44 protein-coding genes and 4 pseudogenes are annotated in these 51,770 nt (G+C 72.8%); 30 read left to right on the top strand and 18 right to left on the bottom strand.

The features are described from left to right. Positions 1-132 precede the first annotated feature (132 nt). Entirely contained in the window at positions 133-1,401 is a 1,269-nt protein-coding gene (locus RCO28_RS10660; RefSeq protein ID WP_308940793.1) for an ROK family protein, read from the top strand. A 101-nt stretch (positions 1,402-1,502) separates the two neighbouring features. Here the strand turns inward: RCO28_RS10660 and xylA are convergent, their stop codons facing one another. Further along, complete coding sequence (xylA, locus tag RCO28_RS10655) at positions 1,503-2,672, bottom strand: xylose isomerase (RefSeq protein WP_308940792.1); 1,170 nt, start codon at positions 2,670-2,672, stop codon at positions 1,503-1,505. An 82-nt stretch (positions 2,673-2,754) separates the two neighbouring features. Between xylA and xylB the strand changes: the two genes are divergently transcribed. After that, positions 2,755-4,257, top strand: coding sequence for a xylulokinase (gene xylB / locus RCO28_RS10650; protein WP_308940791.1), 1,503 nt, complete (start codon positions 2,755-2,757; stop codon positions 4,255-4,257). 21 nt (positions 4,258-4,278) lie between these two features. Here the strand turns inward: xylB and RCO28_RS10645 are convergent, their stop codons facing one another. The 3 genes from RCO28_RS10645 to RCO28_RS10635 all read right to left on the bottom strand — a co-directional run bounded on the left by RCO28_RS10645 (position 4,279) and on the right by RCO28_RS10635 (position 6,343). Beyond that, positions 4,279-4,710 (bottom strand): VOC family protein, encoded by a 432-nt coding sequence (locus RCO28_RS10645; RefSeq protein ID WP_308940790.1) that lies wholly within the window; start codon positions 4,708-4,710, stop codon positions 4,279-4,281. 41 nt (positions 4,711-4,751) lie between these two features. Continuing rightward, entirely contained in the window at positions 4,752-5,267 is a 516-nt protein-coding gene (locus RCO28_RS10640) for a MarR family transcriptional regulator (RefSeq protein WP_308940789.1), read from the bottom strand. Between the two features lie 71 nt (positions 5,268-5,338). Beyond that, positions 5,339-6,343: a PP2C family protein-serine/threonine phosphatase gene (locus RCO28_RS10635; protein ID WP_308940798.1), complete on the bottom strand. Its 1,005-nt coding sequence runs from the start codon at positions 6,341-6,343 to the stop codon at positions 5,339-5,341. A gap of 268 nt (positions 6,344-6,611) precedes the next feature. Between RCO28_RS10635 and RCO28_RS10630 the strand changes: the two genes are divergently transcribed. The 4 genes from RCO28_RS10630 to RCO28_RS10615 all read left to right on the top strand — a co-directional run bounded on the left by RCO28_RS10630 (position 6,612) and on the right by RCO28_RS10615 (position 8,481). Next, entirely contained in the window at positions 6,612-7,115 is a 504-nt protein-coding gene (locus RCO28_RS10630) for a nitroreductase family deazaflavin-dependent oxidoreductase (RefSeq protein ID WP_308940788.1), read from the top strand. Position 7,116: 1 nt separating this feature from the next. After that, positions 7,117-7,590, top strand: coding sequence for a hypothetical protein (locus RCO28_RS10625; protein WP_308940787.1), 474 nt, complete (start codon positions 7,117-7,119; stop codon positions 7,588-7,590). A gap of 72 nt (positions 7,591-7,662) precedes the next feature. After that, complete coding sequence (locus RCO28_RS10620) at positions 7,663-8,067, top strand: RidA family protein (protein WP_308940786.1); 405 nt, start codon at positions 7,663-7,665, stop codon at positions 8,065-8,067. Positions 8,068-8,169: 102 nt separating this feature from the next. Beyond that, positions 8,170-8,481 (top strand): DUF6401 family natural product biosynthesis protein, encoded by a 312-nt coding sequence (locus tag RCO28_RS10615; RefSeq protein ID WP_308940785.1) that lies wholly within the window; start codon positions 8,170-8,172, stop codon positions 8,479-8,481. A 133-nt stretch (positions 8,482-8,614) separates the two neighbouring features. Here RCO28_RS10615 and RCO28_RS10610 read toward each other — a convergent pair whose 3' ends face one another. From RCO28_RS10610 to RCO28_RS10600, 3 genes are all read right to left on the bottom strand, one after another. Next, on the bottom strand, positions 8,615-9,388 hold the full coding sequence (locus RCO28_RS10610; RefSeq protein WP_308940784.1) for a hypothetical protein: 774 nt from the start codon (positions 9,386-9,388) through the stop codon (positions 8,615-8,617). Between the two features lie 151 nt (positions 9,389-9,539). Next, a complete protein-coding gene (locus tag RCO28_RS10605) occupies positions 9,540-9,905 on the bottom strand; it encodes a DUF1801 domain-containing protein (RefSeq protein ID WP_308940783.1) in 366 nt (121 codons plus the stop codon). 10 nt (positions 9,906-9,915) lie between these two features. After that, positions 9,916-11,094: an acyltransferase gene (locus tag RCO28_RS10600; RefSeq protein ID WP_308940782.1), complete on the bottom strand. Its 1,179-nt coding sequence runs from the start codon at positions 11,092-11,094 to the stop codon at positions 9,916-9,918. Positions 11,095-11,414: 320 nt separating this feature from the next. Here RCO28_RS10600 and RCO28_RS10595 point away from each other — a divergent pair, with 320 nt between their 5' ends. Beyond that, positions 11,415-13,559, top strand: a complete 2,145-nt coding sequence (locus RCO28_RS10595; RefSeq protein WP_374991142.1) for an AAA family ATPase — start codon at positions 11,415-11,417, stop codon at positions 13,557-13,559. Between the two features lie 31 nt (positions 13,560-13,590). Here RCO28_RS10595 and RCO28_RS10590 read toward each other — a convergent pair whose 3' ends face one another. Together RCO28_RS10590 and RCO28_RS10585 are read right to left on the bottom strand one after the other, a co-directional pair. Further along, entirely contained in the window at positions 13,591-15,696 is a 2,106-nt protein-coding gene (locus RCO28_RS10590; RefSeq protein ID WP_308940780.1) for a SpoIIE family protein phosphatase, read from the bottom strand. Positions 15,697-15,875: 179 nt separating this feature from the next. Then, positions 15,876-17,327, bottom strand: coding sequence for a cytosine permease (locus RCO28_RS10585; protein ID WP_308940779.1), 1,452 nt, complete (start codon positions 17,325-17,327; stop codon positions 15,876-15,878). A 68-nt stretch (positions 17,328-17,395) separates the two neighbouring features. On the opposite strand from RCO28_RS10585, the gene RCO28_RS10580 reads away from it, so the two are divergent. From RCO28_RS10580 to RCO28_RS10570, 3 genes are all read left to right on the top strand, one after another. Next, complete coding sequence (locus RCO28_RS10580; RefSeq protein WP_308940778.1) at positions 17,396-18,136, top strand: TetR family transcriptional regulator C-terminal domain-containing protein; 741 nt, start codon at positions 17,396-17,398, stop codon at positions 18,134-18,136. Between the two features lie 40 nt (positions 18,137-18,176). Continuing rightward, entirely contained in the window at positions 18,177-19,799 is a 1,623-nt protein-coding gene (locus RCO28_RS10575; protein WP_308940777.1) for an amidohydrolase, read from the top strand. Between the two features lie 331 nt (positions 19,800-20,130). After that, positions 20,131-21,078 carry a choice-of-anchor P family protein gene (locus RCO28_RS10570; RefSeq protein ID WP_308940776.1) on the top strand — a complete coding sequence of 316 codons (948 nt, stop codon included), beginning with the start codon at positions 20,131-20,133 and terminating at the stop codon, positions 21,076-21,078. 101 nt (positions 21,079-21,179) lie between these two features. Here the strand turns inward: RCO28_RS10570 and RCO28_RS10565 are convergent, their stop codons facing one another. Further along, the gene (locus tag RCO28_RS10565) at positions 21,180-22,022 is read right to left on the bottom strand and encodes a L,D-transpeptidase (protein ID WP_308940775.1); all 843 of its coding nucleotides are present in this window, start codon (positions 22,020-22,022) and stop codon (positions 21,180-21,182) included. Between the two features lie 294 nt (positions 22,023-22,316). On the opposite strand from RCO28_RS10565, the gene RCO28_RS10560 reads away from it, so the two are divergent. Next, on the top strand, positions 22,317-23,162 hold the full coding sequence (locus RCO28_RS10560; RefSeq protein WP_308940797.1) for a dienelactone hydrolase family protein: 846 nt from the start codon (positions 22,317-22,319) through the stop codon (positions 23,160-23,162). Positions 23,163-23,195: 33 nt separating this feature from the next. Beyond that, on the top strand, positions 23,196-24,290 hold the full coding sequence (locus RCO28_RS10555) for an ABC transporter permease (protein WP_308940774.1): 1,095 nt from the start codon (positions 23,196-23,198) through the stop codon (positions 24,288-24,290). Positions 24,291-24,383: 93 nt separating this feature from the next. Here RCO28_RS10555 and RCO28_RS10550 read toward each other — a convergent pair whose 3' ends face one another. Beyond that, entirely contained in the window at positions 24,384-25,334 is a 951-nt protein-coding gene (locus RCO28_RS10550) for a winged helix-turn-helix domain-containing protein (RefSeq protein WP_308940796.1), read from the bottom strand. 376 nt (positions 25,335-25,710) lie between these two features. Between RCO28_RS10550 and RCO28_RS10545 the strand changes: the two genes are divergently transcribed. From RCO28_RS10545 to RCO28_RS10510, 8 genes and pseudogenes are all read left to right on the top strand, one after another. Next, positions 25,711-26,286, top strand: a complete 576-nt coding sequence (locus tag RCO28_RS10545) for a TetR/AcrR family transcriptional regulator (RefSeq protein ID WP_308940773.1) — start codon at positions 25,711-25,713, stop codon at positions 26,284-26,286. 497 nt (positions 26,287-26,783) lie between these two features. Further along, positions 26,784-27,674: a fructosamine kinase family protein gene (locus RCO28_RS10540; protein WP_308940772.1), complete on the top strand. Its 891-nt coding sequence runs from the start codon at positions 26,784-26,786 to the stop codon at positions 27,672-27,674. Between the two features lie 141 nt (positions 27,675-27,815). Further along, positions 27,816-28,568: a hypothetical protein gene (locus RCO28_RS10535; protein WP_308940771.1), complete on the top strand. Its 753-nt coding sequence runs from the start codon at positions 27,816-27,818 to the stop codon at positions 28,566-28,568. Between the two features lie 118 nt (positions 28,569-28,686). Beyond that, complete coding sequence (locus RCO28_RS10530; RefSeq protein WP_308940795.1) at positions 28,687-29,334, top strand: GntR family transcriptional regulator; 648 nt, start codon at positions 28,687-28,689, stop codon at positions 29,332-29,334. A gap of 193 nt (positions 29,335-29,527) precedes the next feature. After that, positions 29,528-30,823, top strand: coding sequence for an amidohydrolase family protein (locus tag RCO28_RS10525; protein WP_308940770.1), 1,296 nt, complete (start codon positions 29,528-29,530; stop codon positions 30,821-30,823). A 79-nt stretch (positions 30,824-30,902) separates the two neighbouring features. After that, complete coding sequence (locus tag RCO28_RS10520; RefSeq protein WP_308940769.1) at positions 30,903-32,204, top strand: amidohydrolase; 1,302 nt, start codon at positions 30,903-30,905, stop codon at positions 32,202-32,204. Positions 32,205-32,323: 119 nt separating this feature from the next. Next, positions 32,324-33,253: pseudogene (locus RCO28_RS10515) on the top strand (MFS transporter); the annotation flags it as partial. Between the two features lie 175 nt (positions 33,254-33,428). Further along, a pseudogene (locus RCO28_RS10510) lies at positions 33,429-33,719 on the top strand (MFS transporter); the annotation flags it as partial. On the opposite strand, the gene RCO28_RS10505 reads toward RCO28_RS10510, so the two are convergent. Beyond that, entirely contained in the window at positions 33,715-35,106 is a 1,392-nt protein-coding gene (locus RCO28_RS10505) for an NADP-dependent succinic semialdehyde dehydrogenase (protein ID WP_308940768.1), read from the bottom strand. The pseudogene RCO28_RS10510 and the gene RCO28_RS10505 overlap by 5 nt on opposite strands. Positions 35,107-35,485: 379 nt before the next feature. Between RCO28_RS10505 and RCO28_RS10500 the strand changes: the two genes are divergently transcribed. The 6 genes from RCO28_RS10500 (at position 35,486) to RCO28_RS10475 (ending at position 39,263) form a co-directional block, all read left to right on the top strand. Continuing rightward, positions 35,486-36,262, top strand: coding sequence for an SDR family oxidoreductase (locus RCO28_RS10500; protein ID WP_308940767.1), 777 nt, complete (start codon positions 35,486-35,488; stop codon positions 36,260-36,262). 177 nt (positions 36,263-36,439) lie between these two features. Continuing rightward, a complete protein-coding gene (locus RCO28_RS10495; protein WP_308940766.1) occupies positions 36,440-36,901 on the top strand; it encodes a MarR family transcriptional regulator in 462 nt (153 codons plus the stop codon). An 83-nt stretch (positions 36,902-36,984) separates the two neighbouring features. Continuing rightward, positions 36,985-37,749, top strand: coding sequence for an SDR family NAD(P)-dependent oxidoreductase (locus tag RCO28_RS10490; protein WP_308940765.1), 765 nt, complete (start codon positions 36,985-36,987; stop codon positions 37,747-37,749). A gap of 306 nt (positions 37,750-38,055) precedes the next feature. After that, positions 38,056-38,475 (top strand): hypothetical protein, encoded by a 420-nt coding sequence (locus RCO28_RS10485; protein ID WP_308940764.1) that lies wholly within the window; start codon positions 38,056-38,058, stop codon positions 38,473-38,475. Next, positions 38,472-38,951: a peroxiredoxin gene (locus RCO28_RS10480; protein ID WP_308940763.1), complete on the top strand. Its 480-nt coding sequence runs from the start codon at positions 38,472-38,474 to the stop codon at positions 38,949-38,951. Before RCO28_RS10485 ends, RCO28_RS10480 begins: the two co-directional genes overlap by 4 nt. 156 nt (positions 38,952-39,107) lie before the next feature. Beyond that, the gene (locus RCO28_RS10475; RefSeq protein ID WP_308940762.1) at positions 39,108-39,263 is read left to right on the top strand and encodes a hypothetical protein; all 156 of its coding nucleotides are present in this window, start codon (positions 39,108-39,110) and stop codon (positions 39,261-39,263) included. A 56-nt stretch (positions 39,264-39,319) separates the two neighbouring features. Here the strand turns inward: RCO28_RS10475 and RCO28_RS10470 are convergent, their stop codons facing one another. After that, positions 39,320-39,943, bottom strand: coding sequence for a TetR/AcrR family transcriptional regulator (locus RCO28_RS10470; protein WP_308940761.1), 624 nt, complete (start codon positions 39,941-39,943; stop codon positions 39,320-39,322). On the opposite strand from RCO28_RS10470, the pseudogene RCO28_RS10465 reads away from it, so the two are divergent. After that, a pseudogene (locus RCO28_RS10465) lies at positions 39,942-41,554 on the top strand (amidase family protein). The gene RCO28_RS10470 and the pseudogene RCO28_RS10465 sit on opposite strands and share 2 nt — an antisense overlap. A 240-nt stretch (positions 41,555-41,794) precedes the next feature. Here RCO28_RS10465 and RCO28_RS10460 read toward each other — a convergent pair. Continuing rightward, a complete protein-coding gene (locus RCO28_RS10460; RefSeq protein WP_308940760.1) occupies positions 41,795-42,142 on the bottom strand; it encodes a DoxX family protein in 348 nt (115 codons plus the stop codon). Between the two features lie 173 nt (positions 42,143-42,315). Further along, on the bottom strand, positions 42,316-44,718 hold the full coding sequence (locus RCO28_RS10455) for a glycoside hydrolase family 3 N-terminal domain-containing protein (RefSeq protein WP_374991141.1): 2,403 nt from the start codon (positions 44,716-44,718) through the stop codon (positions 42,316-42,318). Between the two features lie 235 nt (positions 44,719-44,953). Here RCO28_RS10455 and RCO28_RS10450 point away from each other — a divergent pair, with 235 nt between their 5' ends. Continuing rightward, the gene (locus tag RCO28_RS10450) at positions 44,954-45,385 is read left to right on the top strand and encodes an ATP-binding protein (protein WP_308940759.1); all 432 of its coding nucleotides are present in this window, start codon (positions 44,954-44,956) and stop codon (positions 45,383-45,385) included. Between the two features lie 31 nt (positions 45,386-45,416). Here the strand turns inward: RCO28_RS10450 and bla are convergent, their stop codons facing one another. Continuing rightward, positions 45,417-46,376 (bottom strand): class A beta-lactamase, encoded by a 960-nt coding sequence (gene bla / locus RCO28_RS10445; RefSeq protein WP_308940758.1) that lies wholly within the window; start codon positions 46,374-46,376, stop codon positions 45,417-45,419. A gap of 147 nt (positions 46,377-46,523) precedes the next feature. Here bla and RCO28_RS10440 point away from each other — a divergent pair, with 147 nt between their 5' ends. Then, entirely contained in the window at positions 46,524-47,465 is a 942-nt protein-coding gene (locus RCO28_RS10440) for a LysR family transcriptional regulator (RefSeq protein WP_308940757.1), read from the top strand. Continuing rightward, positions 47,402-48,214 (top strand): annotated as a pseudogene (locus RCO28_RS10435) (serine hydrolase); the annotation flags it as partial. The gene RCO28_RS10440 and the pseudogene RCO28_RS10435, both read left to right, overlap by 64 nt. Here RCO28_RS10435 and RCO28_RS10430 read toward each other — a convergent pair. Continuing rightward, a complete protein-coding gene (locus tag RCO28_RS10430; protein WP_308940756.1) occupies positions 48,107-49,978 on the bottom strand; it encodes a PQQ-binding-like beta-propeller repeat protein in 1,872 nt (623 codons plus the stop codon). The pseudogene RCO28_RS10435 and the gene RCO28_RS10430 overlap by 108 nt on opposite strands. Continuing rightward, positions 49,975-51,770 (bottom strand): NAD(P)/FAD-dependent oxidoreductase (locus tag RCO28_RS10425; protein ID WP_308940755.1); only part of this gene is annotated, 1,796 nt, incomplete at its 5' end. The genes RCO28_RS10430 and RCO28_RS10425, both read right to left, overlap by 4 nt.

Genomic DNA, 51,770 nt, shown 5'->3' with positions numbered 1-51,770 from the left:
TCGTCGATGAACACGTACAGTGCCGCCAGAAGGGCGTCCAGGTCGGAAGTCACACTCAGGCCAACGGGCGCCCTTCGCCATGGTCGCGACCAGCCCAGACATCGGACTCAATCATCTAGGCTCGGCCGCACGATGAGCAACCACCTCGCGCCCCTGGAGCCCAAGGCCGACAAGGCCGCCGTGCGGCGGCACAACCTGAGCCTGGTGCTGCGGGCCGTGCACGACGAGGGCGAGACGACACGGGCGGCCGTCGCCGGGCGTTCGGGGCTGACGCGCGCGGCCGTGTCCTCGCTGGTCGAGCAGTTGCTCGCGAGCGGCTTCCTCAGCGAGTCCGGGAAGTCGTTCAGCGGCCAGGCCGGCCGCCCCGGCACGGTCCTGAAGGTGGCTCGTACGGGGTTCGCGGGCGTCGGCGTGGAGATCAACGTCGACTATGTGACGGTCTGCGTCGTGGACCTCTCCGGTACCGATCGCGTGCGCCTGACCGAGCACCTCGACAACCGCGGCGCACCGCCCGGCGACGTCCTCGACCGGGCCGCCCGGATCACCGCGCGGGCGCTGGAGTCGGCGGCCGCGCGGGAGTTGCGTCCGGCCGGGGCGCATCTGGCGCTGCCCGGCCTCGTGTCCGGCGGAACCGTCCGGCAGGCCCCGAACCTGGGCTGGAACCGGGTGGCCGCCGAGGGGATCTTCGCGCAGGCCCTGTCCGGCCTGCGGCCGCGGTCCCCCGGGGGCGCACCGCGGCCGCTGCCGGTCGGCTCCGGCAACGAGGCGGACGCGGCGGCCCTGGCCGAGCTGTGGTTCGGCGGCCGCAGCGACGGCAGCGGGCGCGGGCCGCGCAGCTTTCTGTACCTCTCGGGCGAGATCGGCATCGGCGGCGCACTCGTCGTCGACGGTGAACTGCTGCGCGGCGCCCACGGGTTCGCGGGCGAGATCGGGCACATGGTGGTGGACGAGGACGGCCCGCTGTGCCGCTGCGGCTCGCACGGCTGCCTGGAGCAGTACGCAGGGCAGGCGGCGCTGCTGCGCGCGGCCGGTCTGGCCGAGGACGCGGGCCTGCCGGGCGTCACGGAGCTCGAACGCCGCGCGCGGGACGGGGACAGGGCCGCGGTCGCCGCGATCACCGGCGCGGGGCGCACCCTCGGCCTGGTGCTGTCCGGCGCGGTGAACCTCTTCGACCCGGAGGCGGTCGTGCTCGGCGGCACCTTCCGCCCGCTGATGCCGTGGCTGGCCCCGCCGATCGCCGAACGCCTCGAGCGGCGCGTGGTGTCGGGCCTGTGGGCCGAGGACAGCGGCCGGCTGCGCGCCTCGTCCTCGGCCGGTGACGCGGCGCGCGGCTCAGCGGCCCTGGTGGTGCGGGACGTCCTCGCGGACCCCCTGGCGTACGCGGACCGCGCCGAGTCCTGAACCCTCGTACAGACCCACCCGGACTCTACTGCCGAACCGCCGTACGCCAATGCGGAGTTGAGCCCGCGGGGGCGGGGGCTCACGCCACCCCGAGGGCGGGCTCACGCCACCCCGAGCAGATGCTCCATCGCCAGCTGGTCGAGGCGCTCGAAGGCCATGGACCGCTCGGCGGCCGCGGTCACGTCGAAGGACTCGTACGCACCCCGGTCCGCGAGCAGGCCGGACAGACCGTCCGCCGCGGTGGGTTCGGCGAGTTCGTGGAGGCGGGAGTCGCGCAGCGCCTGCCGCACGGCGGGGTCGGCGCGGAAGGCGGCCGCGCGCTCCTTGAGGATCAGGTAGTTCCGCATGCAGTTCTTCGCGGACTCCCACACCCCGTCGAAGCCGTCGGTGCGCACCGGCTTGAAGTCGAAGTGGCGCGGCCCCGCGTACCCGGCGTCCTCGAGCAGGTCGACGAGCCAGAACGCCTGGCGCAGGTCGCCCGCGCCGAAGCGGAGGTCCTGGTCGTACTTGACGCCGGACTGGCCGTTGAGGTCGAGGTGGAAGAGCTTGCCCGCCCACAGGGCCTGCGCGATGCCGTGCGGGAAGTTGAGGCCGGCCATCTGCTCGTGGCCCACTTCCGGGTTCACGCCGACGAGTTCGGGGCGCTCCAGGCGCTCGATGAAGGCGAGGGCGTGGCCGATGGTGGGGAGCAGGATGTCGCCGCGCGGCTCGTTCGGCTTGGGCTCGATGGCGAAGCGCAGGTCGTAGCCCTGGCCGGTGACGTACTCGCCGAGCAGGTCGAAGGCCTCCTTCATCCGGTCGAGGGCGAGCCGCACGTCCTTCGCGCCGCCCGACTCGGCACCCTCTCGGCCGCCCCAGGCGACGTAGGTGGTGGCGCCGAGTTCGACGGCGAGGTCGATGTTGCGGATCGTCTTGCGCAGCGCGTACCGGCGTACGTCGCGGTCGTTGGCGGTGAAGCCGCCGTCCTTGAAGACGGGGTGCGTGAACAGGTTCGTGGTCGCCATCGGCACCTTCATGCCGGTCGCTTCCAGAGCGGCGCGGAACCGCTTGACGATGGCCTCGCGCTCGGCGTCGGAGGACCCGAACGGCACGAGGTCGTCGTCGTGGAAGGTCACGCCGTACGCGCCGAGCTCCGCGAGCCGTTCGACGGACTCGACCGGGTCGAGGGCGGGCCGGGTGGCGGTGCCGAACGGGTCGACGCCCTGCCAGCCCACGGTCCACAGACCGAAGGTGAACTTGTCGTCGGGGGTCGGGGTGAAGCGGTCCGTCATGGTCGCCCCTTCTGCGCGAGCAATTTGTTTTCTATGCTTACTAATACGCAAGCAGCCTCTCCCGTCAACCCTGAGGTACGAGATGACGCACCCTCCCGGTCCACCGATCCGTGTCCGCAGGGGACCCGTGGTCATCGGCGTGGACAGCTCCACCCAGTCCACCAAGGCCGCCGTCACCGACGCCGGCACCGGCACGCTGCTCGCCGTCGGCCGCGCCCCGCACACCGTGACCGGGGCGGACGGTGCCCGCCAGACCGACCCGGAGGTGTGGTGGCGGGCGCTCGCCGCGGCGGTCGCCGAGGGGCTGCGCGCCGCGGGCACGGAGGCGCGGGAGGTCACGGGGATCGCGGTGGCGGGGCAGCAGCACGGCCTCGTCGTCCTCGACGCCGCGGGCCGCCCGCTGCGCGACGCCCTGCTGTGGAACGACACCCGCTCCGCGCCCCAGGCCCGGGCCCTCGCCGAGAAGCTCGGCACCCAGGGCTGGCTGGACCGGACCGGCGCGCTGCCCGTCGCGTCGATGACGGCGACGAAGTGGCAGTGGCTGCGCGAGCACGAGCCGCACCTCGCCGAAGCGGCGGCCGGGGTGCGACTGCCGCACGACTTCCTCACCGAGCGCCTGTGCGGCACCGCCGCCACGGACCCGGGCGACGCCTCCGGCACCCTCTGGTGGTCCACGGCGGACTCCGCGTACGACCCGGTTCTGCTCGAACTCACGGGCATGGACGAGGAGTTGCTCTCCCCCGTCGCCCCGGGCGGCGGCCGTCTCGCCGGGCATCTGACCAGGGCGGCCGCCGCACACCTCGGGCTGCCCGCCGGTCTGCCCGTCGCGGTGGGCACCGGCGACAACATGGCCGCCGCGGTCGGCCTCGGACTCGGCGGTGCGGGACTGCTCGACCACCCGGTGGTCAGCCTGGGCACCTCCGGCACGGTGTTCGCGGCGAGCCGCACCCGGCCGGCCGTGCCCGAGCTGGCCGGCTTCGCCTCGGCCGACGGCCACCATCTGCCCCTGGGCTGCACCCTGAACTGCACCCTCGCCGTCGACAAGGTCGCCCAACTCCTCGGCCTGGACCGGGAGTCGGCCGAACCCGGCGCCGGCCTGGTGCTCCTGCCGTACCTCGACGGCGAGCGCACGCCCGACCTCCCGCACGCCACGGGCCTGCTCACCGGGCTGCGGCACGCCAGCACCCCGGGGCAGCTCCTCGGCGCGGCCTACGAGGGCGCCGTCTTCACGGTCCTGCGCGCCCTCGACGCCCTGCTCGGCGCCTGCGGCCTCGACCCCACCGCCCCGGGCCCGGCCGCGCTCCCCCTCCGCCTGGTCGGCGGCGGCGCGAGAGGCCGCACCTGGGTCGAGACGGTACGCCGCCTCTCCGGCCGCCCGGTCATCCTCCCCGAGGCCACCGAGCTCGCCGCCCTGGGCGCCGCCGCCCTCGCGCACGCGGCGGTCACGGGCGCGGACCCGGTCGCCGTGGCCCGGAGCTGGAACCTCGGCGAGGGACGCGAACTACCGCCGCTGGAAGGGGACATGGCCACCTGGGAGCGGATCGGATCGGTCCTTGAACAGGGCACGGGAACCCTCCTCCGCTGACCGGCCCCGATCCCTGCCGCCTCACACCGCGAAAACCTGCCCGTCGTCCGCGAACGCCTTGAACTCCAGCGCGTTGCCCGCCGGGTCGAGCAGGAACATCGTCCACTGCTCGCCCACCTGGCCCTCGAAGCGGACGTACGGCTCGATCACGAACTCCGTGCCCGCGTCGCGCAGCCGCTGGGCGAGCTTCTGGAAGTCGGGGATCGCCAGGATCAGCCCGAAGTGCGGTACGGGGACGTCGTGGCCGTCGACCGGGTTGCGCACGCCCTCGGGGCGTGCGGGGGCGAGGTGGGTGACGAACTGGTGGCCGTGCAGGTTCCAGTCGACCCAGGTGTCCGCGCTGCGGCCCTCGTCGAGCCCGAGGACCTCGCCGTAGAAGTGGCGGGCCGCGGTCAGGTCGTCGACGGGCATGGCCAGGTGGAACCGCGGGATGGATGCGCCGAGTTCGGTCATGGCGGTGCCTTTCCGTGTGCTGGTCGGGGCGGGGAGGGCGTTCACTGGGCCCAGCCCAAGGGGTGCGGGCCCGAGGCCTCGTCGACTGCCGGGGCCGGTGGTTCGCCGCTCGCCTCGCTGAACGCGGTGAGCGCGGCGACGAGGGCGGCACGGCGTTGGGGCGTGAGGCGTTCGACGATGGCGGCGATCTCCTGGCGGCGGCGCGCGGTGACGTCCGTGACGATGCGGCGGCCGTCGTCGGTGAGCTGCAGGAGCGTCTCGCGGCGGTTGTCGGGGTTGACGCGGCGGTCGGCGAGGCCCGCGGCGATCAGCCGGTCGACCATGCGCATCGCGGTCGAGGGCGCGACGCCGAGCAGCTCGGCCAGGTGGACGAGTTTGGTGGCGCCGCGGCTGGAGAGCACCATCAGCATCCGGAACTGCGGCAGCGTCACCCGGTCCTCGACGGCGGCGAGCGAGCGCGCGGAGACGGCGACCAGGACGCGGGACGCCGTCAGCACGGCCCGCGTGACCTCGTCCACATCGACCGCACCCTCACCCGCGCCGTTTCGATCAGCCATACCTCTTTGTACCGCGCGGCCCCACGCCCCCGACACCACGCACCCAGCCGTCCAGCGCGGGGGGCCGCGCCTCACCCCCGCTGATAGCGCAGCAGCAGCATCGCCGCGTCGTCGTGCGGCGGGCCGCTCGCATGCCGGACCACGTCCTCCCGCAGCGCCTCCAGGGCCGTCTGCGCGTCGGGGTCCTTGAGCAGGCCGGCCCGGTCCTCCAGCGGGTAGAAGGTCCCGGCGGCGTCCCGTGCCTCCGTCACGCCGTCCGTGTAGAGCAGCAGCTGCTCGCCGGGCGCGAAGCGGACCTCGTACGGAAGCGGCGGTTCGCCCCCGTGCACGCCCAGGCCGAGCGGCAGCGCGTACGCGGGCGGCGGGGGGAACTCGACGGTTCCGTCGCCGCGTACGAGCATGGGCGGCGGGTGGCCGCAGTCGACCAGGACGAGCCGTTCCTCGTCGGCGCGGATCTCGGCGAGGACGGCCGTCACGAACTTCTCGCCGTTCAACTCGCGTGCCACGCTGCGCTCCAGGCGCGCGGCGAGCGCCGCCAGGTCGGGTTCCTCGTGCGCGCCCTCGCGGAACGAGCCGAGGACGAGCGCCGCGGTCTCCACGGCGCCGAGTCCCTTTCCCTGTACGTCGCCGACGATCACGCGCACGCCGTACGGCGAGGCCACGACCTCGTACAGATCGCCCCCGATCCGGGCCTCGGCGGCGGCGGACGTGTACGAGACGGCGACGCGGAGCGGTCCGGCGCTGCGTGGCACCGGGCGCAGCAGGACGCGCTGGGCGACCTCGGCGACCGAGCGGACGCTGGCGAGTTCGGCCTCGCGGCGCCCGCGCATCACGGCCGCGGCGATGCCCGCGCCGGTGACTCCGGCGACCGAGGCGAGCGCCGTGTAGCCGCGCCGGGTGTCGAACAGGCCGTTGTAGACGCCGAGTCCGAGGCAGAGCAGCAGCGCGACCGCACCGGTCACGGCGGTGCGCCGCCAGGTGCCGATCAGGCCGGAGAAGGCCGGGCCGAGCGAGACGAGCGGCAGCAGGCCCACGCCGGGCCCCCCGATCACGTCGGCGACGGTCACGACCGCCATCACCCCGGTCGGCAGCCAGGTCAGCACGGCACGGGCCTCCCGGCGACCCTCCGCATGGCCTTCCCGGTACTCCGTAGCGGTCACGGCACCCCCAGCCAGGTCGTCGCAGATGCGCACGTGCGGTTTCCGCACGAGCAGTACGGCCACCCATGGCGGGCAGCCTCCTCCGCGTTTAGACTATGCAAAGATTGCGTAGAACCATTGCGGACACCGGGTGCTCGTTACCCGATCGAGTCCGGCGAACGACCTGTCGGGGGAAGGGGCGTCGATGGCATCCGACCGGCGGGCGGGCCGTGGGCGGCCCCAACTCCCGCGCGGCTGGCGGCGACTGCTCGCCAGACTGCCCATCGCCCTGTACCGCGTGGGCCTCGGCCCGCTGTTCGGCGGGCGGTTGCTGCTGCTCCATCACGTCGGCCGCAGCACCGGACTCGACCGGCGCGTGGTCCTGGAGGTCGTCGCCCACGACCGCGAGCGCGGCAGCTGGACCCTCGCCTCCGGCTTCGGCCCCAAGTCCGCGTGGTACCAGAACCTCCGCAGGACGCCGACGACCACCATCCAGGTCGGCAACCGCCGCCACCGGGTCACCGCGCAATTCCTCAGCGAGGACGAGGGCGGCGAGGTCATGGCCCGGTACGCGCCACGGCACCCGCGCACCGCCCGCCGCCTGTGCGCCTTCATGGGCTTCGACGTGGACGGCAGCGTGGAGTCGTACCGCGACGCGGGCCGCCGGATCCCGTTCGTACGCCTCGACTCCTCCCCCGGGCGCGGCTGACGTGCGGCGGGACGAGCAGCCGGGCCTGCCGGACGACGTGTGGCAGAGGTTCCTGCACGACAGCGAGGCCGCGATACGCCGGACCGCGCCCAGGGAGCCCTCCGCGCGGGAGCGCGCGACCATGCCCGGAACGGCGGTCGCCCCCTCGGCCGCGGGCGGGGACGCCATCGGCGAACTGTGGCACCCGCGCCCGGAGCGCGAGCGGGCGGCGTGGCGCGACCTCGACGGCCGCGGCCGACTCGGCCGCACGGCGCGCGCGTTGGGCGCCGTGGCCGTGTTCGTCGCGGTTCTGGCGACGGTCTCGCACCTGCCCAACGCCCCGGCTCCGCAGGCCGACCGCCCCGGAGTCGTCCTCCAGGAGTCGGAGCCCGCCCCCACGGAACGACCGACGGCCGAGGCCTCCCCGTCCCCCGCGGCCTTCTCCCCACCCGGAATAGCCGAGGCGTCAACGGAGCAGTCAACTCCGCTTCCCTGAAGCCGAGTTGGCTCCCGACGGGTGCCTCCCCGCGGCGGAATACGCACGCGCGTACGGAGGTTGGGAGCAACCATGACCAAGGATCACCGCACCCTCACCAACCCGCCCACGCTCCACGACCCGACCCCGTTCGGCTACAGCCACGCGGTCTCCGCACCCGGCGAGCTCGTCCTCATCGGCGGCCAGTACGCGTCCGACGCCACCGGCGCCGTCGTCCCCGGCCCCTTCGACGAGCAGGTGGAGCTCGCCTTCGACCACCTCCTCTCGGCCCTGCGCGGGGTCGGCCTCGGGTACGAGAACGTGGTGCGGCTCGGCACGTTCATCGTCGACCACGACCTGGACAAGCTGCAGGTGCTCGGCAAGGCCCTGCAGTCCCGCTTCGGCGACCGCCTCCCCGCCCAGACCCTGAGCGGCGTCGCGTCCCTCGCCCTGCCGGGCATGCTGTTCGAGGTGGACGCGGTGGCGGTGCGGGGGTAGGCCAGGTCTGCGGGGGCGCGCGTCCGGCCGCTTCGTTCGACGTGACGCACCTCATGCCCGTTTCGGGTATTTCGTGGACCGGGCGCGGCCTACCGTTGACAGGTGTTTTCCTTGGCCGAGATCAGCAGTGCGTACCGGACGCGGTTCGCGGAGTTCGCATTCGAGCCCGCGTTCGTCGCCATGGTCGATCAGCATGTCGCTGACGTACGTACGCGCCTCGGCGCCGACGGCCCGGAGCTCGAACCCGCGACCCCCGACGCCGAGCGGCTCGGCGACTACGCGCTCGGGTTCCTGGACGCGCTGACCGAGATCGACTGGCGTGAGCCCGTCGGGCACGACTACGCGGTGTGCCGGCTGACCGCCATCAGCTGGCTCGTCCACGCCCACGACCTGCTCCCCGAAGTCAGGGACTGACGGGTCGGACCCGCCCCTAGCTAGGGGCGCCGCCCCCTAGACAGCCCTCGACCCCGTCCGCCCGAGGCCCGGAACAGTGCCGGGACTCGGGCGGACGGGGTCGATCTCGTTGCTGTACGAGCGGAGCGGAGCCTTACATCTCGGGGCCCCTGGGGTGCTGCTCCCGCTCCTGTACGGGCTGGTTGGTCATCGCGTCCTCACGGCCGGCCTGGTAGTCCGAGACGCCGGGGCGGACGCGGCTCGTCTCGCGTTCGGCGCTGTCCAGCCACCGCTCCCAGCGCTGCCGCATCGGCTGGATCATGCCTCCGCCGACGCCGACGATGAGGATGCCGGCCACGGCCGCGAGGCCCGCGATCAGGATCGGCTGGGTGACCGCGGTGGCGATACCCGCCTGCCCCAGCGCCGCGATCACGCCGATCACCACGATGGCCGCCCAGACGATCTTGCCGACCATCTCGCCGTACGAGGCGCTGGACAGGGCGCTGGTGACGATCGAGCGGACCGCGTTGGCGATGGCCATGGCGACCACGACCAGGACGACGGCGACGATCGCGCGCGGCAGCCAGGCGACGATGCCGTTGATCATCGTGCTGATCGGGTTCGGACCGAAGACACCGAGGGCCAGCTGGACCGTGATCAGGATCAGCGCGTAGTAGATGATCTTGCAGACGAGGCCCGTGAGGTCGAACTTCGACCCTTCGAGCATGCGCGCCGCACCCGACCGCTCCGCGAGCCGCTCCGAGCCCACCTTGCGCAGGACCCGGTCGAGCACCCGGACGATCAGCTTGGAAACGAACCAGCCGATGGCCAGGATGACCAGGAAGCCGAGGAGTTTCGGCACGAACGTAGCGATCTTGGACCACGCATCGTCGAGACCTTGCGTGAAATTGATGGCCAGAGTGTTCATGGGAGCCCTTCGTCCGGTGTGGTCCCCTTCCACATGATGAGCAAGCTCCCACGCCGAGCGCCGTGAAATGGTGACCCAAACGGATGACAGCCCGGCTCCCGGGACCGTCGGCGGCGGCGCGCTACCAGGTCAGCACGAGGTCACCGCGACGTCAGCAGACCGGGCCGGGCCGGGCGGCGACGGCACGCAGCAGGTCGCGTACGAGATCGAAGTCGATCTGCGCGGCCCGGCGGAAGCGGAGGCAGCCCTTGCCCATGTCCTGGGCGGCGAGCCGGTCGGCGAACGCCTGCCGGACGTCGTCGCGCATCAGATAGAACGAGATGTACTGCTTCTGGCCGGCGAAGGCGATCTCGCCGCGGCCGTCCCGCTCGTAGGCGGGCATGCCGTACGCCATCACCTCGGTGAAGCCCGGGAGTTCGGTGCGGCACAGCTGCCGCAGCCGGGTCAGCGCCTCGCGCCGCTCCTCGGGCACCTCGGTGAGGTACGTGTCCACATCCGCCGCCCTGCTCTGCGCCATGCCCTTGAGCCTACCGATCAGCGGTCTGAACGACCTGGGCCTTCCGGGGCCGGAGTGCGGGCTCGGCCGCGGCCGGGTCGGGGACCGGCCTGGTGCCGTCCGCCTGGGCGGCGATCTTCGGCTGGTCCGGGTCGAGATAGGGGCGGCGCCAGCGGAGGAAGGGCCGTTCGATGCCGTGGAAAGTCACGGCGGAGATGGCCAGGCTGACCGGCAGCACACCGAGAACCGTCGTGAAGAACGCGTCCCACACGGGATTTCCGGTCGGCTCGATCCAGCGGTTACGGGCGAGGAATACCGTGATGACGAGAAAGTGCAGGAGATAGAGCGAGAAACTCATCTCGCCGACTTTCGCGACCGCCCGGGAAGCCAGGCAGGTCGAGGTCACCGTGGCGACGTACGTGAGAACGAGCAGCGCCCAGACGAATCCCTCGACATCGATCCAGATGAGCCGCACGGTGCGACCCTCCTGATAGGCGTGGCTGCGGTTGAACGACCAGATCGTGACGATCGCGAGTGTCGAGGCGATCAGCACTTTCACCGGTCCCTGGAACCGTTCGCGGTGATGGACGAAGAGCCAGGCGGCCAGCATTCCGAGCAGGAACTGGTCGATACGGCCGGCGAGGCTGTAGTAGAGCAGGTTGTTCGCGGCGATCTTGCCGCCGCCGGAGAGCCAGACGAGGGCGCGGATCACCGCGATCGCGGCCATCAGCTGGGCGAGGGCGGTCGGGCCGCGGCGCGTGAGGATCCTGCTGAGCAGCGGAAACAGCAGGTAGAACTGCAGCTCGACGGCGATCGCCCACCACATGTGCGAGACATTGCCGAGGTGCAGCGAGCCCGGCAGATTGCCGAGTCCGATGAGCGACTGCAGGACGGACAGCAGATCCGCGTCGGCCCGGTACGCGCCGGTTCCCATGATGATCAGGACCACATAGAGCGGGAAGATCCGCAGGACGCGATTGCCGAGAAAGCGGCCGTAGTGGATGTCCTTGCCCAGGGTGCCGATCGTGAAGATGAATCCGGAGAGCACCATGAAAAGGGCGACACCGGTGTGCCCTTCCGCGACGAGCGCGCCGAAGGGATTGTCCGCGTAGAGCCAGCCCTCGCGGTCCCTGTCGATCTCGGTGAGCATCATGTACGTGCCGTGGTAGAGGAGCACGAGCACGGCGGCGAAGGCCCGCAGGTGATCCACCGACACGAGGTACTGACGGTTACTGCTCCGCACGAATGGGTCGACCTCTCACACATCGAGTCGCGGGCACACGCGACGGAGAACGGGCGCGAAGTCACAGCGTCACCGAAGTAAAGCCATATGAACGCCAATGCTCTTTACACGCGCAAGAAATCACCCACACGCATTCAATTTCCGGAAGCCGATTGCTCCGGAGCGGTCATTCTCGGCGTACGGAGGCCCGCGACGCGGTCGCCCCAAGGGGTGTCCGTACCCCCGCGCAACGGCCGGACGGGCGAAGGGCGTTGCCCGTACGGGCGTTCCCCTCGTCGCCGCCCTGAGTGAGGGGGAGTCCGGGGTCGCTACCCCTTGCGGCCCGAACCAGTTCCCTCTGTGGTCGGCTCACTGCAGGAGCGTTCCTGCGGCCGGATTCGGCCCGGGAGACGCAGTTCGTCTCGCGCCGGTGCACGGAAGTGATCAGGAGCAGGACAGTGTTTGACCGCCTTCGCGGCTCGTCCGTTCGGCACGGCCGAGGTCAGAGGCAGCGGCGGCCTGCAGCGGGCGCGCCGGGTGAACTGGTCGGCAGGGAGGCGGAGTTGGCGCGCCTCGACGGGCTCCTGGACCGGCACCGGCTGGTGACCGTGACCGGCGCGGCCGGGGTCGGCAAGAGCCGCCTCGCCCGTGCGGCGGCGGAGCGGCGGGAGGTGGAGGTGACCCGGGCGCGCTGGTGGACCGAGGGCCCGGCCGGCGGCCCGGACGCGCTCACCGGAGTGGCCACGGCACTCGGCCTGCCCGTCGCCGCCGGATTCGACGAGGTCGCCCGAGCCCTGGACGGCGGGCCGCGGCTGCTCTTCCTCGACGACATCGACCCGGTGCGCGGCGGCTGCCTCACCCTCGTCCAGCGGCTGCTGCAGACGCTGCCCGAGCTGCGCGTCCTCACGTCGGGCCGGCAGCCGCTCGGCCTGGGCGAGGAGGAGGTGCTGCGGCTCGGCCCGCTCTCCCTCGTACCGTCCGGCGACGGCAGACCTAGTCCCGCGGCCCGGATGTTCCTGTCCCGGCTGCCGCCGCGGGCGTCGCAGCGGATCGGTACGGGCGCCGCGGGCCGGACCGTGCTCGACATCTGCGCACGCGTGCAGGGCGTGCCGCTGGCGCTGCGCCTCGCGGCCGAGCAGGTGGGCCGACGGCCGCTGGCGGAGGTGGCCACCCTGGTCGAGTCCGCGCAGTGCCGGCTCGCCGGGGACCCCGCCGGGACCTGGCGGCACCGCTCGCTGCACACCGCGCTCGGCGCGAGCTACACCCTGTGCGAGCGGGCCGACCGCATCACCTGGGCGCGGCTGAGCGTGCTCGGCGGCGACTTCGACGAGGACACCGCGGTGCGCGTGGCCGCCGGCGGGCAGTTGCGCGCGCGGGACATCCCGGCCTGCCTGGCCCGGCTCACCCTCGCCTCGGTCCTGGAGCCGGTGCGCGACCCCGGTGGCGTACGGCCCGGCCGGTACCGGATGGCGACCGCGGCGCGCGAGTTCGGCTTCGAGCGGCTGCGGGACGCGGGCGAGGCGCCCGAGGCGGTCGAGCGGCATCTGCTGTGGTGCCGGGACGCCGCCGAGTCCGCGCAGCGGCTGTGGCAGGTGGGGCTGCAGCAGCAGGCGATCGCGCTCGTACGCGCCGAGGAGGCGAATCTGCGGGCCGCGCTCGTCCGGTCGCCGCGGACGGCGGCGCAGGCCGAGACCGCGCTGCACGCCGTGGTGGCGCTCTGGTTCTGGTGGGGCGTGTGCGGGCGCACCGGGCAGGGGCGCTCGTATCTGCAACGGCTGCTGCCCCTCTTTCCGGAGGTGTCGCTGCTGCGGGCGCGGGCGCTGTGGCTGGCCGGGTGGATCGCGGTGCGGTGCGGGGAGGACGACGCGGCCGAGGCGCTGCGCGAGGCCGGTGAGGTGGCGGTGCTCGTCGGCGACGACACGACGCTTGGGCATGTCGCGGACGCGTCCGGGGTGCTCGCGGCGTTCGCGGGCGACCGGGAGCTGGCGGTCGCCTGTCTGCAGCAGGCGGTGCAGCTCATTCCGGAGGAGGTGTTCTACGGGCCTTCGGTGGCGCACAGTTGGGCGGTCCTCGCCTGCAACCAGGCGCACACCTCGATCGCCGCGGCCCGCCGTTCCGTGCGCCGCGCGGTGGCACTGCGGCGCACCCGCCACGACCGGTGGGCGCGCTGCGTGACGGGGTACGCGCTGGCCTTCGTGGACCATCTGGCGGAGCGGCCCTCCCGTGCCTGGCGGCGGGCGCGGCGTGCGCTGGCGGACGCCGAGGCGCTCGGCAACCCGCTCGGGACGGTCGTGGTCGAGCGGCTGCTCGCCGAGATCCAGCGCGTTCCGGCCTCTGCCCCGCCGCTGCCGGACCGTCGGCTCGTACCGCGGAAGCGTCCCGGCTCACCGACCCGGTACGCGGAGCTCGGCGGCGACGGCCGACTCGCGCGCGGGGGTACGCGCCCGCACTGACCCGGCCGGTCGGCCGGACAGGCCCTGGCGGTCAGCTGCCGTCGGCCGGGGGCAGGGGGTGCGTGCGGGCGATGAGGACGGCCACGTCGTCCGGGTCGCCGTGGCGGCGGAGCTGGGTGAGGAGGAGGTCGCAGGTCTCCTCGAGGGAGCGGCGTGGCTGGTCGAGCAGGTCGATGAGGGTGGCGAGGCGGGTACCGATGTCCTCTTCGCGGATCTCCACCAGGCCGTCGGTGTAGAGCAGCAGCTCGTCGCCGTCGGTGAGGGTGAACTCGGCCGCCTCGAAGGGCACTCCGCCCACGCCGAGGGGCGCGCCGGTGGGCAGGGAGAGCAGCTGCGGGCGTTCGTCCGGGCGGCACAGTACGGGCGGGAGGTGGCCGGCGGTGGCGATGCGGCACCGGCCGGTGTGCGGGTCGTACTCGGCGTACACGCAGGTGGCGAGGGTCTCGTCGAGCTCGCCCGCGATCCGGTCCAGGTGGGTGAGGACGTCCGCGGGTGCGAGGCCGAGTCCGGCCAACGTGCGGGTGGCGGTGCGGAGTTGGCCCATGGAGGCGGCGGCGTTGATACCGCTGCCCATGACGTCGCCGACGACGAGGGCGGAGCTCTCCCCGGCGAGGCGGATGACGTCGAACCAGTCGCCGCCGACCTCGCCCGCGGTGGTGGCGGGCTGGTAGCGGTACGCGATGTCGAGGCCCGGGGGTTTGACCGGCCGGTGCGGCAGCAGGTGGCGTTGCAGGGAGAGCGCGGCGTGGCTCTGCTGCTGGTAGCCGCGGGCGTTGTCGATGGCGACGGCGGCGCGGGCGGCGAGTTCCCCGGCGAGCAGCAGGTCGTCGTGGTCGAAGGACAGCGGGTTGCGGGTCCTGGCGAGGGTGAGGGCGCCGAGCACGGTGCCGCGCGCCCGCAGCGGGATCGCCATGTACGAGTGCACCCCGGCCTCTTCGAGCAGCGCCGACACGTCACGGTCGCGGCCCATCCGGGCGAGGTCCTGCTGCCTGACGTTGGCGATGAGGGTGGGGCGCCCGGAGCGTACGCACTGGGAGACAAGGCGGTTCGACTCGTACCGGGAGGTCCGCCCGGTGGGTTCGGAGGCGCGCTCGGCGAAGGTGGGGTGGGCCGCGCTGGCGACGGCGACCGCGCGGACGAGGGCGCCTCCGGTGGCGGGCGGACGGGCGGGGCTGCCGAACTTCAGGACGCTGTCGAGGAGGTCGACGGCGGCGATGTCGGCGAACTCGGGCACCAGGCAGTCGGCGAGTTCCCGGGCGGTGCGGTCGAGGTCGAGGGTGGTGCCGATGCGTTCGGTGGCGTCGGCGATCATCGCGAGGCGGCGCTGGGCGCGGGCGGCGGCGGTGGCGGCGCGGTGCTGTTCGGTGATGTCGACGACGGACACGGCAAGGCCGATCACCCGCTTCTGGCCGGGGTCCTCCAGGCGGTGCAGGGACACCGACCAGGCGTGCTCGGACTCCGGGTCGGCGGGGGTGCGGCCGACGGTGAAGGTGTCGAGGGCCGGGGTGCCGGTGGCGAGCACCTCGTGCATCGCGGACTCGACGGCCTCGCCGTTGAGGAACGGCAGCGCCTCGGAGACGGTGTGCCCGAGGTGCTCGGCGGCGGGGATGCCGTTGATGCGTTCCAGGGCCGGGTTGACCATGACGTACCGCAGATCGGTGTTCATCACGGCGAGGCCGATCGGGGACTGGCTGAACAGGCGCAGGGAGAGTGCCAGGTCCCGCTCCATGCGCTGCAGGGTGGCGCGCTCGGAGGCGAGCCCGAGGGCGTAGACGTTGCCCCGCTTGTCCTCCAGGCGCATGTTGCGGAACTCGGCGAGGCGGGTGCCGTTCTCCTTGTGTCGTACGGGGAAGACCCCCGCCCAGGGTTGGCCGCTGGACATGACCTCGGTGAAGAGGGAGAGGACCAGGTCGAGGTGTTCCTCGTCGACGAGGATCCGGGCGGCGGGACGGCCCAGGGCCTCGGCGGCGGTGTACCCGAAGAGGGTCTCGGCCTGGGGGCTCCACAGGGCGATACGGCCGTCGGAGTCGAGGACGACGGCGGCGACGCCGAGCACATCGAGGAGGCCCCCAGGTTCCAGGAGTGGGTCGGAGTCCTCCGGGTCGGGTCCGGGAGGCAGAGCGTCCGCAGCACGCATCGGTCCGCTCCCTTCTCCTGTCGACCGCCGCCTGTCGGCCTCCCGAGTCTGCCCCGAGGTCGCGTCTCCTGTCTGCCCTCCGGCGCGGCCGAAGATCTCTCCATCATCCCCATCGGGTGGGGCGGTCGCCATTCGCGTACGGAGACCGGCAGGTAAGGGGCGCGGCGGGGTGCTCGGGGTCAGGTGCTCCCGATGCGGTGCGGCCCGCCGAGCGGGGTGCGCATGAGGAGGGCGTACAGGACCGGCGAGACGACGAGGCCCACGGGCAGGGCGACGTCGATGCCGTCGAGGGCCTGGGCGATCGGGCCGGTGTACAGGGTGTTGACGCTCAGGGCGGAGGCGGTGACGCCGCCGGTCAGGGCGCAGGCACCGGCCCAGTTGACGCCGCCGCGGTACCAGAAGGGGCTCCGGCGGGACTCGTCGGTGAGGGCGGAGCCGTCGTACCGGTTGCGGCGCAGCAGGATGTCGGCGGCGTAGATCGACATGCTCGGGCCGAGCAGGACGACGGTCAGCTGGAGGATGTTGCTGACGGTGTCGAGGAAGTTGGAGACGAGGAGCGCGTACAGCGTGAGGGCCACGGCGACCGTGCCGTCGACGAGGACGCTGTACGAGCGGCGGATGCGGACGCCGACGGCCTGGAGGGCGAGACCGGCGCTGTACGCGGTGAGGGCGTTGATGGCGATGGTGCCGAGGACGAGCGCGACGAGGAAGAGGGGCGAGAACCAGCTCGGCAGGATCGATTCGAGGGCGGTCTGCGGGTCGCTCATGTCGAGCGTGGTGGCGGCCATGGCGCCGAGCGCGGAGACGAGCACCCCGGGCAGGAAGGCGCCGAGCGCGGTCCAGCCGAGGACGGCCCTGGCGGAGCTGGTGCGCGGCAGGTAGCGGGAGAAGTCGGCGCTGGTGGTGTAGGAGAGCGGCCCGGAGGCGATGAGCGTGACGCCCGCGAGCAGCACGGCCCACAGCCGGGTGCCGGTGAGCGGTGCGGCGGGGGCGTACGCGAAGTCGGTGTGCTGGACGACGGCGATGCCGACGGCGACGAACACCGCGGTCAGGGCGAGGGTGATCGGCAGGTAGAGCCTCAGGATCAGGGCGTGGCCGTAGACGCTGATGGTGAGGGTGAGGACGGCGATGACGATCACGACGGCGATCTGCACGCCGGTCGTGGCTCTGATCCCGGCCCGTTCGACGAGGGCGAAGCCCGCGGTCGCGGCGGCGGCCAGGTTGAGGGCGAAGTAGCAGACGGAGATCATCCAGCCGGTGACGGCGTTGTTCACGCGGTTGCCGCGGACGCCGTAGAGGGCGCGGGTGATGACCTCGCTCGGGGTGCCGGAGGCGGGCCCGGAGATGGCGAGGAACCCGGTGAGCAGCCAGCCGAGGTTGCCCACGACGATCACGGCGAGGGCCTGCCAGAGGTTGAGGCCCATGAGGACGAGGGCGCCGCCGACCACGAGGCTCAGATACGTCACGCCTGCCGCGGCCCACACGGCGAACAACTGGCGCGGCCGGCCGTGGCGTTCGCCCTCGGGAATGTGGTCGATGCCGTGCGCCTCGACATGGGTGGCGCGCTCCGATCCGGCCGGGTCGGCCGACTCTCGCGCGGCGGGACGCGGTTCGGGAAGTGTGGACGCCATGGCCCCTCCGGGTGCTCGTACTATCCACCTGCTTGCTTATTGGTCGAGCACTCAATAGCATCCCTCGTATGCCGTCAAGCGTTCAGCGCAAGCGAGTCAGAAAATCTCCAGCCGCCCGACGTGCGGAAATCGTCGCCGCAGCCGCCCAGGTGGCGCTGACCGAGGGCCTGGAGTGCATCACGCTCCGCCGGATCGCCGAGGATCTCGACGTACGCCCCGGGCTCATCAGCCACTACTTCCCGTCGGCCGAGGAACTGGTGGCCGAGGCCTTCGGCAGGGCCGCGGGGCGCGAGCTCGACGCGCTCCTGCCGAACGAGCGGGCCGAGGGCTCCCCCGCCCGCTACCTGGCCCGTTTCTTCGCACTCGCGACCGGCGCCGCGTACGACGACGTCTCCCGACTCTGGATCAACGCACGGCATCTGAGCCGCTACCGGCCGGCGTTGCGCGAGCGGGTCGGGGTGCAGGAGGCGGCCTGGCGCGAGCGGTTCGCCTCGGTGATCGAGGACGGCGTGCGGGACGACGGATTCCGTACCGACAGCCCGCTCCTGACGGCCATTCACATCCTGGTCGTGCTCGACGGACTCGGCGCCCAGGCCAACAGCGGCACCGTCGACCGCCCCCAGGCCGTCGCCCAGCTCGCCGTGACCACGGCCGAGCGTGAACTCGGCCTGGAGAACGGGACGTTGAGCCGTCTCGCCGACAAGCTGACCGAGGCGGACCTAGACCGTGTCCGTAACCCTCCCCCACCCTCCGGGCGGACGGCGGGACTTCACGGACACGACCCAGCCCGGGACGAGCCGCACTCCTGACCCCCCGCAGCCCTCCCCCGCACCCCCTCCTGGAGCCTTCGTGCGCACTCCCCTCGTCCTCCTCTCCGCCCGCCTGCTCGACCCGCTGACCGGCGAGCCGCTGCCGCAGACCGCGCTCGCCGTGTCCGAGGGGCGGATCGCCGCGCTCGGCGACGACCGGGAGATCCGTGCCCTCGCCGACGCCTCGACCGAGGTGATCGACCTGGGCGGAGCCGTCGTCACACCCGGCCTGGTCGACGGGCATCTGCACCCCGTCTCCGGCGCGGAGATGACGCAGGGCCTCGACCTCTCGGGCTGCGCGGGCCTCGACGACGTACGGGAGGCCCTGGCGGCTGCCGCACGCGAGCTGCGGCGCGGGGAGTGGCTGCGCGGGTGGGGGCTCGACCCGAACGCGTTCGGCGACCTGCCCGTCGAGTCGGCCGCGCTCGGGCCCGTCCTCGACGGCGTGCCCGCGCTGCTCCAGCTCTTCGACGCGCACTCGATGCTGGCGAGCCCGCGCGCCCTGGAACTCGCCGGGGTGGACGGGCCGCGGCGGTTCGACCAGGCCGCCGAGGTCGTCTGCGACGCGGCGGGCCGGCCCACCGGACTGCTCCTGGAGGACGCGGCCTGCGAGCTGGTCGAACGCGCCGCGCCGCAGCCGACCCGCGAGGAGCGCCGGGCTCAACTCGCCACCGTACTGCGGGAGATGGCCGCTTCGGGGCTGACCGGCGGGCACGCCATGGACGCGGGCGGCGACAGCCTGGCCTTCTACCGCGAGCTCGAGGCCGCCGGTGAACTGCCGCTGCGGCTGCGCGTCGCCCCGTGGTGCCAGCCGGGCGTGGACGCCGACGGGGTCCGTGCGCTCGTCGAGCAGCAGGGCGTCGGCGGTGCGCTGTGGCGGGTGGACGGCGTGAAGCTGTTCATGGACGGCACGATCGACAATGGCACGGCGTGGCTGGAGCGCCCCGACTGCCATGGCGAGTCCACGCACGCCTTCTGGCCCGACCCCGCGGCCTTCAGCCGTGTCATCGCCGAGCTGCACCGGGCCGGTGTGCCCACGGCGACCCATGCCATCGGCGACGCGGCGGTGCGGCACGTCCTCGAAGCGGTGGCCCTCGCGGGCGGCGGCCAGGACTCGGGCGTACGGCATCGGGTGGAGCACATCGAGACCGTGCCGGACGACACGCTGCGGCGCTTCGCGGAGCTCGGCGTCGTCGCGTCCATGCAGCCCACCCACTGCTGCGACTTCACGCGGGCCGACCACAGCGACAACTGGTCGCGGCGGCTCGGCGAGGAGCGGGCCGCGCGCGCCTGGCGCTGCCGCGACCTGTGGGACTCGGGGGCCACGGTCGTGCTCGGCTCGGACTGGCCGATCGCCCCCTACCCTCCGCTCCAGGTGATGGCGGGGGCCCGCCACCGCCGCCCGAGCCGCGATCTGACGCAGCCTCCGCACGGACCGGAGCAGGCCCTCACCGCGGTCGAGTCACTGCGGGCCATGACGGTCAACGCCGCGTACGCGGCGGGCGAGGAGGACCGGGCCGGGCGCCTCGCCGTCGAGCACCGCGCCGACCTGACGGTGTTCGCGGAGAGCCCGCTGACCACCGGCGCCACAGAACTGCCCGATCTGCCGGTGCTCCTGACGGTCCTCGACGGCCGACCGACCCACCGGGCGACCGCACTCTGAAGCGTGGCCCGATGTCCCCCGCCCCGCAGGGGAGTTGAGCCGGGACTGCTTGCCTCGGGCGACCGGCCGTGCACGTAGCCACCGCGGCCGCGCGGGCGGTGGAGCAGTGGAGCGACAGAGAGGACGCACCGCGCCACGCCGAGGGCGATGTCACCACTCAGGTGAATAAACACACCATTTGACTGTGCATCGGATAGATCGCTCCCTTCGGGCGGGTATCAGTGGCCGACGTCGGACGCCGTGTCCGACGTCCAGGACGCGCGTCTCCACTCCGGCGCCTCACGGCCCCGGCGGACACCCGCGCGCTCCTGGTCCTCACGAAGGGAAAGACATGGCCTCAGTCAAGATGGGTGTGGCGGGTCGGGCCGCGCTCGGCACCGTTTTCGCCGCATCCCTGGTCGCGACCACCGCCGGTACGGCGCACGCCGCCCCGGGTATGAGCTCGGCCTACGGCGCCAAGGCCTCGCTCGGTCCGATCAAGATCGCCGAGGTGGCCAAGTCCCGGTACACCGCGGGTCCCCCGGCCGCCACCCTCGCCCAGCTGTCGATTCCCACGGTCGGCACGGTCAAGGCCATCAAGACCACCGCGAACGGCAACGCCGAGAACGGCACCACCTGGTCGACCGCGAAGACGGCCGAGGTGCGGCTCAACCTCCGCCTCGCCGCCGTCACCGCCGACGCGATCGGCGCGACCTGTTACGCCAAGCCCGGCTCGCGCCCGGTGGGCAAGACCCTCATCCTGAACGGCGCCGCCAAGACCCGGCTCGGCGTGGGCAACGTGAAGTTCCCCGTCAACCCGGCGCCCAACACCAAGCTGACGCTGCCCGCGGGTCTTGGCTCGGTGACCCTCAACGAGCAGATCAGGAAGCCCGACGGCTCCCTCACCGTCAACGCCGTGCACGTGAAGGTGGCGCCCAAGTCTCCGCTCAAGGGCGACATCGTCCTCGCGTCGGCCACCTGCAAGCCGGGCAAGGCGGAGAAGAAGGGCGCGATCACCCCCTACGCGGTCGACAAGTACGGTGACCGCGTCGGCGGCGTCGCCTTCGAGCTCAAGAAGTACAAGCAGCGCGCCCTCGCCCCCTCGTGCACGGGCAACTCCATGGGCTACTGCACGTTCCCGAACCTGCCGGCCGGCAGGTACGCGGTCTGCGTGACCGACGTCCCGGACGGCTACAAGATGCCCAAGCCCCGCTGCAAGGGCAACATCGTCATCGACGGCAACCACCGCTACGTGCGCTTCGTGATCCCGGAGGAGAAGGGCAAGGGCAAGCAGGACTGACGTCCTCTCCCTGAACGGGGCGGGCGGGGCGGCTGATGAGCCGCCCCGCCCGCCCTTTCCGTCGTCCGATCAGTCCTGGTGCTCTGCGGACGGCCGCGCGGTCACTCGTCGAGCGCCGCCTCCAGTTCCTGTGGCGTCGGCGGCTGTTCGGCCGTCGGGTCCTCGGCGATGCCGAACGAGCCGAAGCCCTGGGCGATCAGGACGTCGTCCGAGTAGACGCCGTGGCGCTTGCCCGTGCCCGGCTTGGTGCCCCAGACGTACACCCGGTCCCCGACCTTCAGCAGCTTGAACAGCCGCTTCGCGTGGGCCGCGTACATGTTGACGCAGCCGTGCGAGCCGGACTTGAACAGGTCGGAGTAGGTGCCGTGGAAGGCCTGGCCGCCGTTGAAGAACTGCGAGTGCGGCATGGGGGCGTTGTTGTAGATCGTCGAGAAGTGCCGGGCGCGCTTCAGGTAGATCTTGTGCCAGCCGCGCCGTGTCTCGTACCCGTCCTTGCCGCTGCGGATCGGGACGGGCGCGAAGACGATCTTCCGGCCCGTCTGCACCCACATGATCTGCCGGTTCAGGTCCACGCACGTCACGCGGTACTTGCGGACCGGGCACTTTCCCTGGGCGTTGGGGTTCTTCCTGACCTCGTAGACCAGGACCAGGCGGTACGTCCTGAGGTCGGCCTTGCCGTCGGCGGGCTTGATGCCGAGGAACCGCTGGGCCCTGCGGATGACGATGCAGTCCCGGGTGCTCTGGACGCCGTCCTGCGGCAGCCCGAACTTCTTCTCCAGCTGCCACTGGTAGGCGCCGGACCCGGAGGTGCAGGGCTTCTCCGGGGCACTTCCGGACGGGCCCTCCTGGGCCAGGGCCGGCGATGAGGCCAGTAGTTGACCGGCCAGGGCCGTGGAGCAGGCCAGCCCTGTGGCGAAAGACAGTCGCGACTGCACGACGCGCACCGCCCTTTCTCCCTCGGGGAGGGAATGGGAGTTGTGACTCTGCATCGGTTCTAAGCGGGCCGGTCGGCGCCCGCCGGGCAACTGCTCCGCATGGCCGAGCGGATCGGACCCGGGTTCACCTGTGTCGCTGCGCGGGTTCGGGCGCTTTCCGTGGTGGCGTGTGGCGTCCGTCGCAGAGTCCTGGTGGCCGGGGTGCGGTGATCGTCGAGGTGGCATGCTCGGTCCTGCCTGCCCGTACGCAACCGCTGGGGGGCTCAACCACCGCTGTCCGCAAAGGAGATGGGGGACGCCACGATGGCCGACCACGATCTGTCCGGGTTCGCGCGCGACTCGTTCACGTACCGCGGTGTCACCCATGAGGTGTTGCGGCGCGGCAGCGGGCCCGCCGTCGTCGTCATCGCGGAGATCCCCGGTATTACGCCGAAGGTGCTCGCGTTCGCGGAGCGCGTGGCCGCGATCGGCTGCACGGCGGTGCTGCCCGTACTGTTCGGCCGGCCGGGACGCGATCCGAACCCGAGCGCGCACGGCAGGCTGAAGTCCCAGGCGTACATGGCGTCGAGCATCCTGCGGGTCTGCGTGAGCCGGGAGTTCACCGCCTTCGCGATCGGCCGCAGCTCCCCGGTGGTGGACTGGCTGCGGGGTCTCGCCGCGTACGAGCACGAGCGGTGCGGCGGGCCCGGCGTGGGCGCCGTCGGGATGTGCTTCACGGGCGGGTTCGCGCTCGCGATGGCCGCCGACGAGCGGATGCTGGCACCGGTCCTCTCGCAGCCCTCGCTCCCGATGCCCGTGACCGGGCGGCGCGGCGCGGGCATCGACATCTCCCCCGCGGACCTCGCCAAGGTCAAGGACCGCTTTGCGCGCGACGGACTCACGGTGCACGGCCTGCGGTTCCGCAGCGACCGGCTCGTGCCGGACGAGCGCTTCGCGTTCCTCCGCCGCGAGCTGGGCGACGCGTTCGTGGCCGTCGAACTGGACGACGCCGACGCCAACCCGGACGGCCTGCGGGACCCGCACTCCGTGCTCACGGAGCACCTGATCGACGAGCCGGGGCAGGCGACGCGGGCGGCCCTCGACGGCGTGCTCGACCTGTTCCGTAAGCGGCTGTTGCCCGGGGAGCCCCGGACGGGCCCTCACCGGTAGGGGTGCCCGCGTACGGCTGCTTAACGTGAGGGCATGGACGAGCCGAGCGACGGACCCAGCGGCGCGCAGCGCACCCCTCCTCCGCACGGAGCGCACGGGCGGGTGCCCTCGGGCCGGGAGCGGTGGCGGGCGTTCAAGGAGTCACCGTTCCTGCCCGCGACCGTCCTCGTCCTCATCCTCGCGGCGGCCGCCGGACTGTTCGCGGGCAGCTACACGTACTCGATGGCCGACCCGACGCCCCGGCACGTACCCGCCGCCGTCGTGGGTGCGCACGAATCGGCGCGCGGGCGGGCGTTCGTGGACGGCATGGAGCGGGCCCTGGACGCGACGCTCGCCCTGACCTCGTACGACACGTATGCCGAGGCGAAGGAGTCGGTGGACGAGCAGCGGGCGTTCGCGATCCTGGACGTGCACGGGCGGGAGCGGGTGACGCTCTCGGTGTCCGGGGCGTCGGGCGCCTCGGTGGCCCAACTGCTCGCGGAGGCGGGCGAGTCGGTGGGCCAAGAGCTCCGGCTTCCGGTGACGGTGCGGGACGTCAACCCGATGCAGCCGGGAGATCCGCGGGGCCTGGCGATCTTCTACGTCTCCCTCGCGGCCGTGATCATCGGCTTCGTCGGCGCGATCCAGCTGTCGGTGCACGCGCGGAGCCTCAATCCGCTGGAGCGCATCGGCTTCACGGTGGCGTACGCGCTGCTCGGCGGGTTCGCGATCGCGGCGGTGGTGGACTGGTGGCTGGGGGCGGTCGACCTGCCGTTCGTGGCGTCGTGGCTGATCCTCGCGCTGACGATGTTCGCCTCGGGGATGGTGTTCACCATGTTCAACACCCTCTTCGGGCGCTGGGCGATGCTGCCCACCTGGGGGTTGATGGTGCTTCTCGGCAATCCGTCCTCGGGCGGCGCGGTGTCCTGGCCGCTGCTTCCCTCGCCGCTCGGGCACATCGGCCAATGGCTGCCGCCGGGCGCGTCGGTGAACGCGCAGCACACGGCGGTGTACTTCGGCGGGCATCAGCATGTGTTCCCGTTTCTGGTGCTCGCCGGGTGGGCGCTGGTGTCGAGCGGGGTGTTCTGGTTCTGGCGGCACCGGCATCCCGGCGGGCGTCCGGTGGGGACCGCGCGTGCGGGTGATTGACGTCCGGGGCGGGGAGCGGTCGGCTGGTCCGTGTCCATGAAGTCCCGCCTTGCTGAGGCTTGTTGAGACTCGCTCAGGATCGCTCAGGTCCGCTCAGGCCCGCCCGGCGAGCAGGTCCATGCCGAGGGGCGTGAGCGTGTGGCGTACGCGATGGCGTTCTCTGGTGCTGCTGATCAGGCCCGCGTGGCGCAGCACGGCGGCGTGTTCGCTGGCCGACGAGAGCGAGACTCCGGCGAACTGCGCCAACTCACTGGTGGTGCACGGCTCCTGGAGCGTCTGCAGGACGGCCGCCCGGGTGTGGCCGAGCAGCGGGGCCAACCTGCGGCAGGGCGTGAGCTGTTGCTGCTGCCGCGGCGCCCTGGCCGGGTAGACGAGCACGGGCAGCAGCGTCTCGTTGAGCAGCGCGACCGGGGTACGGCGGCAGAAGTACGAGGGTACGAGGAGGAGTCCGCGGCCCTCCAGGTGCACGTCACGGTCCACCGGGTAGTCGGCGCAGAGCACAGGCGGCTGCCAGCTCAGCATCGGGGCGAACGTGCGCAGCATCGCGTGCGTGTCGCCGCGGCTGTGCGTCCCCGACCGGTGCAGCCGGTCGCGCTCGACGCGGGCCGCGATGTCCGGCCAGGCGGGGCCGAGCACGGAGGCGTGGTACTGGCGCAGCGCACCGCCGAACCGCCGCAGCGTGCCGGTCTCGCCGTCGGCCAGTGAACGGGCCCAGGACGGAAGGGCGTTGGCGTCCGCCAGCATCCCGACCTCGGCGCGCAACTGACGGCGCGGAGTGCTCAGTACGGCGTCGATGCCCTCCTCCAGGCCTCCGGCCGCCGCCGCGGGCGTGAGGAAGTCCGGGAAGTAGCCCCGCTTCGGCATCAGCGGGGCCAGGATCCGCTGGGCGGACCGGCCGCGGCGGCAGGCTCTGCGCCGCCAGGCGTCGAGCAGCGGTTCCGGCCGCGGCTCGTGGAGCTGTTGCATGCTCAGGACGGTCTCCCACAATGGGTCGGGCCCGTCCGCGATCCTGGTGCGCGCCAGGTCACCGGCGCTGAAGTGCATTCGCAGCACGACTTCCCCCGAAGTCCCCCGAAGGTACTCAAGCGGCCCTCCCCCGCCCCGGTCCTGCCGACCGGGAGAATGACCGTTCTCTTTCGCGACTGTAGTGCTTGAGAACCGCGGTTCTCAAGGTGTTGAACGGGGCGCGAGGGGCGGTACCGGCGCATTCGGGCCACGCCGGGAAGCGCCCGCACGCCCTGCGCCGACCGCTCCGTACGCCCTGCGCCGACCGCTCCGTACGCCCTGAGCCGTTCGCCCCGTACGCCCTGCGCCGTCCCGCCCGTACCCCATGGACAGGGCAGTTCCGGACAGGTGAGAATGATGGTTCTCACGCCGCTTCGGGGCGTGCAACCCGCGTTCCGGAAGGACTCGGCAGCTCATGGATGGCCTCGTGGATGGTGGACCGCGCGACCAGGTCGTGGCGGTGGCCGACGACCTCTTCTTCACGCACGGCGTGCACGCGGTGACGATGCAGCGGATACGGTCCGAGGCCGGGGTGCCGCTGAAGAAGCTCTACGGCATGTTCCCGTCCAAGGACGTGCTGCTCGCCGCGAGCCTGGAGCGGCGCGACCGGATCGCGCGCTCCGCCATCGCCGAGCGCGCCGAGAAGTGCGACGACCCGGTCGAGCGGGCGCTGGCCGTCTTCGACTTCCTGGACGAATGGTTCCGCCAACCCGGCTTCCACGGCTGTGTGTTCGCGGGCGCGTTCGGCGAAGGGAGCGCCGCCGCCCCCGTCGTGGTGAGCGCGGTGCGGGCGCACAAGCAGGGCCTGCGCGAGCTCGTGACCGCTCTCGTGGCCGGCACCGGCGTGCGGGACGCGGACGCGGTGGGCGCGCAGTTGGCCGTGCTGGTCGACGGCGCGATGGCGGTGGCCACTTTCACCGGTGACACGGACGCCGCACGGCACGCCCGGCAGGCGGCACGGGCCGTCCTGGACACGGCGCTGCGCGGCTGACCGGGCGTACGAGGTGCTCAGCCCGCTGCCGCCCGAGCCCCGGACGCGGCGGCTCGCACTCCCCCGTCCGGCCTGCCGCCTCCCGGCACGGCCCCCCAGCCGTACCGGGGGCGGCCACCGGCCCCCGACCGGTCGTGCGCACCTCTCGACGCCCGTCCGGCGGGCTTGTCCCTCGCGCCCGGAGCGGAGCGGTCGGATGCCCTTCGGGCGTGTGCCGCGTTCGCCATGAGTCCCCCGAATCATGTTGCTGCACGCTGCTTGAGGTCGCACGGTTCTTGCGGGCCCGAGTGTCCCGGCGGGGGCGGCCGGAGCGCCAGGTGTTTCGGACGAGCCCGAAAGGGCTGGCGGGCAGGGGTGGTTGGGGTTCGTTGGGGGCGTTGGGGGTCGTTGAGGTCGCTGGGATTCATCGGGGTTCGTCGGGGGTTCGTCGGGGGTTCGTCACGACAGGCGAGCCGTGGTTCGCGTACGACCGAGCGGCGTTGGCGTACAACTGCCGCATGTCCACGTACTGCAGCAGTCACCGTCCCGGAGGGGAGTCGCCGGGCTCCGTCGCCGCGCGGCTCACCGGGTGTTCCGTGGCGGGTGAGCGGCCGTTGTCGTCGGCACTGACCGAAGTCGCCCTGGACGGCGGGGAGTCGGTGATCGTGAAGCGGGCCGCGGGCCCGGGGGCGGTGGCGGCCGAGGCGGCGGGGCTGCGGTGGCTGGCCGAGTCCGGGAGCGTGCGGGTGCCGGCGGTGCACGGGGACGACGCGATCTGGCTGGTGCTCGACCGGGTGCCGTCGGGGCGGGCGAGCGTGGCGGGCGCAGTCCGGTTCGGGTGCGCTTTGGCCGCACTGCACGCCGCGGGCGCGGACGCGTTCGGTGCGCCGCCGCCGGGCGGGCCCGTGGACGCGGCCATCGGTCTGGCGCCGATGCGGAACGTCCCGGGCGCCAACTGGCCCGGCTGGTACGCGGAGCAGCGCGTGCTGCCGTACCTGCGGAGTGCCGTCGACTCCGGCACGGTGCAGGCCGACGAGGCGCGTGTGGTGGAGCAGGTGTGCGCGCGACTGCCCGAACTCGCGGGCCCGGCCGAGCCGGTGGCCCGCCTGCACGGCGACCTGTGGAGCGGCAACGTCCTGTGGGACACGGACGGTGAGGCCTGGCTGATCGACCCGGCCGCGCACGGCGGCCACCGCGAGACCGACCTGGCGATGCTGCACCTCTTCGGCTGCCCGCACCTCGACCGCATCCTCGACGGCTACGAGGAGGAGGCGCCGCTCGCCGACGGGTGGCGGGACCGGATCGGGCTGCATCAGCTGTTCCCGCTCCTGGTGCATACGGTGCTGTTCGGGCGGTCGTACGCGGAACAGGCGCTGCGGGCGGCCGAGTCGACGCTCGGCCGCCGCTGAGACGCATCGCCGCACGGGCCGGTGCCGCACGGGCCGGTGCCGCACGGACCGGTACCGTCGGCCGGGCCCGCGCGCCGTGCTGGGACCGCAACTCCCTTGCCCGGTACGGACTGTCAGTGGTGGCCCGTACGATCGCGAAGCATGAACGACGACGTGCGCAACATCGTGCTCGGGGTGATCGCCACCGGGGTCGCCACGGCCCTCGGGTGGTTCGCCCGTACGTACCTGTGGCGCCGCAGGCTGCGGCGCAAACAGCGCTTCTTCGGGCTGCCCGAGAACTCCGAGTGCCTCCTCGTCGTCAACGAGTCGGCGGGCAGCGGGGGTTGGACGGTCGCGCGGCGGGACGTGTTCGCGCTGCTCGAGCTGTACGCGCTGATCAAGGACTGCGGGGCGAAGGCGCAGATCGTCGCGCACGACGCGATGCGGCAGGGCTTCGGGGAGCACACGGAGTTCTGCATCGGCGGCCCCGTCTCCAACCAGCGGATGGCCGCGCATCTGCGCACGCTGCTCCCCGGCGTCGAGGTCGACACGGAGGCGGACCGCGGCCCCGACCGCGGTGCGATACGGGTGGGCGGCCGTCCCTACCGCTGGGAGCGCGGCGCCAGCGAGTACGTCCTGCTTGCCCGGCTCACCGGCGGCCGGTCCGCCCCGGACGCCCGCCCCGTCTTCCTCGCCTCCGGGCAGCACTCCAACACCAACCACGCGGCGGTGCGCTATCTCGCCCGCAACCACGGGAGCCTGATCCGCAAGTACGGCACCGGTCCGTTCTGCCTGATGCTGAAGGTCGTCAACCCCGAGGCGTACGGGCCGGACGTCGTCGAGCTGGCCGCCGACGTCACCGAGGCCGCACTGCGCCCCGCGCCTGCCCCGGCCCCGGCCGCCGATGCCGGGTGACGCAGGGCCGGGTGACGCAGGGCCGGGTGCGGTCGGCCGCGCCGTATCCTCCACTGCGGGGCCGACAGGTGAACGTAGGGACGATGCGGTGACGAGCAGTGCGGGTGGTACGGAGCGGATGTCGTTGAGCGCCCAGGCGCGCGAGGCGGTCCGTGACCGCATCGTCGACCGGCGGTACGCGCTGGGTTCACGGCTCGTCGAGCGGGAGATCGCCGAAGAGCTGCAGATGTCCCGCGTGCCCGTCCGGGAGGCGCTGCGCGCGCTCGTCGCCGAGGGCCTGCTCGAACTGCTGCCGCACAGCGGAGTGCGGGTGCGGCGCCTGGAGCGCGGCGACGTCCAGCACCTGTACGAGGTGTGGGAGCCCCTCGCCGTACAGGCCTCGCGGCTCGCGGCGCGGCGGGTGGCCGAGCACGCGCCCGGCGAGGCGGCCGGTCTCGCGCGGCTGCGCAGCACCCTCGAACACGCGGACACCGCCTCGCGGTCCGACGACGGGGCGCGTGAGGTGGCCGCGCACACCGCGTTCCACGAGGGCATCGTCGCCCTGGCCGGCAATCCGCTGCTCGAGCGGATGATGGAACAGCTGAGCTGGCAGCTGCAGTTGCTCTTCGGGATGCGCGCCGAACCGGACCACATGCGGGCCCAGCACCACCTGATCTTCCGGCACATCGCGGCGGGCGACGAGGAGACGGCGGCGGCGAGCACGCTCCTGCACGTACGGGACAGCCGGGCCGTGGCGCTGCGGTCGCTGTTCGAGGACGAGTCCTGAGCCCAGCGGTATACCAGGACCCCTGAACCTCTCGGATCTTTCCGACAATCCACGCACAGCAACGCCTAATCGCTGGACGACTCCTTGCGGAGCGGCCGGGCTCGGTATACAAAATGGCGGACGCGGTCCCTCCGCTCCCGTCGTACGCCGATACGTCCGTACGACCGCCCGCTCACCCGTCCTGGAGCCACCCATGTGCGTCGAGAACACCCCGCCCCCCTCGTCCCGGCTGACCCGGCGCGGCATCCTCGCGGGTGCCGCGGCGCTCGCCGGCACCACGGCCGCGCTGGCCGCCGCCGGGCCCGCCACCGCGGCTGCCGCCGACCGTCCGGGGCGCGCACCCGGCACCGGCCGCGGCACGACGGGTGACCTGGTCGTCGAGGGCGGCACGCTGCTCGACCCGGCGACCGGAGAGGTCACCGAGGACGCGGTGGTCGTCATCGTCGACGGTGTGGTGCGGGCCGCCGGTGCGCGCAGCCGTACGCACGTCCCCGACGGGATCGAGACGCTCGACGCGCACGGCCGCTGGATCCTGCCCGGGCTCGTCGACGCGCACATCCACCTGAACACCGCGAAGGAGGCGCGCGAGGCCGTCCTCAAGGGCGCCACCAGCGCGCGCAGCGGTTCGACCAACTTCTACCAGGACGTCGCCGTACGGGAGTTGGCGCGGCAGGCGCCGCAGCTGGCGCCGCGGCTGCGGGCCGCCGGTGTCTTCGTCTCGCCCGACCTGGGCGACACGATCCTCGCCGACCCCGACCTCACCCCGCTGGCCAGGCTGAAGGACGGCGTCCGCTCCCCCGAGGCGCTGCGCCGCGTCGTGGAGGTCAACCTGGCCCGCGGCGCCGACGTGATCAAGACCCGTGTCAACGAGCGCGCCGGACTGCCGGAACAGGACCCGATGGCCCAGGTGTACGACCGCGAGCAGCTGTCGGCCGTGGTCGCGGCGGCGCGGCGCGGCGGCAAGGGCGTGCTGTGCCACAGCTACAGCGAGAAGGGCTGCCACGACGCGGTGATGGCGGGTGTGCGGTCCATCGAGCACGGCGCGTACATCGGCGAGCGCACCCTGCACGAGATGAAGCGCCGGGGCACCTGCTTCACGCCGACCCTGACCGCGATGGCGGGCATGGTCGACTCCCCCGACCCGATCCTCGCCGAGCGTGGCCGCACGTTCCTGGCGGACGCCAAGAAGAGGGCGCTCGCCGCGCACGAGCTGGGTGTGCCGCTCGCCGCGGGCACCGACTCCTCCGGTGGCGAGGTCGACCCGATCGGCCGCGAGGTGGAGCTGATGCGTGCGGCCGGGCTGCCCGCGCTCGACGCGATCCGCACCGCCACCACCGGTGCCGCGAAGCTCCTCGGCCTGGAGGGCAAGGCCGGCCGCCTCGCGCGTGGCTACGCCGGTGACGTGGTGCTCGTGGACGGCGACCCGCTGGCCGACGTGACGGTCCTCAAGTCGCCGAAGCGCGTGGTCCGTTCGGGCGTCGCGCTCTGACCTCTCCTCCCGTACGGCTGCACGCCCGTGCAGCCCTGCGTCGCGTACATGTCCTCGCCCGATCCCGAAGGAGAACCCCATGACGCCTCTGTCCCGTCGCGGCATGATCGTCGGCGCCGCCGCCATGGCCGGTACCGCCACCGCGCTGTCGTCCGGCGCTTCCACGTCCGCCGCTCCCCGGGAGCGGCACGACGACCGCCCGAGCCGGGCCGTGGTGTTCCGCGACGTGCGCCCGTTCGGTGCGGCCGAAGCGGTGGACCTGACCGTCGTCGACGGCCGGATCGTCGAAGGACCGGCCCCGCGCGGCGCGCGTGTCGTCGACGGGGGCGGGCGGGTCGCCCTGCCGTCCCTGGTGGACGCGCATATCCACCCGGACAAGACGTCGTGGGGCGGCGACTGGGTCTCGCGCAAGCCGGCGAGCAGCATCGCCGAGTACTGCGAGCAGGACGTCGAGCTGTTCAAGAGCCAGAAGCGCCCGGTGGGCGAGCGTGCGTACGGCCTGATGGCGCACGCCGTGACCCGTGGCACCCGCGCCATGCGCGCCCATGTGGACGTGGCGCCCGCGTACGACCTGGCCGGTGTGGAGGGTGTGGCCGACGCCCGCGGGAAGCTGAAGCACGCGCTCGACGTGCAGATCGTGGCGTTCCCGCAGCACGGTGTGGTGCGTACGCCCGGTACGGCGGAGCTGCTTGAGGAGGCGGCGCGCGGCGGACAGATCGACTTCGTCGGCGGCATCGACCCGATCAGCTTCGACCACGCGATGGACGAGCAGCTCGACCTGGTCTTCGGTCTCGCGGACCGGCACGGCGTGGGCGTCGACATCCACTTGCACGACCGGGACGAGAAGGGGCTTGAGGTGATGCGGGCGATCATCGAGCGGACCCGGGCGCTGTCCCTGCGCGGCAAGGTGACGGTCAGTCATGTCTTCTGCCTGCCGGGCCTGTCCGACGCCGAACTCGGCACGATGGCAGCGGACTTGAGCGATCTGGACATCTCCCTGACGACGGTCGCCCCGAACGAGTCGCTCGTCCTGCCCGTCGGCAAGCTGCAGGAGCACGGCGTGCGCGTCGGCCTCGGCTCGGACGGGGTGCGGGACTCGTGGAGCCCGTTCGGCAACGCCGACATGCTGCACCGCGCGCACATCCTCGGCTGGGTCACCGACGTCCGCCTGGACGACGAGCTGAACCATGTGTACGACGTGGCCGCGCACGGCGGCTCGGACGTCATGAGGCTTGACCGCGCCGACCTGAAGCCCGGTGCGCCCGCGGACTTCGTCCTCGTCAAGGGCGAGGGCGCGCCGCAGGTCGTGGTGGACATGCCGCAGCGCGACCTGGTCGTGCACGGCGGCCGGGTCGTGGCGCGCGACGGCGAGCTGGTCTGAGCCGAAGGAGCCGAAGGCCCTGAGGCGCCGGGCGGGCTGAGCTTCTCGGCCCGCCCGGCGCCGCTTTGCGATGCCGTACGATCGCTGGCTTCGAGGGCGGCGGTGAGAGGTTCGGGGACGTGCAAGGCAGGCTGGGCCGGGGCTTCGGGTGGCTGTGGGCGGCGTACGGGGCCAGCACGTTCGGGACGTGGCTGGCCTTCGACGCGTTCCCGCTGATCGCCGTGACGGTGCTCGACGCGGGGCCGACGCAGGTGTCGCTGCTCGCCTCCGCCGGTCTGCTCGTCGGGGCCGTGGTGGCGTTGCCGCTCGGGCCGTGGGTGGATCTGCGGCGCAAGCGTCCCGTGATGATCGCCATGGATCTCGTACGGTGTGCGGCGCTGTTGAGCATCCCCGCCGCGTATGTCCTCGGCGGGCTCGGTTTCGGGCAGTTGCTGCTGGTGTCGGTGGTGGTCGCGGCGGCGGACATCACGTTCACGGCGGCGGCCGGTGCCTGCCTCAAGTCGCTGGTGGAGCGGGACCAGCTCCTGGTGGCCAACAGCCGGTTCGAGTCGACCACCTGGACGGCGACGGTGCTCGCGCCGCCGCTCGGCGGCGCCCTCGTCGGGATGGCCGGGCCCGTGGTGACCGTGGCCGCCAACGCTGTCAGCCATCTCCTCTCGGCGGTCGGGGTCCGGGCCATCGGCGGCGACGAACCGCACCCGGCGGGGACCGGCGCTCCGGCACGGCTGCGGCGCGGCGACCTGCTCGACGGCTGGCGCACGATCCTCGGCAGTCCGGCACTGCGCCCGCTGTTCTTCAACACCGCCCTGGTCAACGGTCTGATCATGGCCATGCACCCGCCGCTCGCCGTACTCCTGCTCGGCCCGCTCGGCTTCGCCCCCTGGCAGTACGCGCTCGCCTTCGCGCTGCCCTGCGTAGGCGGTCTCGTCGGCTCGCGCCTGGCCCGGCCGCTCGTCGCGCGCTTCGGCCGGCACCGCGTCCTGCGTACGGCGGGGACGCTGCGCGCCTGCTGGTCGATCGGCCTGGCGTTCGTGGGCCCCGGCACCGGCGGGCTAGGCCCTGTCTTCAATCTCCCGTCGTCGCCCGAAGGGCGGCCCCGCGGCGTCAGGTGCGTGCTCTCGGCGTGCCGGGCGCAGGCCCTCGTAGCGGAGCTACTTGGGTCTTCGCCCGGTGCGGCGAGAGTGCGTGCATGGCGTCGCGGGGCAGACGGGAGATTGAAGACAGGGCCTAGTCCTCGTCCTGGCCGTCGAGCTGGGCCTGATCACCTGCGCGGCCGTGTTCACCCCGGTCCAGGCCACCCACCGACTGGAGCACACGCCCGACGACCGCGTGGCGCGCACCCTGTCGGCCTGGTCGATCTCCGTGAAGGTCACGACGGCCGCGCTCACCGCACTCTGGGGCCTGATCGCCGCGCTGACCGGCACCCGCACAGCCCTCGCCCTGGCCGGACTCCTCCTCCTGGCCACACCGCTGCTGCTGCCCCGCTCCGGGGGAACAACCCGGCCGCGCCCTACCCCCCGTACCAGACCGTCGTCGCGTTGCAGAACTCGCGGATGCCCTCCCCCGCCAACTCCCTGCCGTATCCGGAGCGTTTGGCGCCGCCGAAGGGGAGGCCGGGATGGGAGGCCGTCATGCCGTTGAGGAAGACGCCGCCCGCCTGGATGTCCCGTACGCAGCGGGCGATGTCGTCCTCGTCGCGGGTCCAGACGTTGGAGCTCAGGCCGAACGGGGTGTCGTTGGCGAGGGCGACGGCCTCGTCGAGGCTCTCCACGCGGTAGAGGGTGGCGACCGGGCCGAAGGCCTCCTCGCGGTGGATGCGCATCTCCTCGGTGATGTCGGTGAGGACGGTGGGGGTGTAGAACCAGCCGCGGTCCTGCTGGTCGGGGCGGCTGCCGCCGCACAGCACGGTGGCGCCCTTGGCGACCGCGTCGTCGACGAGCTCCTCCAGGTCCTTGCGGCCCTGCTCGGAGGAGAGCGGGCCGACGTCGGTGTCCTCGGACATCGGGTCGCCGACGGTCAACTCCCGCATTCCGGCGACGAATCGGTCCCGGAAGGCGTCGTGGACGTCGGCGTGCACGATGAACCGCTTCGCGGCGATGCAGGACTGGCCGTTGTTCTGCACGCGCGCGGTGACCGCCGTCTTCGCCGCCTTGTCGACGTCCGCGCTGGGGAGCACCACGTACGGGTCGCTGCCGCCCAGTTCGAGGACGGTCTTCTTCACCTCGTCACCGGCGACCGAGGCGACGGCACGGCCCGCGGGTTCGCTGCCGGTCAGGGTCGCGGCGGCCACGCGTGCGTCGCGCAGGATGCCCTCGACGGCGCCCGAGCCGACCAGGAGCGTCTGGAAGCAGCCCTCGGGATATCCGGCTCGCCGGAAGAGTTCCTCCAGGTAGAGGGCGGTCTGCGGGACGTTCGACGCGTGCTTGAGCAGTCCGACGTTGCCCGCCATCAGGGCCGGGGCGGCGAACCGTACGACCTGCCACAGCGGGAAGTTCCACGGCATCACGGCGAGGACGGGGCCGATGGGGCGGTAGCGGACGACGGCGCGGACGGCGCCCGAGTCCTCGACGTCCCGTGTCTCCGGCTTCTCGTCCGCGAGCAGCGACTCGGCGTTGGCCGCGTACCAGCGCATCGCCTTCACGCACTTCGCGGCCTCCGCGCGGGCCGCCTTGAGGGGTTTGCCCATCTCCAGGGTCATGGTGCGGGCCACGTCCTCCGCGTCCGCCTCCAGGAGGTCCGCCGCGCGCTCCAGGAGCGCCTTCCGGTCGGCGAAGGAGGTGAGGCGGTGCTCGCGGTACGCGGCTTCGGCCGTGGCGAGCCGTCGCTCCACCTCCTCGGGGGTGAGCGCCTCGAACGTCCGGTGCGTCTCGCCCGTGGCGGGGTTGACGGTGGCGATGGGCATGAAGTTCCTCCTGCTCGCGTTCCGGCTCGGCTCGTCCCTCCCCTCGACCCTCGCCCGCCCGGGCCGCAGACGCAACGCCGTACGGTACGGGCCTGGTCAGGGGGCGTGGGAGCGGTGGCCGGTCTTGTACGGTGCCGGGATAATGCGGTGGCCCGTACGGCGGGGGACGGTCACTGCCTTGCCCGGCGTGACGGATGAGGCCTCAGCCCCCTCCACGGACGTACGACGACCCCAACTCGGCGTTCGAACCACGGGCCTCCTCCCACACAACATCCCTGCTGGGGACGGTTTCTGACGGGAACTCACTCTTGTTGTCCAGACCACCTTCCCGCATTCTGGTGGACCCCGAAGGGAAGGCGGCACCGCCGATGAAGGTCCGATGAGCGTCGAGGATTTCTCCGGCCGCAAGGGCGCCGCCCTGGTCGCGGGCGGCACCGGCGGGATCGGCGCGGCGATCGTGCGTACGTTGGCGCGGCGCGGCAGCGAGGTGGTGTTCACGTACCGCAGCAGCGAGGTCGCCGCGCACCGGCTGGTCTCCGAACTGGCCGCCGAAGGGCTCCATGTGCGCGCACTGCGGGCGGACTTGGCGGACGAGGCGGCGGCCGCGGGGGCGGTCGACGAGGCGGCGGGCGGGCACGACGGACTGCACACCGTGGTGTACGCGGCCGGACCGCACGTGCCGATGGTGCACCTCAGCCAGGTCCCGCCCGCCCGCTACCGGGAGCAACTGCACGCGGACGCCGCGGCGTTCTACCAGCTGGTCCACCCCGCGCTGCCCGCCCTGCGCGCGAGCAGCGGCACTCTGGTCGCGGTCACGACGGCCGCCACCAGCCGATTCCCCGTCCGCGACGGGCTCTCCACGGGGACCAAGGGTGCGGTGGAGGCGGTCGCGCGGGCGCTCGCGGCGGAGGAGGGGCGTTACGGGGTGCGGGTCAACTGCGTCGGCCCGGGGATGCTCACCGACGGGATCGCGGCCCGGCTCATCGACAGCGGCGAACTGGACGAGGAGGCCCTTGCGGTGACGCGGCGCAACATCCCGTTGCGCCGCTTCGGCCGCGCGCAGGACATCGCCGAGGCGGTGGCGTTCCTCGCCTCGGACCGGGCCGGGTTCATCACGGGGCAGACCTTGGCCGTGGACGGCGGGTACAGCGTGTGAGACCACACGGGCCGGCCTTGGGCCGGTCTCCACTCCCCTACGCCCGCCCGACGGGGATGTGCATCATGCATACTCCATGTACGATCCATGCCGTATGGATGATGCACGGCCCGTGGTAGACATGGCGCCGGGGAGCGACCGTCACGCTTCCCGGACGGCAACAAGGAGACCGACCCCATGGACAACGCCGACGCCACACGCCAGGTGGAGTACGAGCAGATGCTGCTCGGCCGCTATCTGCACCTGCACAAGTCGAAGGGCCGCAGCAAGGGCAGCACCCTCGACCGCAGCGCGTACATCCTGTTGAGCCGGATCCGGATGCAGGGGCCGATGTCCATCGGGCAGCTCTGCGACGCCTTCGGGCTCGACGCGTCCACCCTCAACCGGCAGACGGCGGCGGCCATGCGGTCAGGACTTGTCGAGCGCATCCCTGACCCCGAGGGCGGGATGGCCCGCAAGTTCCGCATCACGGCCGAGGGAGAGCAGCGGCTCGACGCGGAGCGCGAGGGCATCGTCGAGAGCCTGGAGGCGATCATGGCCGACTGGGCGGAGGAGGACGTGGCCGAGTTCGCCGCCTACCTGAAGCGCTTCAACACCGACATCGAGCGGATCGGCGGCCGCCCCTGGCCGCGCCCCTGAAGCCCTCGGGCCGAAGCACTCGGGCCCGGGGACTCCCCCCGCCTCCTCCCCCTCGTACCGCACCGAACCTTCCCAGGAGCAGCGTGAGCACCCAGAATTTCGCAGGCCGCGGCGTCGTCGTCACCGGAGGCGCGTCCGGCATCGGCCGGGCCGCCGCGCTCGACTTCGCCCGCCGGGGTGCCAAGGTGCTCATCGCGGATCTGCGGGAGGAACAGGCCGGTGCGGTCGTCGAGGAGATACGGACGGCCGGCGGCAGCGCCTGCGCGGTCGTCGGTGACCTCAGCGAGCAGGACGTCGTGGACCGCGTCGCGGCCACCGCCGTCGAGGAGTTGGGCGCGATAGACGTCCTCGCCAACAACGCGGGCGTCATGGACCGGATGTCCCGGCTCGGCGAGACCGACGACACCGAGTGGGAGCGGGTCGTACGGATCAACCTGACCGCGCCGTTCCTGCTGACGCGGGCCGTGCTGCCGCACATGGTGGCGGCGGGGCGGGGCTCGATCGTGTTCACCGCGTCGGAGGCGGCGCTGCGCGGAGGCGCCGCGGGCGCCGCGTACACCGCGAGCAAGCACGGGGTGGTCGGCCTGGTGAAGAGCGTCGCGGCGATGTACCGCGACCAGGGCATCCGCGCGAACGCCGTCGGCCCGGGGCCGACCATGACGGGCATTCAGGTCGACGTGGCCCCGGACTCCCCCGGCGCGGCCGCCATCGCCCCGGTGCTCGGACTCATCAACGGGGTCTCCACACCCGAGCAGCAGGCGGCCGCGATCGTCTTCCTCGCCTCCGAGGAGGCCTCGTTCATCAACGGTGCGGTGCTTCCGGTGGACGGGGGCTGGGCCGCGCTGTGACGTCGCTGCGGGACTGCCCGGGCACCCGTTCCGTACCGCCGTCCAGGGCGACCGGAAAGGCGAGGCGGCGGGAGAGCCAGGCGTAGACCGGGCCGAGGGCGTTCATGGCGACGACGCAGACCCAGGCGGCCCAGGGGTTGCCCACAGCTCGGGCGGGGACCTGCTGCGGGGGTTGTGCGCGGGGGCGCGGGTGTGGAGCGGCGGCCCCGGGGGCCGCGCCGTCGACCGCACCGATACTCTCCGGTAACGTCGCGGCACGGCGCCGCACTTCCGTCGGTGCCGTTTCCCCCTGCCTCGGAGGCCTCTGTGCGTACGCCCCGAACTCCCGCCCCCGGGACGCCCCGAGCGTCCCGGACGTCCCGCTCCCCCGTTTTCCTGGCCGGTCTGCTCGCCGGTGCGGGGGCCGCGCACTTCGTCGCGCCGAAGGTGTTCGACGCGCTCGTGCCGAGGGCCCTTCCCGGTTCGCCGCGGGCCTGGACGTACGCGAGCGGTGCGGTGGAACTGGCCCTGGCCGCGGGCGTCGCGGTGCCGCGTACGCGCGCGGTCGCCGCGAAGGCCGCGGCGGGGTTCTTCGTCGGGGTGCTGCCCGCCAACGTGCAGATGGCGGTGGACTGGCGGAACCGCCCGGCGCCGCTGCGGAACGTCGCGTACGCGCGCGTACCGCTGCAGGCGCCGCTGATCCTGTGGGCCCGCAGCGTGGCCCGGTCCTCGGAGGGTGCCGTATGAGTGCACAGCAGCGTGGCCGTCGGGTCGAAGTCGGCTCCGTGGTGGAGGACTTCTCGCTGCCCGACGAGCAGGGGCAGCCCACATCGCTCTCGGGCCTCCTCTCCGAGGGCCCGGTGGTGCTGTTCTTCTACCCGGCCGCCCTCACCCCGGGCTGTACCGCCGAGGCCTGCCACTTCCGTGACCTGGCCGCCGAGTTCGCGGCGGCGGGCGCACGGCCGGTCGGCATCAGCTCGGACGAGGTGGCGCGGCAGCAGGAGTTCGCCGAGAAGCACTCCCTCGGCTTTCCGCTGCTCTCGGACCCGGAGGGTGTCGTACGGGGCCGCTTCGGGGTGGCGCGCGGCCTGGCGCTGCTGCCGACGAAGCGGGCGACGTTCGTCATCGGCGCCGGGCGCCGCGTCGTCGAGGTGGTCCGCAGCGAGTTCCGCATGAGCGCCCACGCGGACCGGGCACTCGCGGCGGTACGGGCGCTGGCCTGACGTCGGAACTCCCGGCACAACAGGGCCTAGTGAAACCGGCAGCACCAGCGGGCCGGACGTCGCGGTCGCGCGGGGTGACGGACAAACTCCGGCCCCAGGTCAGGTGCGACAGGCGGCCTCGCAGTCGCCGCGGTCGTACTCCACGTCGCCCCGGGCGTGCACCGCGCGGGCCAGGAGGCAGGCGTACGCGAGGGCGTCGGCCTGGTCGAGCAGGCCGCCGGGGCGTTCTACGAGTTGAGGTTGTCGAGCTCGACGGCGTGGGCTACGGCTCGTACGTCCTCGGGTGGGGTGTGGGCGCCGCCGAGCTGGTAGCAGCCGGCGAGGAGGGTGACGCCGCGGCCCGTGGGGCGCGTGGGGCGCGTGGGGCGCTACGCACGGTCCGCCTCGCCCGGCTGGTTCCAGAGCGCGTCGAGGTGGGCGTGCAGGACGCCATGGGCCTCGCTCGGCGTGAGGTGGCCGATGAGGACGTGCGCGGTGAGGCCGTCCGTCAGAGCGAGCAGGGTACGGGCGGCGCGCTGGGCGTCCGGGGGCTGAACGCCGTCGGCCGGCCGGCGGCCGGACGCCTCCGTGATGAGGTCGGTGAACAGGCCTTGCAGGGCGGCGTAGTTGGCGCGCAGCGTCGCCGCGAGCGTCTCGCTGACGGCGGCCTGCGCGACGAACGCGAGCCACACGCGCGCCTCGGTGCGGTGCTCCGCACGCAGCAGGGCGACCTCGGTGGCCGCGTACCCGAGCGCGCTCCCCGCCGACTGGGCGGGGCTGCTGAGCAGCCGGGCCCGCACGCGTTCGGTGACGCGCTCACCGACGTGCCCGAGCGTGAAGGTGAGCATCTCGTCCTTCGTGCGGAAGCAGCGCTGCACGGCCCCCATGGAGACCTGCGCGCGCTCGGCGACGTCGCGCAACGTGACGCCTTCCAGGCCGCGTTCGTCGGCGAGCAGGCAGACGGCCTCGGCGATCTGACGGCGGCGGCCTTCGTGGTCCACCTGCTTGGGCATGGGCGCTTCTCTCTCTGTGGTGCCTGTTTCGGCTTCTCTCTGGTGCCGGGTTCTGTACCGCTGCGGGCGAGTTTATTCGATGCAAGCGCATCAGTTCATCGGATACGGTTCCGATGCAAGCGCATCGGAAAAGACCTGCCCTGCCGGAAGGCCCGCCATGAACACCTCCGTGAACCCGACCTCTGCACCAGCGTCTCCGTGGCGCATGACCGCCACCGAACAAGCCGCGGCCGTAAGGGACGGGCGCATCTCCGCGGTCGAACTCGTCGACAGCCACCTGGAGCGCATCGCCGCGACGAACCCGCAGGTGAACGCCGTGACCCAGCTCCTCGGGGAGCAGGCGCGCGAGGCGGCCGCGGAGGTCGACCGGAGCCGCGCGGCGGGCAAGGAGCTCGGGCCGCTCGCCGGTGTGCCGTTCACGGTCAAGGAGACGACGGCGATCGAGGGCGTGCCCACGACGTACGGGTCGCCGCGCTTCCGCGACCTGGTCGCACCGGCGGACGCTCCCCCGGTGGCCCGCCTGCGCGCGGCCGGGGCCATTCCGATCGGGCACAGCAACATGCCGACGCTGATCCTCGCGGGCATGCACCCGCGCAGCGAACTCTTCGGCGAGACCCTCAGCCCCTGGGACCCGGAGGTCACGCCGGGCGGCACCAGCGGCGGGGACGGCGTGGCCGTCGCGACCGGCATGGCGGCGCTCGGCCTCGGCAACGACTCCGGCGGTTCGATCCGCATCCCGGCCCAGTTCTGCGGGGTCGCAGGCCTGAAGCCGACCACGGGCCGCTTTCCCGCCGACCACCGCATGGCCGGCCCCGACGACCCGGGCCCTGCCTCGCAGAACCTCGTCGTCGACGGCCCGCTGGCCGCAGCGTGCGGGATCTGCGCAGCGCGTATGAGGTGCTCGCCGGGACCGACCCGCGCGACCCCCGCGCGGTGCCGGTCCCCGCGTACGGCCCGCCGCTCCCCGGACCCGTGAAGGTCGCCGTCGTCGCCGACCCCGGCGGGCAGGGGGTGCACCCGGCGATCCGTGGAGCCGTGGAGCGCGCGGCGGGCGCGCTGCGCGACGCCGGGTACGACGTCCGGGAGGTCGAGGACGTGCCGCGGCTCGACGAGGCCCTCGAGGCGTACGGGCGGATCACGCTCACCGAGTTCTCCGCCGCCTGGCCAGTGGTGCGCACGCTGCTCGGCGACGGCGGCGACCGGTACATCCAGCTGGCGATGGACCAGGCAGGACCCGCGAGCGTGCCGGAGTTCATGAAGCTGATGGGTACGTGGATGAACATCCGGCGCAGTTGGGCCGAGTTCCTGGACACGTACCCGCTGCTGCTCGGTCCCGTCTTCACCGAAGCGCCGGTCGAGCCGGGCCTGGAGTCGCGGGATACGGCGGGGCGGGACCGAGTCGCCCGGGGCATGCGCCTGTGCACGGCGACCAGCTTCGTCGGCGTGCCGGGCGTGGCAGTCCCGACCGGGCTCGTCGACGGCGTGCCCGCGGGCGTCCAGGTGGTGGGCCGCGCCTTCCGCGAGGACCTGTGCCTGGACGCGGCCCAGGCGATCGAGGACCGGCTCGGGGTGTTCACACCGGTCGACCCGCGTCGCGTCCGGTCGCGGTGAGGCGCGACAGGGCAGGCGCTTCCGTGCCCGCCCGACGCCTCCTCGCGTGAGGTGACCACCCGTCCGACAGGATCAGGAACTCCCGGTCCCGCGCGGTGAGCACTTTGAGGAATCCGGACAGTAGTAGTGCGACACCGCGAAGAGCCGCAGCAGGAGGAACAGAAGCGCGGCGGGGCCATTGTCAGGCCGGTACCCGTGCGGGTCCGCCGCTCGCCGCCCTGTCGCCGCCCCCGGCGGGCCTCACCCGGCGGCACCGAGCACCAGGGCCGCGACCACCGGCGCCGCGTAGACCAGGGGGAACGGCACATGGGAGTACGAGCGAGCCCTGAGCACGGTCACGACGGCGCCGGTGAAGTACAGGACCAGGCAGACCCCGGCGACCACCCCCACGACCGGCACGAACAGTCCGGCGAGCAGCCCGGCGGCACCCGCGGCCTTGGCGGTGCCGAGGAGGTTCCACCAGGTGCGGGGCACGCCGTACGCGACCAGGGCCTGGACGACCCAGTCGGCGCGGGTGAGCAGGGCGAAGCCGGAGAAGCCCGCCATCAGGGCGGCGATCACGGTGACGACCACAAGTGCGACAGACATGTTTCGATCTCCTCATCAGCCGGGCACCGGCGCCGCCTCGGTCCCACGAGTTACGGCGCGGGACCGGGCCACCCGGTGCGTTGTCACTTCCCTGACCCGGCGGCGTGAGGAGATGTGACAGCTCAGCCGGAACTTCTTGGGGAGCAGGCCGGAGGCCAGGCGGCGGCCCCGCCCTAACCGATCGTCAGCGTCGCCTTCGCCTTCGTCGTCGAGCTGTTGCCCGCGTACACATTGATCGGGCCGGGCTCGATACGGAGTTCGCCCGTCGGGTCGTTGGTCCAGAAGCCCAGGTCCTCCGCGCCGAGGCGGAAGCGGACGGTCCGGCTCTTGCCGGGTCGCAGGGTGACCCGGCGGAATCCCCGCAGGCGGCGCACGGGTTGGGCGATGCTCGCCGCGAGGTCGTGGACGTACAGCTGCACGACCTCGTCGCCGGCGCGCTTCCCGGTGTTGCGTACGTCCACGGCGACCTCGACGGTGTCGCCGCCGCGCAGGGCGTCGGCGTCGATCTGCGGCGTGCTCAGGCGAGGCTCGCCCACCGCGAACGTGGTGTAGCTGAGCCCGTACCCGAAGGGGAACTGCGGGCCGTGCGGAAGGTCGAGGTACTGGGAGGTGTACTTGTTGTCCGCCGCGTACGGGCGTCCCGAGCTCTCGTGGTTGTAGTGCACGGGGATCTGGCCGACGCTGCGCGGGAACGACGCGGGCAGCTTGCCGCCGGGGGCGACGGTGCCGAAGAGGACGTCGGCGATGGCGTGGCCCGCCTCGATGCCGGGGTGCCAGGCCTCCAGGACGGCGGGCGCGCGGTCCAGCCAGTCGCCGATGGTCAGGGGGCGGCCGTTGACGAGGACGACGACGAACGGCTTGCCGGTCTCCGCGATCGCCGTGATCAGCTGCTCCTGGGCGCCGGGAAGGCCGAGTTCGCTGCGCACGGCGGCCTCACCGCTGATCGCGGGCGCCTCACCGACGACGACGATCGTGACCTCGGCCGCCTCCGCCGCCGCGACGGCCTCGTCGATGCCCGAGGTGTCCTTGCCCGCCGGGTCAACCCCCCGCGCGTACGTCACCTCGGCGTCGCGCGCCACCGCACGGACCGCGTCAAGGACCTTCCCGGAGCGGAACTTCTTCTGGGCTCCGGGGAAGCTCCAGGTGCCGAGCAGGTCGGCGGAGTCGGCGAAGGGGCCGACGACGGCGATGCCCGCCGCGGCCGGGTCGAGCGGCAGCGTGCTCTTGTCGTTCTTGAGGAGCACCATCGAGCGCGCGGCCGCCTCGCGCGCGGCCGCGCGCGCCTGCGGGGAGGGCGCCTCGACGGCCTGCGACTCCTTCACATACGGCTGGTCGAAGAGGCCGAGGTCCGCCTTGAGGCGGAGGATGCGGGTCACCGCGTCGTCGAGGCGTTCCTGCGGGATCCGGCCCTCCTTGAGGAGCTGCCTGCCGTGGTCGGCGAGGGTGGTGCTGACCATCTCCAGGTCGAGGCCCGCGTTCAGGCTGAGCCGGGCGGCGTCGGCGGCGTCCGCGGCGAAGCCGTGGGCGATCAGCTCCTGCACGCCGTTCCAGTCGCTCACCACCACCCCGTCGAACTCCCACTCCTCCTTCAGGATCTCGGTGAGGAGGTGGCTGTTGCCGTGCGCGGGGACGCCGCTGACGGTGTTGAACGCGGCCATCACGGTGGCCGCTCCGGCGTCCAACGCGGCCTGGAACGGAGGCAGATAGAGGTTGCGCAGCCGGGACTCGGACACATCGACGGTGTTGTAGTCGCGCCCGCCCTCCGCTCCCCCGTACGCGGCGAAGTGCTTGGCGCAGGCGGCGACGCGGTCCGCTGCGGACAGGTCCTCGCCCTGGTAGCCGCGGACCTTGGCGGCGGCGAACTCGGCGGTGAGATAAGGGTCTTCGCCGCAGCTCTCGGCGATCCGGCCCCAGCGCGGCTCGTGCGTCACGTCCATCATCGGCGAGAACGTCCAGTGCACGCCGTTGGACCGGGCCTCCTTCGCCGACACCGCGCCGTCCCGCTCGGTCACCGCCGGGTCGAAGCTCGCGGCCTGGGCGAGCGGGATGGGGAAGGTGGTCAGACAGCCGTGGATCACGTCGAGGCCGAAGAGCAGCGGGATGCCGAGCCGGGACCGCTCGACGGCGATGCGCTGCAGCCGGTTGCTGTCCTTGGCGCCGAACATGTTGAGGACCGAGCCGAGGCGTCCCGCGCGGGCGGCCTCCTCGACCTTCTTGTTGTCCGGGTTGCCGGGTCCGGTGGCGAACGCCCAGGAGAGTTGCTGGAGTTGGCCGAGCTTCTCCTCGACCGTCATCCGGTCGAGGAGGGCGGCGATCTCGTCGTCGTCCGGTCGCGCCGTTGCCGCCCGCCGGGACCGTCCGGCCGCGCGGGGCCCCTCGCGCGTCGGCGCGGCGTCCTTCGTACCGGTGGCCTCCGCGGCCCGAGCGGTACCGGTGGCCTCCGCGGCCCGAGCGGTACCGGTGGCCTCCGCGGCCCGAGCGGTACCGCCGCCGAGCGCCCCACTGGTGGCCGCGCCACCCAGGGCGGCTGTGCCGCCGATCGCCGCGAGGACGGTACGCCGTTGTACTCCAGCCATGCGGGCATCCCTTCCACGCCACCTTCACGTCCGAAACAGCCGGGGGGCCGGGGCGGCCGCGCGGTGGACCGGGTGCGGCGGTACCGGTTGTGCGGGTTCGGCGCGGTGCCGGTTCGGGGTCCGTCGATACGGGAAGGAGAGACGGAGACCGTCCGGCTGTCGCCGCCGTCACGGCGCGGATGACCTCGGTGGTTCGCCCCGTGCGCCGGCCGACCCACGGAGAGGGAGTGACATCATGCGTGCCACCGGGCGCACCGGTCGCCGCACCGCACGCGTCGAGTACCACCTGCCGCAGCAGTCCTGTTCCCCCCGCAGGGCACGGCAGTTGACCCGTCTGTTCCTGAGCGGGTGCGGGCCCGCCAGTCCCGGCTGCCGGGGGAAGGCCGACCCCGGCAGCGCGCTCCTGGTGGTCTCGGAGCTCGTCACGAACGCCACGCGGTACGGCCAGGGCTCCTGCCGCCTGCGGCTCTCGCTCGACAGCCGGGACCGCCTTGTCGTCGAGGTCCACGACCGCGGTCCCGGCCGCCCACAGCTCGCGCCGTACTCCACCACGGCCGAGAGCGGCCGGGGTATCGCCCTCGTACAGGCCCTGTCGCGCCGCCTCTCCGTCGTACGGGACAGCGACGGCGCCGGGAAGACCGTGCGTGCGGTCCTGACCTCGGACTGACGGCTGCGGCCTACGCACTGACGGCTGCGACCTACTGGAACGCGTCCGCCACCACCGCGGCCGCCTCGGCGACCAGGACGTTGTCGTGCTCGGCGGTCTCCTCGGTGCGGTTGGTCAGGACGGCGACGACGAGCGGGGCCTCGTCCGGGCGCCACACCACCGCGATGTTGTTGCGGATGCCGTAGTTGCTGCCCTGGCCGCTCTTGTCGCCGACCACCCAGTCCTTCGGCATTCCGGCGCGGATGAGTTCCGCCCCGGTCACGTTGGTGCGCAGCCACTTCGTCAGCTGGGCGCGGTCGCGCTTGCCGAGGGTGTCGCCGAGTACGTAGGCGCGCAGGTCCTCTGCGAAGGCGCGCGGGGTGGTGGTGTCGCGGTCGCTGTCCGGGTCCCAGACGCTGAGGCCGGGCTCGTCGCGCTCCATGCGGGTCACGTCGTCGCCGAGCTCGGCGAGCAGGCCGTCGAGGCCCTTGGGGCCGCCGAGGTCGTCGAAGAGCAGGTTGGCGGCGGTGTTGTCGCTGTACCGGACGGCCGCGTCGCAGAGTTCGCGCAGGGTCATGCCGGTGTCGACGTGCTTCTCGGTGACCGGCGACGCCTTGACCAGGTCGCTCTTCTCGTAGCGGACCAGGCGTTCCATGCCGCGGTCGTCGTGCTTGTCCAGGACGGCGCCCGCGGCGAGGGCCTTGAACGTGGAGGCGTAGGAGAAGCGTTCGCGGTCGTTGTACGTGACCTGCTCGCCGCTGCCGGTGTCGATCGCGTAGACGCCGACGCGGGCGTCGAACTTCCGCTCCAGCTGCTTGAACTTCCGTGCCGCGGCGGCCTGTTCGGCGGAACCGGCCGATGGGGTGGACCCGGACCCCCCGGTGGTGGCGGCCGATGCCGAGTCGCTCTTCGCCTGCTCCGGGGCACCGCAGGCCGTGAGCGGGACGAGGGCGAACGTGGCGAGCGCGATGCCTGCGCGGTGCGCGGTGCGCCGTACACGGGAGTGCCGCATGTGCCTACCTCCGGGGTCGACCCCGCGCCACCCGGACACGGGGAAGGGAAATGGGACGAAGAGAGCCGCTTTGGGCCTTCTCTTCGGTACGGAGGCCACTCTCACCGGCGCACTGCCATGCGGTCCAATACGTTCCCGTGCGATTCCATGCCGAACTCGCATAAGGTCCTGGTCGTGGATCTCGTGGGGGCGTGCCGGGCGTTCATCGCCGTGAGTGAGTGCGGCAGTTTCACCGTGGGCGCGGCGGCGGCACGGCTCTCGCAGCCGGTGGCCAGCCGGCGCGTGGCCGCCCTTGAGGAGCACTTCGGGGAGCGGCTGTTCGAGCGGACGGCGCGGCGCGCGCTGCTCACGCCGTTCGGCCGGGACATGCTGCCCGCCGCGCGCCGCCTCGTGCAGGCGGCCGACGTGCTGCGGCACGAGGCGGAGGCCGCGCGCCGCAAGCCGTGGCGCCTGGCGGTGCCCGGGATCTGCCCCGCCGTCAGTCTGGCCCGACTGGTGGCGGAGGCGCGCGGCCACGGCGTCACGCTCGACCTGCGCGTGGCCGGTCCGGCGGAGCGCATCGACCTGCTCCACGCCCAGCAGGTGCGGGCCGCGCTGCTCGCCGTGCCGGAGCGGGACGCGACCTGGTCGGTTCCGCTCGGCGTGGCCGCGGCGCGGGACCCCGGGGTGCGGCGCGTGTATCTGGAGACGTTGCGCGTGGGGCGTACGGGCTCAGGACCGGCCCGCCGGTTGTGGGTGCAGCCGGAGGACGACGTGCCGCACATCCGCGATCCGCTGACCCGGCTGCGGGACGCGATCGGGCTTCGGCCCGCGCAGCTCGCCGTGGGCGCGGACCTGCCGACGGCCACCGCCGAGGTCCTGTGCTCCCGCGACCTGCTGGTCTGCTCCGCCACGCAGGCCGACGAACTCGGCCTGCACTGGCGGCCGTTGGGCGAGGCGAGCCTGGTGCGCGGCTTCGCCCTGACGGCCGCGGCGGACGAGAGGCCGCAGCAGGTACGGGAGCGGCTGGGCGACGCGATCGCCCGATGTCTCGGCGCATCCACCCCGGGCGCCACCTGCACACCACGGACGTACGAGGTCACGTCATGAACAGCCCCGAGAAACTGCTGCGCGACATGCGGGAGTTGCTGGACGAGGGCGGACTGCGCGGCCGGATTCTCGTACGGGACCTGGAGACCGGTACGGAGCTGGGCATCGAGCCGGACACGCCGTTGCCGTCGTCGTCGCTGGTCAAGGTCGTGCTCGCGCTGGCGACGGTGGAGCGGATCCGGCGCGGGGAGCTCGACGGCGCGATGGCGCTCGACGTACGTCCCGGCCGGGTGACGACGCCGGGCCCCACGGGCATCAGCCGCTTCCGGCACCCCGTACGGATCGCGGTGGACGACCTGCTGTACCTCAGTACGTGTCTCAGCGACAGCGCGGCCGCCGAGGCGCTGTTCGACCTCACTCCGCCCGCTCAAGTCGCCCAGATCATGGGTGAGTTCGGGATCGGCGGCATCACCGTACGGCACAGTATGCGGGAGCTGGCGGACACACCGGCCGAGCGGTTCGACGCCGCGCAGGCGCATCTGGCGCACGCCCTGGCCATCGACTCCGGTACGGGCGGCAGCAGCCACCGGGTACCGCAGTTGGACATCACGCACGCGAGCAACGGCAGCGCCCGCGCGTACGTGGATCTGCTCCAGGCCCTGTGGCGGCCGTCGCGGATCCCGGCCGAGGTGGCGGCGCGGCTACGGGACCTCCTCGCACAGAACGTGCTGCGGCACCGGCTCGCCCCGGACTTCGCGTCCGACGCGACGACCTGGTCCTCGAAGACGGCCACCCTGCTCAATCTGCGGCACGAGATCGGCGTCGTCGAGCACGCCGACGGTCAGGCCTTCGCGGTCGCCGTGCTCACGGAGTCCCGCGTACCGGCCCAGGTGCAGCCGGGCGCGGAGGCCTGATGGCACAGGTCGCGCGGACGCTGCGGGACCATCTGCGGCAGCTTTAGCCCTTGCAGGCAGGGAGGGGAGAATCCGCAGCACCGTGCCCTCCCCGTTGGCCGACAGCAGCAAGGTACCGTCCGGCCCCGTCGCCAGGCCCGCGAAGGCGTGTGGGAGGCCCGGCATGCCGTGGGTGAAGAGGGCCGGGTCGGTACGTGGGGCGCCCTCGGCGAGCGGAGCTCCGACCGCCAACTCCTCGACTTCCAGGCGCAGTTCACCGGTGCTGAGCGACACGGCCACGAGCCGCCGTGCCCCCGCCTCGACCACGAACAGGTCGTCGCCGCGGAGCGCGATGCCCTGGGGCGCGTCGAGGCCCACTGCCACGGCGACCGGCTCACCGTCGTCGATCCGCAGGACCGTGCCCGCCCTTTCGTCGCTCACGTAGCAGCGCCCGTCCGCGTCGAGCGCCACGTCGACCGGCCCGAGCAGCCCCTCGGCGAGCACCGCCACCGTGTCCTCCGAATCGAGGGCGACGACCCGGCCCGCGTCCGTCTCGGCGACGACGAGCGTGCCGTCGTCCCTCGCGGCGATCCCGGTGGGCCTGCGCAGGCCGCGCGCCCGCACGCGCGTGCCGCCCTGCTCGGGGTCGTACGTCATGACCTCCCCGTACTGCGAAGTGAGGTGCAGCAGGCCCGCGTCGGCGGTGATGCCGTGAGCGAAGGGGCGGAGGAGGACGGTTTCGGCGGGGTTGTCGGCGGCCGGTGCGGTCGCCACGCGGTAGTGGTCGGCCACGTGGACCCTGCCGCCCAGGTCGATCGTCACGCCGTACGGGCCGTCGAAGCCGGGCGGGACGAGGGTGCGGGTGCGGCCGTCGGGGTGGAGTTCGGTGATGCCGCCGGCGGCGAAGCTCGACACGTACATGCGGTTCTCGGCGTCGAAGGCCGCGTTGTCGAGCCCCGCCAGGCCACTGGTGACGAGCGTGCGCGTGCCGCTGCCGTGCAGGTCGATGCGGGTGACGAGGCCCGCCACGCCCCGGGACAGGACGAGCATCACGCCCGCCTGGTCGAAGCGGACCGCGACGGGTTCGTGGACGTCCCGCGCCACGCGCTCCGGCTCGCCGCCGTCCGGCGGGATGCGCCAGACCTCGCCGGTGACCATGTGCGGGTAGTACAGCCGGCCGTCGGGCCCGAGTTGCATGGCGTTGCCGAGGGCCAGACCCTCGGTGAGGACGCGGGGCGCGCCGCCGTCGGGAAACAGCTCCAGGAGCCTGCCGCCCATCCGCATCTCGTTGACGAAGAGCCGGTCGCCGACGCAGGTGATGCCGTTGGGCACCTTCACCTCGTCGGACACGACGCTGTACGTGCCGTCGGGCGCGCGCCGCCACACCAGTCCGGGCACGAGGTCCGCGACGTACATCGAACCGTCGGCCCCGAAGGCCAGGTCGTCCGGGGACTGCACGGGCCCGCCGACGGGTTCCACGACGTCGAGTTCCCCGGTCGCCGGGTCGAGGGCGCTGATCCGGCCGGCCAGGAACTGCGCCACGTACAGGCGTCCGTCGGGTCCGAAGGCGACGCCGTTCGAGCCCCACAGCGGGTTGGGGCGGCCGAGGCGGTGAACGCTCCGGCCGGTGCGGGACGTGGGCCCGGTGACCGCGCCGAAGCGGCTGCCCGGCGCGCTCACGCCCGCTCCTGGCGGTCCGTGTGGACGAGGACGTCCTTCATGCCGCCGCCCGCCCGCCACTCCCGCAGCAGCGTGTGGAAGGCGACCGGGCCGTCGCCGTACGACTCGTTGCGCGGCCGGGGCATGCCCTCGTTGTTGTAGTAGCCGGGGGTGCACTCGGCGTGGAAGGCGTACAGGTCGGCGGCCTTCTCGCGGATCGTGTCGACCCAGGCCTGCTCGGCCGCGGCGCTCGGCTCCACGTACCGGGCCTGGCACTTGCGCGCCTCGGCGACGATCTCGGCGACGTGCGTGGCCTGTTCGTCGAGGATGTGCACGTAGTTGACGGAGCCGGCGTTCTGCATCGGGCCGAGCTGGAACAGGTTGGGGAAGCCGCGGGTCAGGAAGCCGTGCAGGGTGCGCGGACCGTGCTGCCAGGCCTCCCCGAGGCCGATGCCGCCGCGGCCGTGCACCGGCAGCCGGCCGGAGGTGATGCCGGAGCGGCCGACGTCGAAGCCGGTGCCGAAGATGATGCAGTCCACCTCGTACGTGACGCCGCCGACCACGACCCCGGACGGGGTGATCTTCTCCACGCCGTGGCTGTCGGCCGTGTCGACGAGGGTGACGTTGGGGCGGTTGAACGTCTGGAGGTAGTGGTCGCTGAACGTGGGCCGCTTGCACATGTAGCGGTACCAGGGTTTGAGGAGTTCAGCCGTCTCCGGGTCCTCGATCACGGCGTCGACGCGGGCACGGATCTCGTCCATCTTCTGGAAGTCGGCCAGCTCGTAGGCGCGTTCACGCTCGTCGGCGGGCACGTCCTGGTAGCTGTCGCTCGGGATGAGCTTCTGCTGGAGGCGGGCGCTGCTGGTCCAGCCGTCGTCGACGAGGTCCTCGTCCGCGCGCCCGCCGGTCACCAGGGTGAGGAAGTTGTCGCGCCGCCGCCGCTGCCAGCCGGGGGCCAGGGCGGCCGCCCAGTCGGGGTCGGTGGGCCGGTTTCCGCGCACGTCGACGGAGGACGGGGTGCGCTGGAAGACGTACAACTCCTGTGCGTGCGCGCCGAGATGAGGCACGCACTGGATGGCGGTCGCGCCGGTGCCGATGAGTGCGACACGTCTGTCGGCGAGCCCCAGGAGGTTCCCGTCGGCGTTCCCGCCGGTGTACGCGTAGTCCCAGCGGCTGGTGTGGAAGGTGTGCCCGGCGAAGGTCTCGATGCCGGGGATGCCGGGGAGCTTGGCCTCGCTGAGGGTGCCGGTGGCGGTGATGACGTAGCGGGCCCGGATGCGGTCGCCCCGGTCGGTGCCGACCAGCCACTCATCGGCGTCGTCGTCCCAGCGCAGCTCGGTGACCTGCGTACGGAAGCAGGCGTCCGCGTACAGCCCGAAGGTCCGCGCGACGGCCCGCGCGTGCTCGCGGATCTCCTCGCCGGGCGCGTACTTCCAGCGCGGTACGTAGCCGACCTCTTCGAGGAGCGGCAGGTAGATGTACGACTCGATGTCGCAGTGGATGCCCGGGTAGCGGTTCCAGTACCAGGTGCCGCCGAAGTCGGCGCCCTTCTCGACGATCCGTACGGACTCGACGCCCGCCTGACGCAGTCGGGCGCCGGCGAGCAGCCCGCCGAAGCCGCCGCCGACGACCAGCACCTCGACCCGGTCGCGCAGCGGCTCGCGGCTCAACTCCCCCTCGGCGTACGGGTCTTCGTCGTACGAGACAAAGCGGCCCGTGACGGACCGGTACTGGCGGCTCCCCTCGGGCCGGATCCGGCGCTCGCGCTCCGCGCGGTACCGCGCGCGGAGCGCGTCGAGGTCGAGTCCGGGTA

This window comes from Streptomyces sp. LHD-70 (assembly GCF_031157275.1).
Lineage (GTDB): Bacteria > Actinomycetota > Actinomycetes > Streptomycetales > Streptomycetaceae > Streptomyces.
Note: the sequence above shows the minus strand (reverse complement) of the source record. Positions and strands in the feature narration are given on the sequence as shown.

Coding starts and splice junctions, on each gene's coding strand:
- RCO28_RS10545 (WP_308940773.1), top strand. CDS start 25,711: ATGGATGGCCTCGTGGATGGTGGACCGCGCGACCAGGTCGTGGCGGTG.
- RCO28_RS10540 (WP_308940772.1), top strand. CDS start 26,784: ATGTCCACGTACTGCAGCAGTCACCGTCCCGGAGGGGAGTCGCCGGGC.
- RCO28_RS10460 (WP_308940760.1), bottom strand. CDS start 42,142: ATGTCTGTCGCACTTGTGGTCGTCACCGTGATCGCCGCCCTGATGGCG.
- RCO28_RS10660 (WP_308940793.1), top strand. CDS start 133: ATGAGCAACCACCTCGCGCCCCTGGAGCCCAAGGCCGACAAGGCCGCC.
- RCO28_RS10640 (WP_308940789.1), bottom strand. CDS start 5,267: ATGGCTGATCGAAACGGCGCGGGTGAGGGTGCGGTCGATGTGGACGAG.
- RCO28_RS10620 (WP_308940786.1), top strand. CDS start 7,663: ATGACCAAGGATCACCGCACCCTCACCAACCCGCCCACGCTCCACGAC.
- RCO28_RS10470 (WP_308940761.1), bottom strand. CDS start 39,943: ATGCCCAAGCAGGTGGACCACGAAGGCCGCCGCCGTCAGATCGCCGAG.
- RCO28_RS10525 (WP_308940770.1), top strand. CDS start 29,528: ATGTGCGTCGAGAACACCCCGCCCCCCTCGTCCCGGCTGACCCGGCGC.
- xylB (WP_308940791.1), top strand. CDS start 2,755: ATGACGCACCCTCCCGGTCCACCGATCCGTGTCCGCAGGGGACCCGTG.
- xylA (WP_308940792.1), bottom strand. CDS start 2,672: ATGACGGACCGCTTCACCCCGACCCCCGACGACAAGTTCACCTTCGGT.
- RCO28_RS10570 (WP_308940776.1), top strand. CDS start 20,131: ATGGCCTCAGTCAAGATGGGTGTGGCGGGTCGGGCCGCGCTCGGCACC.
- RCO28_RS10450 (WP_308940759.1), top strand. CDS start 44,954: ATGCGTGCCACCGGGCGCACCGGTCGCCGCACCGCACGCGTCGAGTAC.
- RCO28_RS10505 (WP_308940768.1), bottom strand. CDS start 35,106: ATGCCCATCGCCACCGTCAACCCCGCCACGGGCGAGACGCACCGGACG.
- RCO28_RS10590 (WP_308940780.1), bottom strand. CDS start 15,696: ATGCGTGCTGCGGACGCTCTGCCTCCCGGACCCGACCCGGAGGACTCC.
- RCO28_RS10500 (WP_308940767.1), top strand. CDS start 35,486: ATGAGCGTCGAGGATTTCTCCGGCCGCAAGGGCGCCGCCCTGGTCGCG.
- RCO28_RS10520 (WP_308940769.1), top strand. CDS start 30,903: ATGACGCCTCTGTCCCGTCGCGGCATGATCGTCGGCGCCGCCGCCATG.
- RCO28_RS10645 (WP_308940790.1), bottom strand. CDS start 4,710: ATGACCGAACTCGGCGCATCCATCCCGCGGTTCCACCTGGCCATGCCC.
- RCO28_RS10635 (WP_308940798.1), bottom strand. CDS start 6,343: ATGGCGGTCGTGACCGTCGCCGACGTGATCGGGGGGCCCGGCGTGGGC.
- bla (WP_308940758.1), bottom strand. CDS start 46,376: ATGCGGCACTCCCGTGTACGGCGCACCGCGCACCGCGCAGGCATCGCG.
- RCO28_RS10610 (WP_308940784.1), bottom strand. CDS start 9,388: ATGAACACTCTGGCCATCAATTTCACGCAAGGTCTCGACGATGCGTGG.
- RCO28_RS10630 (WP_308940788.1), top strand. CDS start 6,612: ATGGCATCCGACCGGCGGGCGGGCCGTGGGCGGCCCCAACTCCCGCGC.
- RCO28_RS10585 (WP_308940779.1), bottom strand. CDS start 17,327: ATGGCGTCCACACTTCCCGAACCGCGTCCCGCCGCGCGAGAGTCGGCC.
- RCO28_RS10455 (WP_374991141.1), bottom strand. CDS start 44,718: ATGGCTGGAGTACAACGGCGTACCGTCCTCGCGGCGATCGGCGGCACA.
- RCO28_RS10580 (WP_308940778.1), top strand. CDS start 17,396: ATGCCGTCAAGCGTTCAGCGCAAGCGAGTCAGAAAATCTCCAGCCGCC.
- RCO28_RS10480 (WP_308940763.1), top strand. CDS start 38,472: ATGAGTGCACAGCAGCGTGGCCGTCGGGTCGAAGTCGGCTCCGTGGTG.
- RCO28_RS10530 (WP_308940795.1), top strand. CDS start 28,687: ATGTCGTTGAGCGCCCAGGCGCGCGAGGCGGTCCGTGACCGCATCGTC.
- RCO28_RS10550 (WP_308940796.1), bottom strand. CDS start 25,334: ATGCACTTCAGCGCCGGTGACCTGGCGCGCACCAGGATCGCGGACGGG.
- RCO28_RS10605 (WP_308940783.1), bottom strand. CDS start 9,905: ATGGCGCAGAGCAGGGCGGCGGATGTGGACACGTACCTCACCGAGGTG.
- RCO28_RS10535 (WP_308940771.1), top strand. CDS start 27,816: ATGAACGACGACGTGCGCAACATCGTGCTCGGGGTGATCGCCACCGGG.
- RCO28_RS10440 (WP_308940757.1), top strand. CDS start 46,524: ATGCCGAACTCGCATAAGGTCCTGGTCGTGGATCTCGTGGGGGCGTGC.
- RCO28_RS10560 (WP_308940797.1), top strand. CDS start 22,317: ATGGCCGACCACGATCTGTCCGGGTTCGCGCGCGACTCGTTCACGTAC.
- RCO28_RS10495 (WP_308940766.1), top strand. CDS start 36,440: ATGGACAACGCCGACGCCACACGCCAGGTGGAGTACGAGCAGATGCTG.
- RCO28_RS10555 (WP_308940774.1), top strand. CDS start 23,196: ATGGACGAGCCGAGCGACGGACCCAGCGGCGCGCAGCGCACCCCTCCT.